Source organism: Pseudomonas soli (assembly GCF_900110655.1).
GTDB classification, from domain to species: Bacteria; Pseudomonadota; Gammaproteobacteria; order Pseudomonadales; family Pseudomonadaceae; genus Aquipseudomonas; species Aquipseudomonas soli.
In genome coordinates this window covers 218133-274456 of the sequence record NZ_FOEQ01000001.1, presented here as the reverse complement: position 1 = coordinate 274456, position 56324 = coordinate 218133, and the positions used below count along the sequence as shown (strand labels likewise).

At 63.9% G+C, this 56324-nt stretch carries 54 protein-coding genes (1 of these 54 only partly in view); 31 read left to right on the top strand and 23 right to left on the bottom strand.

Features of this window, described 5'->3' with window-relative positions; translation table 11 throughout:
- Together pxpB and BMY03_RS01235 are read left to right on the top strand one after the other, a co-directional pair.
- A protein-coding gene (gene pxpB, locus BMY03_RS01240; protein ID WP_094010043.1) for a 5-oxoprolinase subunit PxpB crosses the window boundary here: on the top strand, positions 1-33 show its 3' end. It extends 663 nt beyond the left edge of the window; 33 of the gene's 696 nt are visible here — the last part of the coding sequence; the start codon falls outside the window, past its left edge; it ends in the stop codon at positions 31-33.
- Positions 30-968 (top strand): 5-oxoprolinase subunit C family protein, encoded by a 939-nt coding sequence (locus tag BMY03_RS01235; RefSeq protein WP_094010042.1) that lies wholly within the window; start codon positions 30-32, stop codon positions 966-968. The genes pxpB and BMY03_RS01235 overlap by 4 nt, the downstream gene beginning before the upstream one ends.
- A gap of 102 nt (positions 969-1070) precedes the next feature.
- On the opposite strand, the gene BMY03_RS01230 is transcribed toward BMY03_RS01235, so the two are convergent.
- The 3 genes from BMY03_RS01230 to BMY03_RS01220 form a co-directional block, all read right to left on the bottom strand.
- A complete protein-coding gene (locus tag BMY03_RS01230) occupies positions 1071-2249 on the bottom strand; it encodes a vWA domain-containing protein (RefSeq protein WP_023629932.1) in 1179 nt (392 codons plus the stop codon).
- 13 nt (positions 2250-2262) lie between these two features.
- Positions 2263-3108, bottom strand: a complete 846-nt coding sequence (locus BMY03_RS01225) for an AAA family ATPase (protein ID WP_023629931.1) — start codon at positions 3106-3108, stop codon at positions 2263-2265.
- Between the two features lie 190 nt (positions 3109-3298).
- Positions 3299-4372: a DUF748 domain-containing protein gene (locus BMY03_RS01220; protein WP_094010041.1), complete on the bottom strand. Its 1074-nt coding sequence runs from the start codon at positions 4370-4372 to the stop codon at positions 3299-3301.
- A 134-nt stretch (positions 4373-4506) separates the two neighbouring features.
- On the opposite strand from BMY03_RS01220, the gene cysK reads away from it, so the two are divergent.
- The 3 genes from cysK (at position 4507) to BMY03_RS01205 (ending at position 7832) form a co-directional block, all read left to right on the top strand.
- The gene (gene cysK, locus BMY03_RS01215) at positions 4507-5481 is read left to right on the top strand and encodes a cysteine synthase A (RefSeq protein WP_094010040.1); all 975 of its coding nucleotides are present in this window, start codon (positions 4507-4509) and stop codon (positions 5479-5481) included.
- 156 nt (positions 5482-5637) lie between these two features.
- On the top strand, positions 5638-6573 hold the full coding sequence (locus BMY03_RS01210; RefSeq protein WP_011535083.1) for an aspartyl/asparaginyl beta-hydroxylase domain-containing protein: 936 nt from the start codon (positions 5638-5640) through the stop codon (positions 6571-6573).
- Positions 6574-6950: 377 nt separating this feature from the next.
- The gene (locus BMY03_RS01205; RefSeq protein ID WP_023629928.1) at positions 6951-7832 is read left to right on the top strand and encodes a DMT family transporter; all 882 of its coding nucleotides are present in this window, start codon (positions 6951-6953) and stop codon (positions 7830-7832) included.
- 42 nt (positions 7833-7874) lie between these two features.
- Here the strand turns inward: BMY03_RS01205 and BMY03_RS01200 are convergent, their stop codons facing one another.
- On the bottom strand, positions 7875-8750 hold the full coding sequence (locus BMY03_RS01200) for a DMT family transporter (RefSeq protein ID WP_094010039.1): 876 nt from the start codon (positions 8748-8750) through the stop codon (positions 7875-7877).
- 178 nt (positions 8751-8928) lie between these two features.
- On the opposite strand from BMY03_RS01200, the gene aceK reads away from it, so the two are divergent.
- Positions 8929-10644 carry a bifunctional isocitrate dehydrogenase kinase/phosphatase gene (aceK, locus tag BMY03_RS01195; RefSeq protein WP_094010038.1) on the top strand — a complete coding sequence of 572 codons (1716 nt, stop codon included), beginning with the start codon at positions 8929-8931 and terminating at the stop codon, positions 10642-10644.
- Between the two features lie 11 nt (positions 10645-10655).
- On the opposite strand, the gene BMY03_RS01190 is transcribed toward aceK, so the two are convergent.
- Positions 10656-11516: a DUF6279 family lipoprotein gene (locus BMY03_RS01190; protein WP_023629536.1), complete on the bottom strand. Its 861-nt coding sequence runs from the start codon at positions 11514-11516 to the stop codon at positions 10656-10658.
- Between the two features lie 129 nt (positions 11517-11645).
- Here BMY03_RS01190 and BMY03_RS01185 point away from each other — a divergent pair, with 129 nt between their 5' ends.
- Positions 11646-12482, top strand: coding sequence for a CvfB family protein (locus BMY03_RS01185; protein WP_023629535.1), 837 nt, complete (start codon positions 11646-11648; stop codon positions 12480-12482).
- Here the strand turns inward: BMY03_RS01185 and BMY03_RS01180 are convergent, their stop codons facing one another.
- On the bottom strand, positions 12483-12863 hold the full coding sequence (locus tag BMY03_RS01180; RefSeq protein WP_023629534.1) for a hypothetical protein: 381 nt from the start codon (positions 12861-12863) through the stop codon (positions 12483-12485).
- Positions 12864-13093: 230 nt separating this feature from the next.
- Between BMY03_RS01180 and BMY03_RS01175 the strand changes: the two genes are divergently transcribed.
- The 3 genes from BMY03_RS01175 (at position 13094) to def (ending at position 14932) form a co-directional block, all read left to right on the top strand.
- Positions 13094-13273, top strand: a complete 180-nt coding sequence (locus tag BMY03_RS01175) for a CsbD family protein (RefSeq protein WP_023629533.1) — start codon at positions 13094-13096, stop codon at positions 13271-13273.
- Positions 13274-13439: 166 nt separating this feature from the next.
- On the top strand, positions 13440-14396 hold the full coding sequence (locus BMY03_RS01170; protein WP_023629532.1) for a YihY/virulence factor BrkB family protein: 957 nt from the start codon (positions 13440-13442) through the stop codon (positions 14394-14396).
- Entirely contained in the window at positions 14396-14932 is a 537-nt protein-coding gene (gene def / locus BMY03_RS01165; RefSeq protein WP_094010037.1) for a peptide deformylase, read from the top strand. Before BMY03_RS01170 ends, def begins: the two co-directional genes overlap by 1 nt.
- On the opposite strand, the gene BMY03_RS01160 is transcribed toward def, so the two are convergent.
- The gene (locus BMY03_RS01160; RefSeq protein ID WP_177182872.1) at positions 14929-15336 is read right to left on the bottom strand and encodes a GNAT family N-acetyltransferase; all 408 of its coding nucleotides are present in this window, start codon (positions 15334-15336) and stop codon (positions 14929-14931) included. The two genes, def and BMY03_RS01160, sit on opposite strands and share 4 nt — an antisense overlap.
- 263 nt (positions 15337-15599) lie before the next feature.
- Here BMY03_RS01160 and BMY03_RS01155 point away from each other — a divergent pair, with 263 nt between their 5' ends.
- Positions 15600-15857: a DUF2790 domain-containing protein gene (locus BMY03_RS01155; protein ID WP_023629531.1), complete on the top strand. Its 258-nt coding sequence runs from the start codon at positions 15600-15602 to the stop codon at positions 15855-15857.
- Between the two features lie 63 nt (positions 15858-15920).
- Here BMY03_RS01155 and BMY03_RS01150 read toward each other — a convergent pair whose 3' ends face one another.
- A complete protein-coding gene (locus BMY03_RS01150) occupies positions 15921-17288 on the bottom strand; it encodes an aminotransferase-like domain-containing protein (protein WP_237750130.1) in 1368 nt (455 codons plus the stop codon).
- Positions 17289-17364: 76 nt separating this feature from the next.
- Between BMY03_RS01150 and BMY03_RS01145 the strand changes: the two genes are divergently transcribed.
- From BMY03_RS01145 to BMY03_RS01115, 7 genes are all read left to right on the top strand, one after another.
- Positions 17365-18333 carry a threonine dehydratase gene (locus BMY03_RS01145; protein ID WP_038705616.1) on the top strand — a complete coding sequence of 323 codons (969 nt, stop codon included), beginning with the start codon at positions 17365-17367 and terminating at the stop codon, positions 18331-18333.
- Between the two features lie 44 nt (positions 18334-18377).
- Positions 18378-18632 (top strand): type II toxin-antitoxin system HicA family toxin, encoded by a 255-nt coding sequence (locus BMY03_RS01140; protein WP_094010036.1) that lies wholly within the window; start codon positions 18378-18380, stop codon positions 18630-18632.
- Positions 18629-18961 carry a type II toxin-antitoxin system HicB family antitoxin gene (locus BMY03_RS01135; protein WP_023631069.1) on the top strand — a complete coding sequence of 111 codons (333 nt, stop codon included), beginning with the start codon at positions 18629-18631 and terminating at the stop codon, positions 18959-18961. Before BMY03_RS01140 ends, BMY03_RS01135 begins: the two co-directional genes overlap by 4 nt.
- Before the next feature lie 74 nt (positions 18962-19035).
- Positions 19036-19677, top strand: a complete 642-nt coding sequence (locus BMY03_RS01130) for a LysE family translocator (protein ID WP_094010035.1) — start codon at positions 19036-19038, stop codon at positions 19675-19677.
- Between the two features lie 133 nt (positions 19678-19810).
- Positions 19811-20236, top strand: coding sequence for a YybH family protein (locus BMY03_RS01125; RefSeq protein WP_023631071.1), 426 nt, complete (start codon positions 19811-19813; stop codon positions 20234-20236).
- A gap of 46 nt (positions 20237-20282) precedes the next feature.
- Complete coding sequence (locus BMY03_RS01120; RefSeq protein WP_023631072.1) at positions 20283-20627, top strand: YciI family protein; 345 nt, start codon at positions 20283-20285, stop codon at positions 20625-20627.
- Positions 20628-20673: 46 nt separating this feature from the next.
- The gene (locus BMY03_RS01115) at positions 20674-21912 is read left to right on the top strand and encodes an RNA polymerase sigma factor (RefSeq protein WP_038705617.1); all 1239 of its coding nucleotides are present in this window, start codon (positions 20674-20676) and stop codon (positions 21910-21912) included.
- A 38-nt stretch (positions 21913-21950) separates the two neighbouring features.
- On the opposite strand, the gene BMY03_RS01110 is transcribed toward BMY03_RS01115, so the two are convergent.
- Together BMY03_RS01110 and BMY03_RS01105 are read right to left on the bottom strand one after the other, a co-directional pair.
- A complete protein-coding gene (locus tag BMY03_RS01110; protein ID WP_023631542.1) occupies positions 21951-22421 on the bottom strand; it encodes a MaoC family dehydratase in 471 nt (156 codons plus the stop codon).
- Between the two features lie 34 nt (positions 22422-22455).
- Positions 22456-23400, bottom strand: a complete 945-nt coding sequence (locus tag BMY03_RS01105) for an alpha/beta hydrolase (protein ID WP_094010034.1) — start codon at positions 23398-23400, stop codon at positions 22456-22458.
- 201 nt (positions 23401-23601) lie between these two features.
- On the opposite strand from BMY03_RS01105, the gene fadD2 reads away from it, so the two are divergent.
- Together fadD2 and fadD1 are read left to right on the top strand one after the other, a co-directional pair.
- Complete coding sequence (fadD2, locus tag BMY03_RS01100; protein WP_094010033.1) at positions 23602-25290, top strand: long-chain-fatty-acid--CoA ligase FadD2; 1689 nt, start codon at positions 23602-23604, stop codon at positions 25288-25290.
- Between the two features lie 355 nt (positions 25291-25645).
- Positions 25646-27343 (top strand): long-chain-fatty-acid--CoA ligase FadD1, encoded by a 1698-nt coding sequence (fadD1, locus tag BMY03_RS01095; protein WP_094010032.1) that lies wholly within the window; start codon positions 25646-25648, stop codon positions 27341-27343.
- Between the two features lie 68 nt (positions 27344-27411).
- On the opposite strand, the gene BMY03_RS01090 is transcribed toward fadD1, so the two are convergent.
- Positions 27412-28719, bottom strand: a complete 1308-nt coding sequence (locus tag BMY03_RS01090; protein ID WP_094010031.1) for an NAD(P)/FAD-dependent oxidoreductase — start codon at positions 28717-28719, stop codon at positions 27412-27414.
- Positions 28720-28745: 26 nt separating this feature from the next.
- Positions 28746-30110 carry a glutamine synthetase family protein gene (locus tag BMY03_RS01085; protein WP_094010030.1) on the bottom strand — a complete coding sequence of 455 codons (1365 nt, stop codon included), beginning with the start codon at positions 30108-30110 and terminating at the stop codon, positions 28746-28748.
- 468 nt (positions 30111-30578) lie between these two features.
- Between BMY03_RS01085 and hrpA the strand changes: the two genes are divergently transcribed.
- A complete protein-coding gene (hrpA, locus tag BMY03_RS01080; RefSeq protein WP_094010029.1) occupies positions 30579-34484 on the top strand; it encodes an ATP-dependent RNA helicase HrpA in 3906 nt (1301 codons plus the stop codon).
- A gap of 217 nt (positions 34485-34701) precedes the next feature.
- Positions 34702-35823 (top strand): beta-ketoacyl-ACP synthase III, encoded by a 1122-nt coding sequence (locus BMY03_RS01075; RefSeq protein ID WP_094010028.1) that lies wholly within the window; start codon positions 34702-34704, stop codon positions 35821-35823.
- Positions 35824-36009: 186 nt separating this feature from the next.
- Here the strand turns inward: BMY03_RS01075 and BMY03_RS01070 are convergent, their stop codons facing one another.
- Positions 36010-37254, bottom strand: coding sequence for a putative porin (locus BMY03_RS01070; RefSeq protein WP_023629839.1), 1245 nt, complete (start codon positions 37252-37254; stop codon positions 36010-36012).
- Between the two features lie 238 nt (positions 37255-37492).
- Between BMY03_RS01070 and BMY03_RS01065 the strand changes: the two genes are divergently transcribed.
- Positions 37493-38620, top strand: a complete 1128-nt coding sequence (locus BMY03_RS01065; protein WP_023629840.1) for a GNAT family N-acetyltransferase — start codon at positions 37493-37495, stop codon at positions 38618-38620.
- Between the two features lie 110 nt (positions 38621-38730).
- Here BMY03_RS01065 and BMY03_RS01060 read toward each other — a convergent pair whose 3' ends face one another.
- The 4 genes from BMY03_RS01060 to BMY03_RS01045 are packed head-to-tail and all read right to left on the bottom strand — an operon-like array spanning position 38731 to position 42915.
- Complete coding sequence (locus BMY03_RS01060; protein ID WP_046856649.1) at positions 38731-40563, bottom strand: ABC transporter ATP-binding protein; 1833 nt, start codon at positions 40561-40563, stop codon at positions 38731-38733.
- A 51-nt stretch (positions 40564-40614) separates the two neighbouring features.
- Positions 40615-41172, bottom strand: coding sequence for a peptidylprolyl isomerase (locus BMY03_RS01055; RefSeq protein WP_094010027.1), 558 nt, complete (start codon positions 41170-41172; stop codon positions 40615-40617).
- The gene (locus tag BMY03_RS01050) at positions 41166-41978 is read right to left on the bottom strand and encodes an alpha/beta fold hydrolase (protein ID WP_094010026.1); all 813 of its coding nucleotides are present in this window, start codon (positions 41976-41978) and stop codon (positions 41166-41168) included. The genes BMY03_RS01055 and BMY03_RS01050 overlap by 7 nt, the downstream gene beginning before the upstream one ends.
- Before the next feature lie 13 nt (positions 41979-41991).
- Positions 41992-42915 (bottom strand): LysR family transcriptional regulator, encoded by a 924-nt coding sequence (locus tag BMY03_RS01045; RefSeq protein WP_028693074.1) that lies wholly within the window; start codon positions 42913-42915, stop codon positions 41992-41994.
- Positions 42916-42965: 50 nt separating this feature from the next.
- Here BMY03_RS01045 and BMY03_RS01040 point away from each other — a divergent pair, with 50 nt between their 5' ends.
- From BMY03_RS01040 to BMY03_RS01025, 4 genes are all read left to right on the top strand, one after another.
- Positions 42966-43280, top strand: a complete 315-nt coding sequence (locus BMY03_RS01040) for a hypothetical protein (RefSeq protein WP_023629501.1) — start codon at positions 42966-42968, stop codon at positions 43278-43280.
- A 109-nt stretch (positions 43281-43389) separates the two neighbouring features.
- Positions 43390-43989, top strand: coding sequence for an FMN-dependent NADH-azoreductase (locus BMY03_RS01035; RefSeq protein ID WP_023629502.1), 600 nt, complete (start codon positions 43390-43392; stop codon positions 43987-43989).
- Positions 43990-44272: 283 nt separating this feature from the next.
- Complete coding sequence (locus tag BMY03_RS01030; protein ID WP_094010025.1) at positions 44273-45154, top strand: carboxylate/amino acid/amine transporter; 882 nt, start codon at positions 44273-44275, stop codon at positions 45152-45154.
- Between the two features lie 161 nt (positions 45155-45315).
- Positions 45316-46200 carry a LysR family transcriptional regulator gene (locus tag BMY03_RS01025; protein WP_094010024.1) on the top strand — a complete coding sequence of 295 codons (885 nt, stop codon included), beginning with the start codon at positions 45316-45318 and terminating at the stop codon, positions 46198-46200.
- A gap of 43 nt (positions 46201-46243) precedes the next feature.
- Here BMY03_RS01025 and aepX read toward each other — a convergent pair whose 3' ends face one another.
- The 5 genes from aepX to BMY03_RS01000 form a co-directional block, all read right to left on the bottom strand.
- Positions 46244-47134 carry a phosphoenolpyruvate mutase gene (gene aepX, locus BMY03_RS01020; protein ID WP_094010023.1) on the bottom strand — a complete coding sequence of 297 codons (891 nt, stop codon included), beginning with the start codon at positions 47132-47134 and terminating at the stop codon, positions 46244-46246.
- 28 nt (positions 47135-47162) lie between these two features.
- Positions 47163-47990: a hypothetical protein gene (locus BMY03_RS01015; RefSeq protein WP_094010022.1), complete on the bottom strand. Its 828-nt coding sequence runs from the start codon at positions 47988-47990 to the stop codon at positions 47163-47165.
- A gap of 33 nt (positions 47991-48023) precedes the next feature.
- Positions 48024-49226, bottom strand: coding sequence for a pyridoxal phosphate-dependent aminotransferase (locus BMY03_RS01010; RefSeq protein ID WP_094010021.1), 1203 nt, complete (start codon positions 49224-49226; stop codon positions 48024-48026).
- A gap of 43 nt (positions 49227-49269) precedes the next feature.
- Positions 49270-50490, bottom strand: coding sequence for an MFS transporter (locus BMY03_RS01005; RefSeq protein WP_094010020.1), 1221 nt, complete (start codon positions 50488-50490; stop codon positions 49270-49272).
- A gap of 292 nt (positions 50491-50782) precedes the next feature.
- Complete coding sequence (locus BMY03_RS01000; protein ID WP_094010019.1) at positions 50783-52075, bottom strand: mechanosensitive ion channel family protein; 1293 nt, start codon at positions 52073-52075, stop codon at positions 50783-50785.
- Between the two features lie 142 nt (positions 52076-52217).
- Here BMY03_RS01000 and BMY03_RS00995 point away from each other — a divergent pair, with 142 nt between their 5' ends.
- From BMY03_RS00995 to BMY03_RS00985, 3 genes are all read left to right on the top strand, one after another.
- Positions 52218-53543 (top strand): DEAD/DEAH box helicase, encoded by a 1326-nt coding sequence (locus tag BMY03_RS00995; protein WP_023631179.1) that lies wholly within the window; start codon positions 52218-52220, stop codon positions 53541-53543.
- Between the two features lie 185 nt (positions 53544-53728).
- Complete coding sequence (locus BMY03_RS00990) at positions 53729-54010, top strand: BrnT family toxin (protein WP_094010352.1); 282 nt, start codon at positions 53729-53731, stop codon at positions 54008-54010.
- Positions 53985-54221 carry a BrnA antitoxin family protein gene (locus BMY03_RS00985; protein WP_094010018.1) on the top strand — a complete coding sequence of 79 codons (237 nt, stop codon included), beginning with the start codon at positions 53985-53987 and terminating at the stop codon, positions 54219-54221. Before BMY03_RS00990 ends, BMY03_RS00985 begins: the two co-directional genes overlap by 26 nt.
- Positions 54222-54232: 11 nt before the next feature.
- On the opposite strand, the gene BMY03_RS00980 is transcribed toward BMY03_RS00985, so the two are convergent.
- Positions 54233-54502 (bottom strand): hypothetical protein, encoded by a 270-nt coding sequence (locus BMY03_RS00980; protein ID WP_094010017.1) that lies wholly within the window; start codon positions 54500-54502, stop codon positions 54233-54235.
- A gap of 227 nt (positions 54503-54729) precedes the next feature.
- Between BMY03_RS00980 and BMY03_RS00975 the strand changes: the two genes are divergently transcribed.
- A partial coding sequence (locus BMY03_RS00975; RefSeq protein ID WP_143067518.1) for a filamentous hemagglutinin N-terminal domain-containing protein occupies positions 54730-56324 on the top strand: 1595 nt, incomplete at its 3' end.

Here is a 56324-nt window from a genome sequence, read left to right as displayed (position 1 = left end):
GGTGATGACAGCCCGCAGGAGGCCCAGGCATGAGCCAGTTGAGGATCGAGGCCAGCACCGCGCTGTGCCAATTGCAGGATGGTGGGCGCTTTGGCGTCCGGCATCTGGGGGTGACCCAGGGCGGCGCGCTGGATTGGGTGGCGATGCGCTGGGCCAACTGGTTGCTGGGCAATGCTCTGGACAGCGCCGTGGTGGAAATCGCCCTCGGCGGGTTCAGTGTGGTTGCCGAGGAAGATTGCATGCTGGCGTTGGCCGGGGCCGACCTGGATGCGCAGGTCGACGGGCAGGCTGTGGCTCCCTGGACCAGATTCAACCTCGGCAAGGGCCAGCAGCTGACGCTGCGTCAGCCTCGCCAAGGGGTACGTGCTTATCTGGCCGCGCCTGGCGGGTTTCAGGGCGAGGCGGTGCTGGGCAGTTGCTCCACGGTGGTTCGGGAAGAGCTGGGCGGGGTTGACGGCCAGGGCCGGGCGTTGGTGAAAGGGGAGGTACTGCATGCTGCCGGCGCCATCGCGGGGCAAGTCGGGGCGCCGAACCGCCGCTCCCACGTTCCCGAAACGTTGCGGCCGGTATATGCGGACAAGCCTGTACTGGACCTGGTGATGGGGGCGCAGATAGGCGATTTCAGCGGCACCAGCCTGTTCGAGGCGTTCAACCGTGACTGGACGCTGGACAGCCGTGCCGACCGCATGGGCATCCGACTGCTTGGGCCGCAGTTGATGTACCAGGGCGCGCCGATGATTTCCGAAGGGATCCCACTTGGCGCCGTGCAGGTGCCGCCGGACGGGCAGCCGATCGTGCTGCTCAATGACCGGCAGACCATCGGTGGGTATCCACGGCTGGGTGCGTTGACGCCGTTGGCGCTGGCGCAATTGGCGCAGTGCATGCCGGGGGCGACGATACGCTTCAGGGCGGTGGTGCAGGACGAGGCGTGGCGCGAGCAGCAGGCATGCTTGCGCTGCTGGGGTTGAGTCTGCCGGCCTCATCGCGGGGCAAGCCCGCGCCACTCGCGCATTTGCAGGGCTGGCGTGGGAGCGGGCTTGCCCCGCGATGAGGCCAGTTCGGTCAATAGATTACTTGGACAGGTAACGCATCCCGTCTTCCAACCCCTGCAACGTCAACGGATACATCTTGTCCTCGATCAAGTCCCGCACCAGGTGGGTCGAGGCGGTATAGTCCCAGGCCTGTTTTGGATACGGGTTGATCCAGATGATCTTCCTGAATTTCTCCATGAAGCGCTGCATCCACACGTACCCGGCCTCTTCGTTCCAGTGCTCGACGCTGCCGCCTGGCTGGGTGATCTCGTAGGGTGCCATGGCCGCGTCGCCGACGAAGATCACTTTGTAGTCGTCGCCGTACTTGTGCAGCAGGTCGAAGGTGGAGAAGCGCTCCGAGGTGCGGCGCAGGTTGTTCTTCCACACCGACTCGTAGACGAAGTTGTGGAAGTAGTAGTACTCAAGGTGCTTGAACTCGGTCTTGCAGGCCGAGAACAGCTCCTCGCACACCTTGATGTGGGCGTCCATCGAGCCGCCTATGTCGAACAGCAACAGCAGCTTCACCGTGTTGCGCCGTTCGGGGCGCATCTGGATGTTCAGCAGGCCGGCGTCACGGGCGGTGTGATCGATGGTACCGTCGATGTCCAGCTCCTCGGCGGCACCTTCGCGGGCGAACTTGCGCAGCCGGCGAAGGGCCAGCTTGATGTTGCGCGTGCCCAGCTCGACCTGATCGTCGAGGTTCTTGTATTCGCGCTGGTCCCAGACCTTCACCGCCTTGCCCTGGCGCTTGCCGGCCTCGCCGACGCGGATGCCCTCGGGGTTGAAACCGCCCGAGCCGAACGGGCTGGTACCACCGGTGCCGATCCATTTGTTGCCGCCGGCATGGCGTTCCTTCTGCTCCTCGAGGCGCTTCTTGAATTCTTCGATCAGCTTGTCCAGCCCGCCCAGGGATTGGATCTGCGCCCGTTCCTCGTCGGTGAGCGAGCGCTCGAACTCCTTGCGCAGCCACTCGTCGGGGATCAACGCTTCGATATGCCGGTCGAGGTTTTCCAGGCCCTTGAAGTAGGCGGCGAAGGCACGGTCGAACTTGTCGAAGTGCCGTTCGTCCTTCACCAGGATGGCGCGGGCCAGATAGTAGAAGGCGTCCATGTCGGCGAACACCACACCTTTTTGCAAGGCATGGTGCAGGTCGAGCAACTCGCGCACCGACACCGGCACCTTGGCCGCGCGCATTTCATTGAACAGGTTGAGCAACATGGCCCGGCTCCCGTCAGCGGTTGCCGCGCCGGCTCATGAAGGCCAGGCGCTCGAGCAGCGTCACGTCCTGTTCGTTCTTCACCAGGGCCCCGGCCAACGGCGGGATGGCCTTGGTCGGGTCGCGCTCGCGCAGTACCGCCTCGCCGATATTGTCGGCCATCAGCAGCTTGAGCCAGTCGACCAGCTCGGAGGTGGAGGGCTTTTTCTTCAGGCCCGGCACCTTGCGCACGTCGAAGAACACGTCCAGCGCCTCGCTGACCAGTGACTGGCTGATGTTGGGGTAGTGCACGTCGACGATCTGCTGCAGGGTGGCACGGTCGGGGAAGGCAATGTAGTGGAAGAAGCAGCGGCGCAGGAAGGCGTCAGGCAGCTCCTTTTCGTTGTTGGAGGTGATGATGATGATCGGGCGCTGCTTGGCCTTGATGGTCTCGTCGATTTCGTAGACGTAGAACTCCATCTTGTCGAGTTCCTGCAGCAGGTCGTTGGGGAACTCGATGTCGGCCTTGTCGATTTCGTCAATCAGCAGGATCACCCGCTCGTCGGCTTCGAAGGCCTCCCACAGCTTGCCTTTTTTCAGGTAGTTGCGCACATCGTGGACCTTGTCCACGCCCAGCTGCGAGTCGCGCAGGCGGCTGACCGCGTCGTATTCGTACAGGCCCTGGTGGGCCTTGGTGGTCGACTTGATGTGCCAGGTGATCAGGCGTGCGCCGAAGGAGGCGGCCAGCTGTTCGGCGAGCATGGTCTTGCCGGTGCCCGGCTCGCCCTTGACCAGCAACGGGCGCTCCAGGGTGATGGCCGCGTTGACCGCCAGCTTGAGGTCATCTGTGGCGACGTAGTCGCGGGTGCCTTCGAACTTCATTAACCGATCCTCTGGGTGGCTGGCTGGCGTCATTGCGGGCAGACCCGCTCCCTGTGGGAGCCGGCTTGCCGGCGATAGGGCCGGCCCAGGCAATACATGTTTATTGATGTGCCAGCGACTATAACGCCACGCCCGACGCGTGAAAACGCAGACCGGGTATTCAGTCCCTGAATGGTCCGTCACCCAGGGCTCAGTCGGATTTGGGCGCGGGCTGCTCGTAGCGTGCGTTGAACGCCTGGATGAAACCGTTGCGCAGGATCTGCAGGAACGCCTCGAAGGCGCTGATGTCCTGCTGGTGCACGCTGCCGCTGAGTTCCACGCGGGTGGCGAACTGGTTTTTCGGCTGGTTCTTGAGCACGGTCTCGGTGGCGCCCACGACGGCTTCCCATATCGAGCGCAAGAAGCCCTTGTCCTTGTCTTCCACGTCCTGCTGCCAATTGAACACATCGACATCGCGCAACAGCGGCTTGATGTAGCCCTTGAGCCGGCCGTTCTCGGCTTCGGCCTCGATTACCACATCGCCATGCCCGGCGTTGAAGTCGAACTTGCCGTAGGCACTGGCGAAGTCGTTCAGCCGACGCAGTTCCATGCCGGTGGCGCGCAGGCGGAACCGGAAGTCGTCGAAGTCGCTGAAAGGGTCGAACGTGGCGCGGCTTTCCACCTTGGCATCGCCCAGCAGCAGCGCCGTTCCTTCGAAGCTGGCGTCGCGTCGGCCCTTTTCGTCGCGCACGTTGGTCAGGTTGCGGATGCTTGCGTCCAGCCGGGTGGCCTTGAGGTCCACTGGCGGGCTGGAATTGAAGTTGCGGAAGGTGAGGGTGCCTTGTTCGATGCGCACGTCGTTCAGGGTGATCGGCAGCAGTTTTTCCAGTTGCTGGCGCCAGTCGGTGCCTTGGCCGGTCTGAGAGTTCTGTTCGTTGCCGCCGTCGACGAAATTGAGTTCGGGGCGTACGAAGGTCACTTCGGCGACCACTGCGCGGTCGTACCACAGCGAGTGCCAGCTCACCGACAGGTCGATCAGCGGCGCTTCGAGCAGCGGCACCGGCACCTTGCCGCTGACCTTGACGATCTTCAGGCCATTGATCTGGTAGGCGCCACGCCACCACGCCAGGTCGACGTCGCGGACCTGACCGCGGTAGTCGCCCATGTCTGCCAGCTTGTCGTTGAGGTAGTCACGCACCAGGTAAGGCAAGGCCAGGTGCAGGGCCACCAGCAGTGCGACCAGGCTGACGAAGCCGACCAGTGGCCAGCGGTAGCGCGCTTTCATCAGGTTTCTCCACGGGAGCATGTGCGGTTGACCGCAGGCCGTTTCGTCGAGTTCGAACGGGCTTTACGCTCACCGATTGCAGGCTTACCCTCAGGGTTTTCCCTGCACTTTTTTCCTGTTCAAGGACCGCCGCCATGAGCCGTATCTACGCCGACAACGCCCATTCCATCGGCAACACGCCGCTGGTGCAGATCAACCGTATTGCCCCGCGCGGCGTGACCATCCTGGCCAAGACCGAAGGACGCAACCCAGGCTACTCGGTGAAGTGCCGGATCGGCGCGAGCATGATCTGGGACGCCGAGGACAGCGGCAAGCTCAAGCCAGGCATGACCATCGTCGAGCCCACCTCGGGCAACACCGGCATCGGCCTGGCCTTCGTCGCCGCCGCCCGTGGCTACAAGCTGGTGCTGACCATGCCCGACTCGATGAGCCTGGAGCGGCGCAAGGTACTCAAAGCGCTGGGCGCCGAGCTGGTGCTGACCGACAAGGCCAAGGGCATGAAGGGCGCCATCGAGAAGGCCAATGAGATCGTCGCCTCCGACCCTGCGCAGCACTTCCTGCCGGGCCAGTTCGACAACCCGGCCAACCCGGCCATCCACGAGAAGACCACCGGCCCGGAAATCTGGAACGACACCGATGGTGCGGTCGACGTGCTGGTTGCTGGCGTCGGCACCGGTGGCACCATTACCGGCGTGTCGCGCTACATCAAGCACACCCAGGGCAAGCCGATCCTGTCGGTGGCGGTGGAACCGGTGAACTCGCCGCTGATCAGCCAGACCCTGGCCGGTGAGGAGCTCAAGCCCACCCCGCACAAGATCCAGGGCATCGGTGCCGGCTTCGTGCCGAAGAACCTCGACCTGTCGATCGTCGACCAGGTCGAGACGGTGACCGAGGAAGAGTCCAAGGCCATGGCCATCCGCCTGATGCAGGAGGAGGGCATCCTCTGCGGCATCTCGTGCGGCGCGGCGATGGCAGCGGCGGTGCGTCTGGCCGAAAAGCCGGAGATGCAGGGCAAGACCATCGTGGTGATCCTGCCGGACTCGGGCGAGCGTTACCTGTCGAGCATGCTGTTCAGTGATCTGTTCACCGAGCAGGAGAACCAGCAGTAAGCGACACGCTGCAAGCCGCAAGTCGAAGGCATGGCCGTATTGACGCGGATCAGCTTGAGCTTGCCGCTTGCAGCTTCTGGCTTGCAGCCGCTCCTGATGGGTTTATGATGTCCGGCTATCTGGGGATGGCCTGATTTCCCCTCCAAGGAGTGTTGCATGACCTTTTCCTTCGTCGCCAAGGCCGGTGTCCTGCTGGTGTTCTTCGGCAGTGTGCTGTTTGTGCACCTGCGCGGCAAGGCACGCCTGCCGGTGCTGCGCCAGTTCGTCAACCATTCGGCGCTGTTCGCCCCCTACAACAGCCTGATGTACCTGTTTTCCGGCGTACCTTCCAAGCCGTACCTGGACCGCCAGCGCTTCCCCGAGCTGGATGTGCTCAAGGACAACTGGGAGGTAATCCGCGAAGAGGCCATGCGCCTGTTCGACGAGGGTTACATCCGCGCGGCGGAAAAAGACAATGACGCCGGCTTCGGTTCGTTCTTCAAGAAGGGCTGGAAGCGCTTTTACCTGAAGTGGTACGACAAACCGCTGCCTTCGGCCGAAGCGCTGTGCCCGAAGACCGTCGAGCTGGTCAGCGGCATCCCCAACGTCAAGGGCGCGATGTTCGCCCTGTTGCCCGGTGGCAGCCACCTGAACCCGCACCGCGACCCGTTCGCCGGCTCCCTGCGCTATCACCTCGGGCTGTCCACGCCGAACTCCGACAACTGCCGCATCTACGTTGATGGCCAGCCCTACGCCTGGCGCGACGGCGAGGACGTAATGTTCGACGAGACCTTCGTGCACTGGGTCAAGAACGAGACCGAGGTCACCCGCGTGATCCTGTTCTGCGACGTCGAGCGTCCGCTCAACAGCCCGCTGATGACCCGCATCAACCGCAAGGTCAGTGCCTTCCTCGGCCGTGCCACCGCGCCGCAGAACACCGATGACGAGCGTGTCGGCGGGATCAACCAGGCCTATGCCTGGAGCAAGCGCTTCAGCAATGTCATCAGCACCCGGGTCAAGCAGTTCAAGCGTGCCAACCCCAAGGCCTACCGCGTGCTGCGACCGGTGCTGGCGGTTGTCGTCGCCTACGCCCTGTATCGCTGGCTGTTCTGATTCGCGTGGGCCGGGCTCGCTCCTCGTGGGAGCGGGCTTGCCCCGCGATGATTCCCCCGCTATATTCCGAAACACATTCTTCTCTGAAGACCCGATCATGCCAGCCATCCCTTCCACCACAACTGACGTTCTCGCGCCTGTCGCGGGCGTGGTCGTGCGTGGCAGCCAGCAGCCGGCCATGATCAGTCTCTCTCCACCACCTGTCAGTGGCGTGGTAGGCGGCGTAGCTCCGCCTCCTTGCGCAGTCGTGGTGCTGGGCTGACCGGCCGCTGGCCGCTCCCCACCGCACTCGCAACCTACTGAACACGGTCGGCTATCCCCGCAAGTCGCGATAGGCCCTCCGTACGGCTCATTTGCCCGTATACAGGTGGCAATACATGTTTGTTCTCAACAAAGCTTCCGTGGCCTCGGCGGCCACGACCAGCCTGTTCGTCCTGCTGTGGAGCAGCGGGGCGATCGTCTCCAAGCTTGGCCTGGCCGAGGCCAGCCCCTTCGCCTTCCTGCTGCTGCGTTCGGCCTTGGCGCTGTTCGGTCTGCTGTTGATCGGTCCGTTGCTCGGATTGCGTTGGCCACGTACCCGGGGCGGCATTGTTCGCGCCCTGGGGACCGGCTGCGTGTTGCTCGGCGCCTACCAGATCTTCTACCTGCTGGCGCTGAACACCCATGTCACGCCTGGCGTCATGGCCACGGTCATGGGCGTGCAACCGATCCTGACCGTGGTGCTGATGGAGCGTCAGCGGTCCTGGAGCCGATTGTTCGGCCTGGGGCTTGGTCTTGGCGGTCTGGTGATGGTGGTCTACCAGGGCATCAACCTGGGTGGGGTGTCCCTCGCCGGGATGCTGTTTGCCCTGCTGGCGCTGGGCAGCATGACCTTGGGCTCGATCCTGCAGAAACGCATTACTGACAACCCCATGGGCACTTTGCCCTTGCAATACTTGGCGGGCTTCGCAATGTGCGCAGTGTTCGCGCCGTTGCAGCCGCTGCATGTCCAGTGGAACGCCAGTTTCCTCGGTGCGCTGCTATGGATGGGGCTGGTGGTCTCGTTGCTGGCCACGCTGCTGCTGTACCGGCTGATCGCAAGGGGCAACCTGGTCAATGTCACCAGCCTGTTCTACCTGGTGCCGGCGGTCACGGCGGTGATGGATTTCATCATCTTCGGCAACCGCCTGGCGCCCCTCAGCCTGCTGGGGATGGGGCTGATCGTGATCGGCTTGCTGTTCGTGTTCCGTAAGCCTGCGTTGCGCACAGCCGAGGCCTGAGTCAACGAGCGGTGGGAGCGGGGCAAGCCCGCTCCCCTTTTTTCAGTGCCGTGCCGGGCGCAGCACCAACCACAGCGCCGCACCGATCAGCAGACCGCCATACAAGTGCGCCATCGACAGCGGCTCATCCAGCAGCCACGCGCCCCACAGTACGCCGAACACTGGGATCAGGAAGGTCACGGTACTGGCCTTGACCGGCCCGATTTCGTTCAGCAGGCGGAAGTACAGGATGTAGGCGAACGCCGTGCACAGTAGCCCCAGGCCCAGGAGCGACAGCCATACCTGCCAGCCGCCCCAGCTGGCCGGTGGCTGGGTCAGCGCGCTCCAGGCGAACAGCGGGCTGAGCAGCAAGGTGGCGCCGAGCATGCTGCCCAGCGCCGACAGACGGCTGTCCAGCGTGCCGACCCAGCGCCTTGCCAGGAAGCCCGCGAAGCCGTAGCAGGTGGTGGCGGCCAGGCAGGCCAGTGCGCCTTGCACCAGGGCCATGTCCAGCGCCACTGGGCCGGCACCGCTGAGGATGCCGACACCGAACAGCCCGAGGAAGATCCCGCAGAGCTTGGGCAGGGTCATGGCTTCGCGGAAGAACAAGGCGCCGATCAGCACGCCCATCAGCGGCGTGGTGGCGTTGAAGATCGCCGAATAGCCGGCCGGCAGCACCTGCGCCGCCACGGAATAGAAGGTGGCCGGAATGCCCGAGTTGATCATGCCCAGCACCAGGCAGGCGCCAAGCTTGCCCTCGAAGTTCCAGCGCACGCGGGCGGCGGCGAGGATGGCGATCAGCCCCATGCAGGCGATCGACACGCGGAAGAAGGCGGTCGGCACGGTGCCCAGCTCGGGGGCAATGATGCGCATGAACAGGAAGCTGGCGCCCCAGACAGCGGCAAGGGTCAGCAGGCGGGCGAGGGCGATGGGGCTCACGGTGGTCTCCGGCGGTAGGGCAGGGCGCGAGTGTACGTCAGGGCGAGTGGGGGATTCTTGTGCTTTCTTGCTGTGTGAATCCGGGGTCGCCTCACGGGCTTCATCGCCGGCAAGCCGGCTCCCATAGGGCTCGTATCCGACTAAGCTCTCTCGGTGACCATTGCATAGAGGCACGCGCATGACCCCAGCCTGGCCCGCCGTCGATATCGCCCGGATGATCCTCGATGGCTTCGACGACTACCGCGAGCACTTTCGCCGTATCACCCTCGGCGCCCGCGAGCGCTTCGAACAGGCGCGCTGGCAGGACATCCAGCACGCCGCCGCGGCGCGCATCAACCTGTATGAAGAGAAGGTCGCCGAGGTCAACGGCTGGTTGCGCCAGCGCTTCGATACCAAGGTGCTGCTGGACGTCGAGCAATGGCCGCTGGTCAAGAACGCCTACATCCGCCTGATCGACCCCCGGTTGGACGACGAGCTGTCCGAGACCTGGTACAACTCGTTGTTCTGCAGCCTGTTCAGCCATGACCTGATCAGCGACGGCTGCATGTTCATCCACACCACCCGGCCGTCGATGCGCGGCCATGAGCGGGCGGCGCAGACGCGTACCTATACGCTGCAGGACGGTCTCAAAGGCTTGTTGCGAGCGATCTTCGCCGATTATGCGTTCGACGTGCCGTATGGCGACCGGGAAGGCGATATCGCGCGCCTGGAGGATCAATTGCGCGAATGCCTGCCCGACTGGGTCTGCAAGGATCCGGCCTTGGCCGTGGAGCTGTTCACCCCGGTGCTCTACCGCAACAAGGGCGCCTATCTGGTCGGCCGCCTGTACACCCCCGACGAGCAGTGGCCACTGGTGATCCCGCTGCTGCACCGCGAGGGACATGGCATCGAGGCCGATGCGCTGATCACCGACGAGGCGGAGGTGTCGATCATCTTCTCCTTCACCCGTTCGTATTTCATGGTCGATGTGCCGGTGCCGGCGGAGTTCGTCAACTTCCTCAAGCGCATCCTGCCGGGCAAGCACATCGCCGAGCTGTACACCTCGATCGGGTTCTACAAGCATGGCAAGTCGGAATTCTATCGGGCGCTGATCAACCACCTGGCCAACAGCGACGACCGCTTTGTCATGGCCCCGGGCGTGCGCGGCATGGTCATGAGCGTGTTCACCCTGCCGGGCTTCAACACTGTGTTCAAGATCATCAAGGACCGCTTCTCGCCGTCGAAGACTGTCGACCGGGCCACGGTGATCGAGAAATACCGCCTGGTAAAAAGCGTCGACCGAGTCGGGCGCATGGCCGATACCCAGGAGTTCGCCGATTTTCGCTTTCCCCAGGGCAAGTTCGACCCCGATTGCCTGGCGGAACTGCTTGAGGTGGCGCCCTCCACCGTGGCGCTTGAGGGCGACACGGTGCTGATCCGCCACTGCTGGACCGAACGGCGCATGACCCCGCTCAACCTGTACCTCGAACAGGCCAGCGAAGCCCAGGTGCTGGAGGCGCTGGAAGACTATGGGCTGGCGATCAAGCAATTGGCGGCGGCGAACATATTCCCCGGCGACATGCTGCTGAAGAACTTCGGCGTCACCCGCCATGGCCGGGTGGTGTTCTACGACTACGACGAGATCAGCTACCTCACCGAGGTCAACTTCCGCCATATCCCGCCGCCGCGTTATCCGGAGGATGAGATGTCCGGCGAGCCGTGGTACTCGATCGGGCCGCATGACGTGTTCCCCGAGGAGTTTCCGCCATTCCTTTTCGCCGATATCGGCCAGCGCCGCTTGTTCAGCCGCCTGCATGGCGAGCTGTACGACGCCGATTACTGGAAAGGCCTGCAGGAGGCGATCCGGGCGGGGAAGGTGATCGATGTGTTCCCTTATCGGCGCAAAGGGCGTTAGGCCTCAGGTTTTCAGCCTCTGAGGCACTTGAGTTCGCTGAAGTCCGAACGCACCTTGCTCAGCCGCTGCTGTAGAAATTGCCGCTGGGCCGGGCTGCTCTGTTTCAGCAGATCCACCAGCAGGCTGCGTGCCTGGCGCTCGGTGTTCTGGAATGCCTGGCGGTACTCCGGTGTCCACAGGCTTTCCTTGCGCTGCAGCAACTGCGCCAACCTGGGCTCGAAGCTTGGGCTGGCGCGCTGGTCCATCGCCAGCACCAGTTGCTGCTGCCAGTGGGCGCGGTTGGCGATCCACTGGCGATTCTGGTCACCCAGGGCCTGTGACCAGCTCATCACCCGCAGCCGTTGCTCGGCATCTAGCTCGCCCAGCCAGGGCTCGAGGCGCTTGCGCATGCGTGCGGCACGGTTTTCGACCTGCTTGGCCAATGGTGTGTCGACGTACTCCTTCTGGCGTTTGTCGATGTCCTTGCGAAAAGCCTCGCGCATTTCCGCTACCTGGCTGTCATTCATGCCCTTGAGCAGTTCCGCGGCAGAGGGGGTTATCGCTTCGGTGACCCGGCCGATGGCCTGGCGTGCCTCGACCGTGCGTTGGCGCAGGTTTTCATCGGTGACCGCGTCGTTGGCGACCATCAGTTGCACCCGGTCGAGCCAGTCGAGGTAGCCGGGCAGTTGGGTCTTGCAGTGCCAGGCCAGGTGCGCCTTGAGCCGTTCGTCGAGCAACTGCTTCTGCTCGCGGTTCATGTCCAGGTAGTCGCCCAGCGACCACGGCACCAGGCGATCAAGGTTGCGGTAGGCCAGGTCGATGCGGCTGCAGGCCGTCAGTGCCAGGGCGAAGCCGATTAGCATGAGCAGGGCTTTGGGCAGGCGAAGGGGCATGAGCGAATCCTTGCTGGGCTGGCCAGGCGGTAGACGCACGGTTAGCTCGACGGTTCCGGCGAATGTGCGCTCGGGCGGCCGGGCGGGTCAGGTGTTAGAATAGTCGCCTTGTCTTGAGGATCTTCGGAAATGGCTCTGCTTGGGCGTTACAACAGTTTGCAAATCGTGAAACACGTGGAGTTCGGCCTGTACCTTGACGGCGGCGCCGATGGCGAAATCCTCCTGCCGCGGCGCTACTTCCCCAAGGATGCCGAGCTGGAGCTGGACGATTGGCTCAACGTGTTCATCTACCTGGACAGCGAAGACCAGCTGATCGCCACCACCGAAAAGCCGAAAATGCAGGTGGGCGAGTTTGCCAGCCTCAAGGTCAAGGACATCAACGGCGCTGGCATCTTCCTCGACTGGGGCCTGTCCAAGGACCTGCTGATGCCCTACTCGGAAGAGTCGCGGCAACTGAAGATCGGCGACTACTGCGTGGTCCATGCCTACCTGGACAAGCGCACCCGGCGTATTACCGCCACCGCCAAGCTGGACCGTTACCTGGATCGCACCCCGGTGGACTACAGCGTCGGCCAGCCGGTCGAGCTGCTGGTGGCCGGCGAGACGCCGATGGGCTTCAAGGCAATCATCAACAACCGCCATTGGGGCCTGATCCACAAGAACGAGGTGTTCAAGTTCCTGCGTTCGGGCATGCACGAGAAGGGCTTCATCAAGGAAGTGCGCGCCGACGGCAAGATCGCCCTGAGCCTGCAGCCGGTGGGCCAGGCCTTGGCCGACAGCCTGCACGAACAGATCATGCAGCGCCTCGAGGCCAACGGTGGTGTGCTGCCGGTGTGCGACAAGAGCGACCCGGCGCTGATCAGCCAGATGTTCAACGTGAGCAAGGGCAACTTCAAGAAAGCCATCGGCGCGTTGTTCAAGCAGGGCCGGATCGTCATCCATGACGATCGCATCGAGCGGGCTTGATCAGCCCTGCACGAAGGTGCTGAAGTCCAGCTGCTCGCCACCCGGTCGGGTGTCGCGCAGCAGTGAGTCGCGGTCGGCGCTCAGGGCCAGGCTGATGGTCGAACGGCGTTTGCCGGGATTGCGCACTTCCATCTGCTCCTGATGAGCCTTGAGGAAGTTGGTGGGCACCTTGAGGTGCTGCAGCCCGTCGTTCTCGGGGGTGTGCAGCAGCAGGTTGACCCAGTCGGGCTGGCCCTTGCGCAGCAGTGCAACCGGCACTTCGAACCACCACAGGTTGCGCTTGGTGTCGAGAATGGCGAACAGGGTGTTGGCACTGGTGAGTACCGGTTTGGCCAGCGCCTCGTTACGGCGAGCGATGGCGGTGGGTTTGTCGAGTTTCATGCAGGTTCCTGCGGGTTGACGCGAGTAAGGCCTGCCATTGTGGGGTGGGGCTTATCGCGGGGCAAGCCCGCTTCCCCGAAATCACCGAACCCGAACCGTGCAAGCGTATCGAGCCCAGCCGATTGCCGTTTGGCTGACAAGGTGCAAATGAATTGAAACTCTGGCCAATGGCCTTGGGTCGATCAGATGTCGACACGATTTCCCGTGTCTTTCCCCCGAGGAGACATCCCATGAGTGGCACCAAGGACAAAGCGAAGGGCCTGGCCAACGAGGCCGTGGGTAACATCAAGCAGGGCGTCGGCAAGGTGACCGACAATGACAAGCTGCGCGCCGAGGGCAAGGCCCAGGAACTGAAAGGCGAGGCGCAACAGGCCGTGGGCAAGGTCAAGGATGCCGTGAAGAAACCTTGATCGCCGCAGCCTGGCCGCGGGGCAAGCCCGCTCCCGCAAGATGGGGGCGGGCTTGCCCCGCGCTTGCTTTGGACTGTGCACAAGGTACAAGCGAACAGCACGCCCGCCGCCTGGTCTATTAGACTTGCAGCATTGCCATTCCGATCAAGCGGCGAAAGGAGACGCTATGATTTTCCCCGACCTGCGCGGCCTGCCCCTGCACCGCGTGTTGGTGCGCACCGTCAAGGAGTTCCTCGATGACGAGATGTCCACCTATGCCTCCGCGCTGGCCTACCAGATGCTGTTCTCGCTGTTCCCCTTCCTGCTGTTCCTGATCGCCCTGATCGGTTTCCTGCATCTCCCGGACTTCTTCTCCTGGCTGCGCCTGCAGTCGGAACTGGTGCTGCCGCCCCAGGCCCTGGAGCAGGTCAACCCGGTGATCGACCAGTTGCAGCAGTCTAAGGGCGGGCTGCTGTCGGTGGGTATCGTGATTGCCTTGTGGACTGCCTCGGCGGGCGTGCGCCTGATGATGAGCGCGATGAACGCGGCCTACGACGTGCCCGAGGGGCGGCCGGTGTGGAAGCGCATTCCGCTGTCGGTCATCTATACCGTCGGCATCGCCGGCATGCTTCTGGCCGCGGCGGCGCTGATGGTGCTGGGGCCGCAGGTAATGGAGTGGATCGCTTCCCAGGTCGGGCTGGAGGAGGCGGTCGTCATCGTCTGGACCATCCTGCGCTGGCCGGCGATCATCATTCTGATGATGGTGGCGGTGGCGCTGATCTACTACGTGATGCCCGACGTGAAGCAGAAATTCCGTTTCATCACCCCAGGTTCGGTGCTGGCGGTGGTGGTGTGGATCGTCGCCTCGCTGGGCTTTGCCTACTACGTGAAGACCTTTGCCGACTACAACGCCATGTATGGCAGTATCGGGGCGATCATCGTGCTGTTGCTGTACTTCTACATCTCCGCTGCAGTGCTGCTGCTGGGCGCCGAGATGAACGCGGTGATCGAGCACATGTCGGCCGAGGGCAAGAACCCCGGCGAAAAGGAATTCGAGGAGGACAACCCGCAACAGAGCATCACCGTGCTCGGCCATGAGCACCCGGTGACATCCGAACCCCAGACCCGCGAGCCGAATACCTGATGATCCGCGACATTCTCAAGATGGGCGATGAACGCCTGCTGCGCATCGCCCCGCCGGTTCCCGAGCACATGATCGGCAGCCCGGAGCTTGCGCAACTGATCGACGACATGTTCGAGACCATGGCCCATGTCGGCGGTGTCGGCCTGGCCGCGCCGCAGATCGGCATCGACCTGCAACTGGTGATCTTCGGCTTCGAGCGCAGCGAGCGTTACCCGGACGCCGAGCCGGTGCCACGGACCATTCTGCTCAACCCAGTGATCACGCCGCTGGCCCCGGAGGTCGAGGACGGCTGGGAGGGTTGCCTGTCGGTGCCCGGCCTACGTGGCGTGGTGCCGCGCTACAAGCACATCAGCTATTCGGGCATCGATCCGCAGGGCAACCCGATCAACCGCTTTGCCGACGGCTTCCATGCCCGGGTGGTGCAGCATGAGTGCGACCACCTGATTGGCCGTTTGTATCCTTCGCGCATCCAGGACTTCAGCAAGTTCGGCTATACCGAGGTGCTGTTCCCCGGGCTCGACGTGGCCGACGACTAACCCCGCCTCATCGCCAGCAGCGCCTTGCTGCGCTGGTAGCGGGCCAGGCGTGAGGCCAGGGCCTCGGGCAGGGTGGTTGTCGGTGTGAAGGCCAAGCGTTGGTAGAAGGGCGCCAAATCCGGGTGGCAGAACAGCCAGGTCGCAGCGTTGCTTTCGGCCAGCGCCGCGTCAATCAGCCGGGATGCGATCTGCTGGCCGCGCCACTGCGGGGCAACGAACAGGCCGGTCAGCCAGTGATCGCCACCGATGGGCGTCAGGTTCATCCCACCGATTATTTCTGCGGTACGCGCCACCCATTGCTCGCCTTCACCGGCGGCGCGCATGCGCGAGCCGTGCTGGCGGTAGAAATGGTCCAGCAGGCGGCGCTGGGTTGGGGGAAGGCGAGTGCAGGTCAGAGGGAGCATGCTTGGTTCACGCGGTGTGGCAATCTCAGGCAGGAATTCATCGGTGCTTTGTCGCAGATTGTTGCAAATGCGGCAAGGGTGAATGTCCGACTCCGGGGTTCAACTATTTCAGGCGGGGAGTAGACTTTCACTCATCCCCCCGGCAGTACGATAAAGCGGGATCGGTACTTCGTGTCATCTTCGCAGTCGATGACAACTTCTCCGGGCCATTGACGGCGTCAGAAGTCACGCGATCAGCTTGATAGCCATCAAGGTCGACACCCATGAAAGCCTTACTGATTCTTGCATTGGTCGGTATGTCCCCGTTCGCCTTTGCGGACCAGGCCAAGACCGCAGACACCCAGCCCGTGGTCGAGCAGTACGACTATTCCACCAACCTCGACATCAAGCGCGTGATCAGCCTGTCGACGATCCCCAACGTCTGCGAAGTGGTGCCCGCCACCATGACCTACGAGGATCATCAAGGGCAGGTCCATACCCTCCAGTACCGTGCATTGGGTGAGGGTTGCCGGCTGAATTGAGCCGCGTGGCCGAGACAAGGTTCGTGGGAACGGGCTTGCCCCGCGATGGCGTTCAGCTGAGTATCACGTGCAATCGCGGCTCAAGCCCGCTCCCACCAGTTCCAGTCCTTGCTTCAACTGTGCCCGGCTGTGCGCCGCCGACAGGCTGATCCGCACGGCCCTGACGCTGTCGGTGCCTACCGCGAAGACGCTGGCCGGCACGATCTCCACCCCGTGTTCCCGACACCGCGCAACCAGCGCCTGGGCGTCTCCAGGCGTGGCCAGCCAGATGTGCGGCGACGGCACGCCCTCGGCGGGCAGCGCCTCGCCCAGCACCGCCCGCGCCAGGCGCCAGCGTTCGCCCAGTTCCTCCCGTTGCCAGGCCAGCCGCCGTGCGGCGGTGCCATCCGCGATCCATTGGCAGGCGATGCGCAGGTTCAGCGGCGACACCGACCAGTGGGTGGCCTGGGCATAGGGGTCGATCTGCTCCAGCAATGCTGGCCGGGCCACGATCCAGCCCAGGCGCAAGCCGGCGGCGACGGTCTTGGACAGGCTGCTGATCAGCACGCCACGGCCTTCGAGCAAGGGGTAGAGGGGTGGCCGGTCGGTCAAGGCGCCATACACGTCATCCTCGATGACCAGCAGTTGGTGGCGCCTGGCGACTTGCGCCAGCGCCAGGCGCCGGGCCTCGCCCATGCACGCGGCGGTCGGGTTGTGCAGGGTAGGGGTGGTGACCAATACCCGCGCGCCGCTCGCGCGGACCACACGGTCCAGTTCTTCCGGAAGCAGGCCTTGCTCATCCAGGGCCACGCCGTGCACGGGCAGGCGCAACTGGCGACAGGCCGCCTTGATGCCCGGGGCGGTCAACGCCTCGACCATCACTGGCTCGCCCGCCTGGCACAACGACTGCAACACCAGGGTCAGCGCCTGCTGGGCGCCCCCGCAAAGCAGCACGTCCTCTGGCGCCAGGTCCAGACCGCGGTTGCCCAGCCAGCGCGCCCCCTCGATCCGCCCCAGCAGCAACTGCTCGGGCCCCAGGTAATGGTCGAGCAAGGCGGTATCGCCCTGTTCGAGCAGCCTGCGCAGGCTGTGCTCGAGGTCGAGATTGCAGGGATCGGCCACCGGCACATTGGTCGACAGATCGATCACTGGGTGCTGGCGGCTGGGTTGCTTGAGGCGAAACAGCGTCGCTTCCTTGCTGCTGGCCAGCACATAGGTACCGCGTCCCACCTCCCCGGACACCAGGTGCCGCGCGGCTGCTTCTCGGTAGGCCTGCTGCGTGGTGCTCGGGTTCAGGCCCAGCGCCCAGGCGAGGCGGCGTTGCGGGGGCAGGCGTTCACCGACCTTCAGTTCACCCTGTTCGATGGCGTTGGCGATGGCCTCGACCAGTGCCTGGTAGCGCGGCTGGTCGTTGGCCGGGAGGCTCGGAATCCACACGAAATTGCTACCCATGCAATATTTATTTGGATCCATACAATGCCCGGCGCTTAGGATCGGTTCAACCCCATACCGATGAAGGACGTTCGCCATGTTCGACTTGCCCGCCCTGCGCGAAGCCGCCGCTTTCGTTCACCAGCACGTGCCGCCGACCCCACAGCACGCCTGGCCGCTGCTGGCCGAGCGGCTGGGTTGCCAGCTGTGGGTCAAGCACGAGAACCATGCGCCCACGGGGGCCTTCAAGGTGCGCGGCGGGCTGGTCTATGTCCGCTCGCTGTTGGCTAGTGGCGCAGTCCCCCGTGGCCTGGTTACCGCCACGCGCGGCAATCACGGCCAGAGCATGGCCCTGGCGGCGCGCCAGGCTGGTTTGCCGCTGGTGATCGTGGTGCCGGAGGGCAATTCACGGGAGAAGAACGCAGCCATGCGCGCCCTGGGCGCGGAGCTGGTGGAGCATGGCGTGGACTTCGACGTGGCCCGGGAAGAGGCGGCGCGCCTGGCCGATGCGCGGGGCTTTGCCATGGTTCCCTCGTTCCATCCGGAACTGGTGCGTGGCGTGGCCACCTACGCCCTGGAGCTGTTCGAGGCGGTGACCGACCTGGATTGCGTGTACGTGCCGATCGGCATGGGGTCGGGCATCTGTGGGCTGATCCAGGCGCGCAACCTGCTTGGGTTGTCCACTGAAATCGTCGGCGTGGTATCCACTGCGGCAGACGCTTATGCCCAGAGTTTCGAGCTGGGGCGCATCGTCACCACCGCCAGCGCCGATACCTTCGCCGACGGCATGGCCTGCCGCGTGCCGCATCCCGACGCCTTTGCCCTGGTACGCGAGCATGCTGCACGCATCGTGCGGGTGAGCGACGAGGCGATCGCCGAAGCCATGCGCCTCTACCACGAAACCACCCACAACACCGCCGAAGGTGCCGGCGCCGCCGCCCTGGCTGCACTGATGCAGGAGCGTGGGCGTCAGGCGGGCAAGCGGGTGGCGGTGGTTCTCAGTGGCGCGAACGTGGATCGCGGGCGCTATGCGCAGGTGTTGATGGGGACGAAAGATCCTGTATGAAAGTGTCGAAAGGAAGTGCTATCTTTATTTGATAGCATTTTCCGATGAACACTCGATATCGCAAGATTCTGGACAGCATCTTCAGAGCCCCGACCACACCCACATTGCCGTTCGCCGAAATCGAGGCTCTGGTGCTGCATCTTGGCGGCCAGGTGCTGGAACGGCAGGGTTCCAGGGTCAAGATGCTGTTGGGCGAGCAGTGCTGGCGCTGCTACCGCCCCCATCCTGGCAAGGACGCCAGGCGATATCAGATAGAAGAGGCCCGCGAGTTCCTGCTGCGGGCGGGAGTCCGACCATGAGCTGCATGCGATACAAAGGGTATGCCGCCCGCATCGAGTACGACGCGCGTGACGATATTTTCGTCGGCCGCGTGCTCGGCCTGCGGGACATCATCAGCTTCCACGCCAGCGCCGTGCCTGCGTTGCACGAGGCGTTCCGTGAGGCACTCGACGACTACCTGGCCGATTGCGCCGAACAGGGCGTCACTCCCGAAAAACCGGCCTCGGGCAAGGTCATGTTGCGCATCCGCCCAGAAGTGCACGCTGCCGCCAGCCTTGCCGCCAGGGTAGCCGGCAAGAGCCTGAACCAATGGGCCGACGAGGTCTTCGAGCAGGCGGCGATGGCCTGACCTGCAAATTCCTCCTGTACCGCCAGGGGGCATTCAGGTTCAATCGCTGACTTTCGTCCGCAGTCGAGCCTGCCATGCCCTTTTCCAATGGTTTCCTCCTCAGCCTGTCCCTGTGCCTGGACATCGGCTTGGCCAACATCGCCATGATTACCCTGGCCATGCAGCGGGGGTTTCTTCAGGGCTTCTGGCTTGGGCTGGGGACCTGCGTCGGCGATCTCATCTACGCCATTGCGGCCCTGGCCGGCATGACCGTTTTGCTGCAGTTCGAAAGCGTGCGTTGGACGTTGTGGCTGGGGGGCTCCGCGTTATTGGCGTGGTTCGCGGTGAAGATGCTGCTGGCGGCGTGGCGCGGCGGGCACCTGGAGTCGCGTGGCCAGGTAGTGGTCGAATCAGGCTGGCGTGAGTTCCTGCGCGGGATCTTCCTGGCCATGTCATCGCCCAGCGCGATTCTCTGGTTTGCCGCAGTCGGCGGCGTGCTGATCTCCCGCTCCGGCGCCGGCAGCGCGCTGGATGCGGGCCTGTTCCTCGGTGGCTTCTTTGCCGCCGGGCTGCTCTGGTGTGTCTCGTTGTGCGGTATCGCCAGTCATGGCGGGCGACTGCTTGGCGATCGCCTGCTGACTTGGTCGTACCTGTTGTCGGCGGCGATCTTCTGCTATTTCGCCGGTTACGTGGTGCTTTCCGGTTACCGCGAATTCATCCTGGCAGTACCGGTCTGATTATTCTGGAGATTCTGTGCTGCTGACTTTTTTCTCATCGGGTTGTCGATTCTCCATTTTCCCGTTCGACCATGGGTGAAGGCGCCGGAATGCACCGGCGCCAATCATTGTTGAACGCTGGGAGGAAGCACCGATGAACAGCGCAGCCGAAACTGAACTTCGTCAATTGATCGAACAGTGGATGCAGGCCGTGCGCGAGCGCGACGTGGACCGTATCGTGGCACCCTATGCCGACGACATTCTCGCCTTCGATGCCATCCAGGCCCTGCAATTCAAGGGCAAGGCCGCCTACCGTGCACACTGGGAAATGTGCATGGGCATGTGCACGGGGCCGATGGTCTTCGAACTGGCAGAGCTGAAGGTATACGCCGACGGCGACCTGGCCCTGGCCCATTGGCTCAACCGCTGTGGCCCGGGCGACGACGAAAGCCAGTGCGGTTTCATGCGCGCCACGGTCGGCTATCGGCGCAGCGGCGGTCAATGGCAAGTGATCCACGAGCATTGGTCGGCGCCGTTCGACATGGAAACGCAAAAAGCCTTGTTCGACCTCAAGCCCTGATACCGCTCATCGCCCACCGCACCGAGCCGACCTGCTGGAGACGATCATGAAATACCTGTGCCTGGTCTATTGTGATGAAGCGCTGTTGCACAGCCTGCCCGACAGCCCCGAAGACGCCGAATGCATGGCCTACGCCGAATCCATCCAGGGCAGCGGGCGCATGCTCGCCGCCGAGGCGCTCAAGCCTGTGCAAACGGCCACCACGGTACGTGTACGCGCCGGTCGCATGAGCCTGACCGATGGGCCGTTCGCCGAGACCAAGGAGCAACTGGCCGGTTTCTACCTGGTCGACGCCCGTGACCTCAACGAGGCGCTGAACATCGCCAAGGGCATCCCGGCAGCCCGGGTGGGCAGCGTCGAGGTTCGGCCGGTGCGTGAACTGCAGCCCTGACGCAACGGGAGAAAAGCCGCATGAGTCACCAGGGAAAGCCCGATTGATGGTGGGGGAAGCGCAAGTCCGCCAGGAGGTGGAGGCTGTCTACCGCCGTGATTCGCGGCGGATCCTGGCGACCCTCATCCGCCTGCTGGGGGACTTCGACCTGGCCGAGGAGGCCATGCACGATGCCTTCTTCATTGCCGTGCAGCGCTGGCAGCGCGATGGTATCCCCGACAATCCGCGGGCCTGGCTGGTGTCTGTCGGCCGCTTCAAGGCCATCGATGCGCTGCGCCGAAGTGCCCGTTTCGACCGCTCCCAGGCCGACCTGATCATGTTGCTCGAACGCGAAGCCGACGATCCGGGCGAGCAGACGTTGCTGGCCGATGACCGTCTGCGGCTGATCTTTACCTGCTGCCACCCGGCACTGGCCTCTGACGCCCAGGTACCGCTGACCCTGCGCGAGGTGTGTGACCTGACCACCGAGCAGATCGCCCGTGCCTTCCTGCAAAGCCCGGCCACCATCGCCCAGCGCATCGTGCGTGCCAAGGCCAAGATCCGCGATGCGAAGATTCCCTATCAGGTGCCGGAGCTGAGCGAGCTGCCCGAGCGCCTGGAAAGCGTGCTGCGGGTCATCTACCTGGTGTTCAACGAAGGCTATTCGGCCTCGGCGGGCGAAGATGTCACCACCCGCGAGCTGACCGATGAGGCGATCCGCCTGGGGCGCCTTGTGGCCCAGTTGCTGCCCGATGCCGAAGTGCATGGCCTGCTGGCGCTGATGCTGCTGCAGGCATCGCGGCAGAGGGCGCGCAGCACCGCCGATGGCGAGCTGGTGCTGCTGGATGAGCAGGATCGCAGCCTGTGGGATCGCGGGCAGATCGATGAGGGCAGCCAGCTGGTCCAGCAGGCATTGCGCAGTCGCGACTTCGGGCCGTATACCGTGCAGGCGGCCATAGCCGCGGTGCATGCCGAAGCGCCTTGCGCCGAGGCCACGGATTGGGACGAGATCATCGGCCTGTACGATGTGCTGCAGCGCCACTGGCCATCAGCGGTGGTGGAGCTGAATCGGGCGGCGGCGCTGGCCAGGCGGGACGGCGCGCAGGTGGGGTTGCAGGCGGTGGAGGCAATCCTGCAGCGCGGCGAGCTGGGTGATTATCACCTGGCCCATGCCGCGCGCGCCGAACTGCACCGGCAGCTGGGCAACCTCGATCAGGCCCGGGATGCCTGGCAGCAAGCGCTGACGCTCACCCGCCAGGGGCCGGAACGGCGGCATATCGAACGGCGGTTACGCGAACTGGGCTGAGCTATCGCCAGCGTGCCCGCGATGGCCAGCTAGGTGAATCAGCTGGCGACAAAGTTCGGCGGGCTGACCAGCTCGACCGTCTGCTGCTTGCGCGGCGCGAGGATCTCGGCCTCGCCACTGACGACAAGCTCATCGTTCTGGTTGTACACATTGGTGGCGATGCGCACCTTGAACTTGGGCAGCTTCTCGAGAATTTCCAGGCGCACGGTCAGCTCATCGCCGATCTTCACCGGCTTCTGGAAGCTCATCTGCTGGCCCAGGTAGATGGTGCCCGGGCCAGGCAGGGTGCAGGCGACAGCTGCGCTGATCAACGCGCCACTGAACATGCCATGGGCGATGCGCTCGCGGAACATGCTCTTGGCGGCGAATTCGGCGTCCAGGTGCACCGGGTTGTGGTCACCGGACATGGCGGCGAACAGCTGGATGTCGCGCTCTTCGACAGACTTCTTGTACTCAGCTTTCTGGCCGACTTCGAGGGCTTCGTAAGGGGTGTTGGTGACCTGGGTCATCGAGGCTTCCTTGTGGGGCGGGCGAGGTGGCCGATCATTCACTGCGGGCAGGGCGGCCAAGGGCCAGCGCCTGCTCCAGCCAGCCGATGATCTCGGCGGTGACCTCGTCGCGATGGGTTTCGTTGAGCACTTCGTGGCGTGCGCCGGGGTAGATGCGCAACTGTACATGACGGTTGCCGGTCGCGCGCAGGGCGTCGGCCAGATGGGTGAGACGCTTGCCGGCACTCACCGGATCACATTCGCCGCCGATCACCAGGATGGGCAGGTTCGGGTCGATCTGCCCGAGATGCCTGGGCTGGCTGATCTGCGCCAGCCCCTGCAGCAGGTCGAGCCACAGCTGGTTGCTGCAACGAAAGCCGCACAAGGGGTCGGCGATGTACTTGTCCACTTCCTCGGCATCGCGGCTGAGCCAGTCAAATGCCGTGCGGTTGGGTTTGAAAGCCTTGTTGAACGAGCCGAACGACAGCCAGTCGATCAGCGCGCTCTTGCCCAGGGGGCCTTGGCGCCAGGCTTCGAAGCGGGCGATCAGGCGCGCGGCCCGGTACAGTGCCACCGGCTGGAAGTTCGAGCCGCTGAGGATCGCGCCTTGCAGGCTGGCGCTGTGGTGGAGCAGGTAGGCCTGGGCGATGTAGCTGCCCATGCTGTGGCCGAACAGGAATAGCGGGGTGCCCGGGAACTGCTGGCCGACGTGCTGGGCCAATAGCCCAAGGTCGTTGACTACGGCATTCCAGCCATTATGGCGGGCGAACAGGCCCAGGCTCCCCAGCTCGGCGGTACGTCCATGTCCGCGCAGGTCGGGGGCGAGGAGTCCGTAGCCGGCAGCGTTGAGCGCATGCCCCAGGCGCTGGTAGCGCCCGGCATGTTCTGCCATGCCGTGGGCCAGCAACACCACGGCCTTGAGCGGTGTGGAGGGCAGCCATTGATGAACATGGAGGCTGCAATGCTCGCTGGCGGGGAGCCAGAAGGCGTCATGGGGCATGGCGGATCCTTGCGCGCGGAGGTTCGCCAACAGTGTATGCGCAAAGCGCCCGATTGCAGGAAGGGCAGAAAAGAGATTCACAATGTTAATGGCGGCACTTGGCGTATTTGCCACCCTCGACAGAGCTGCTAACGTCGGCTGAACACCTTTTTGCCATCAGGCGATCAGGTCAGGGACGTCCCGGTAGAGGAACAACAATAAATGCAAGCCGATTTCTGGAACGACAAGCGCCCGGCGGGCGTGCCTTCCACCATTGACATGAATGCCTATACGTCAGTCGTCGACGTTTTCGAGCGCTCCTGCAAGCGCTTCGCCGACCGGCCGGCATACAGCAACCTCGGCGTCACCCTGAGCTACGCGGACCTCGACCGTTACTCGGCGGCCTTCGCCGGCTGGTTGCAGCAGCACACCGACCTGGTGCCGGGCGACCGCATCGCGGTGCAGATGCCCAACGTTCTGCAATACCCGATAGCCGTTTTCGGCGCCTTGCGCGCCGGGCTGGTGGTGGTCAACACCAACCCGTTGTACACCGAGCGCGAGATGCGCCACCAGTTCAAGGACTCCGGCGCTCGCGCGCTGGTGTACCTGAACATGTTTGGCAAGCGCGTTCAGGAGGTGCTGCCCGACACCGGCATCGAGTACCTGATCGAAGCGAAGATGGGCGACTTGCTGCCGACGGCCAAGGGCTGGCTGATCAACACCGTGGTCGACAAGCTGAAGAAAATGGTGCCGGCCTACCATTTGCCCCAGGCGGTGTCGTTCAAGCACGTCCTGCGCCAGGGGCAACGTCTCGGTCACCAGGCGGTGGCGCAGACACTCGACGATGTCGCGGTGCTGCAGTACACCGGCGGGACCACGGGCCTGGCCAAGGGGGCCATGCTCACCCATGGCAATCTGGTGGCCAACATGCTTCAGGTACTGGCCTGTTTCGGCCAGCACGGGCCAGATGGCCAGCCGCTGATCAAGCAAGGGCAGGAGGTGATGATCGCGCCGCTGCCGCTTTACCACATCTACGCGTTTACCGCGAACTGCATGTGCATGATGGTGACCGGCAACCACAATGTGCTGATCACCAACCCCCGCGACATTCCGGGGTTCATCAAGGAACTGGGCAAGTGGCGGTTCTCGGCGTTGGTAGGCCTGAATACGCTGTTCGTCGCCCTTATGGATAACCCGGGGTTCAAAACGCTGGATTTCTCTGCACTGAAAATCACCAATTCTGGCGGCACCGCCCTGGTCAAGGCCACCGCCGAGCGCTGGGAGGCGCTCACGGGTTGCCGCATCGTTGAAGGCTATGGGCTGACCGAGACCTCGCCGGCGGCCAGCACCAACCCCTATGGCCAACTGGCGCGCCTTGGAACGGTGGGGATTCCGGTGCCTGGCACCGCGTTCAAGGTGATCGACGACGACGGCCTTGAGCAACCTTTGGGTGAGCGCGGCGAACTGTGTATCAAAGGCCCGCAAGTGATGAAGGGCTATTGGCGGCAGCCTGGGGCCACCGATGAGGTGCTGGATGGGGAGGGCTGGCTGAAGACCGGCGACATCGCGGTCATTGACCCAGATGGTTATACCCGGATCGTCGACCGCAAGAAGGACATGATCATCGTCTCGGGCTTCAACGTGTATCCCAACGAGATCGAGGATGTGGTGATGGGGCATCCGCAAGTGGCCAGCTGCGCGGTGATCGGCGTGCCGGATGAGCGTACTGGCGAAGCGGTGAAGTTGTTTGTGGTATCGCGCGCGGGCGGGGTGAGCGTGGACGAGCTGAAGGCATTCTGCAAAGCCAACTTCACCGGCTACAAGGTGCCCAAGCACATTGTATTGCGCGAGTCGCTGCCGATGACCCCGGTGGGCAAGATCCTGCGTCGGGAATTGCGGGACATCGCCTGAAAGTAAGAGCGGCGGTGTGCCGTGTGACTTGTCCCGCGATTGTGTCAGCCTGGACGACAGTTTCCCACAGAGTCGACGCCATCGCAGGTCAGGTTCACTTCCACAGACCCCTCTAGGTCAGGGCTTTCAGGCGGATTTGCGACATTTCGTATAATTACTCTAAAAATGACCTGAAGTTTTCATTGAGTCATTTTTGTGACCTGTCGGCCCATTTCGGCCTCTAGGCGACCCCTTTCAAAGCTGTTACTCTCGGCGCGCTTTCAGAGGATCCGGTTTGCAATGAGCCGGCCTCTCATATCAATAATAAGCGCATCGTCGCGTACCGAATTCGCTGTTGCTGAAGGAGCGGGCTTCCATGATCGAACATTTTTGGAAGGATAAGTACCCAGCCGGGGTCACGGCGGACATCAATCCTGACGAGTTCCCCAATATCCAGGCGGTACTCAAGCAATCCTGCCAACGCTTTGCCGACAAACCTGCCTTTAGCAACTTGGGCAAGACCATCACCTACGGCGAGCTGTATACCTTGTCCGGCGCCTTTGCCGCCTGGCTGCAGCAGCACACCGACCTGAAACCGGGTGACCGCATCGCGGTCCAGTTGCCCAACGTCCTGCAGTACCCTGTCGCTGTCTTCGGCGCCATGCGTGCCGGGCTGATCGTGGTCAATACCAACCCGCTGTACACCGCGCGTGAGCTGGAGCACCAATTCAACGACTCCGGCGCCAAGGCACTGGTGTGTCTGGCCAACATGGCGCATCTGGCTGAAAAGGTGGTGCCCAAGACCCAAGTCAAACACGTCATTGTCACCGAAGTGGCCGACCTGTTGCCACCGCTCAAGCGCCTGTTGATCAACAGCGTGATCAAGTACGTGAAGAAAATGGTGCCGGCCTACCACCTGCCGGGCGCGGTGCGCTTCAATGACGCGCTGGCGCTAGGCAAGGGCGGCGCTGTCACCGAGGCCAACCCGCAGCCCGGCGACGTTGCTGTGCTGCAGTACACCGGCGGTACCACTGGCGTGGCCAAAGGCGCGATGCTCACCCATCGCAATCTGGTGGCCAACATGCTGCAGTGCCGTGCGCTGATGGGCTCGAACCTGCACGAAGGTTGCGAGATCCTCATCACTCCGCTGCCGCTTTACCACATCTATGCCTTCACCTTCCATTGCATGGCCATGATGCTGATCGGCAACCACAACGTGCTGATCAGCAACCCGCGTGACCTGCCGGCAATGGTCAAGGAGCTGGGCAAGTGGAAGTTCAGCGGCTTTATCGGCCTTAACACGCTGTTTGTCGCCCTGTGTAACAACGAGGCTTTCCGCAACCTCGATTTCTCGGCGCTGAAGATCACACTGTCCGGTGGCATGGCGCTGCAGATGAGCGTGGCCGAACGCTGGAAGGCGGTGACGGGTTGTGCCATCTGCGAAGGTTACGGTATGACCGAGACAAGCCCGGTGGCGGCGGTCAATCCGATCTCGGCCAACCAGGTGGGCACCATCGGTATCCCGGTGCCGTCGACCCTGTGCAAGATCATCGACGACAACGGCCAGGAACTGCCCTTGGGTGAGGTGGGCGAGCTGTGCATCAAGGGGCCACAGGTGATGAAGGGTTACTGGCAGCGTGAAGATGCCACCGCCGAGATCATCGACGGCAATGGTTGGCTTAAAACCGGTGACATTGCCTTGATCCAGCCAGATGGCTACATGCGCATCGTCGATCGCAAGAAGGACATGATCCTGGTATCCGGCTTCAACGTGTATCCCAACGAACTCGAAGACGTGCTCGCCACGCTGCCGGGTGTGTTGCAGTGCGCGGCCATCGGTGTGCCGGACGAGAAGTCCGGCGAGGTGATCAAGGTATTCATCGTGGTCAAACCTGGCATGATGCTGACCAAGGAACAGGTCATGGAGCATATGCGCGCCAACGTCACCGGCTACAAGGTGCCCAAGGCCATCGAGTTCCGCGATGCGCTGCCGACCACCAACGTCGGCAAGATCCTGCGCCGCGAGCTGCGTGACGAAGAGCTGAAAAAGCAGGGCCTGAAAAAGATCGCCTGATCTGCAGCCTGCTTTGGGATTGGAATGTGGGAGCGGCGCACCGCCGCTCCCGTTTTGCGTTATGAAGCTCAGCGCAGTTTTTCCAGCATCTGGTAGTACCACATTCCTGCCGCCAGCAGCGGATTGCCCAGCAAGTCACCCATCGGCACCTTGATGTGCCTGCATGCCGCGAAGGTATCGAACTTCTCCAGCGTCCCGGTCAAGGCCTCGGCCATGATCTCGCCCATGATGTGGCTGGTGGCGATGCCGTGCCCGGAGTACCCCTGGCAGTACCAGACGTTGTCCGACAGCTTGCCCAGTTGCGGGATACGGTTGACCACGATGCCCATGGCGCAGCTCCACTGGAACTCGATCGGCACGCCCTTGAGCGCCGGGAAGGTGCGCTCGATGCATGGGCGCAGCTCGCCCTCGATGTCTCGCGAATCGCGCCCGGAGTAGTTGGCGCCGCCGCCGAACAGCAGGCGTTTGTCGGCGGTCAGGCGGTAGTAGTCGAGGACGAAGCGGCAGTCGTACACGGCCAGATCCTGCGGGTTGAGCTGGTCGGCCAGGTCACCCAGTGGCGCGGTGGTGACGATGCCGCCCATGGCCGGGAAGATCTTGCCCTTCAGCTGGCGTTTTTCCAGTTTGTGGTAGACGTCGCCGGCCAGCATCACCTGTCGTGCCTCGATGCGCCCGCTGGCGGTAACCACGGCCGGGCGGGGGCCGTGGATGATCTCCAGCACTTCGGAATTCTCGAACACCAGCGCGCCGAGGCCATGGGCGGCGCGGGCCTCGCCCAGGCACAGGTTGAGCGGATGCAGGTGCAGGTTGCGGCGGTTCTTCAACGCGCCGAGGTACAGCGGGCTTTGCAGGTGCTGCTGCATGGCCTCGCGGTCGAGCAATTGCACCAGGTCGCCCATGCCGCGGCGTTGGGCTTCGGCCTCGAAGGCGCGCAGTTCGGTCATGTGCGACGGTTTCATCGCCGCGTGCAGGTGGCCGTGCTTGAGGTCGCACTGGATGCCGTAGCGCTCGACCCGCTGTTCGATGATCTGGTGGCCGCGCCAGCGCAGGTGCCAGATGAAGTCGTCCACCTCGGCGCCCAGGCGGTCGCGCATCTGCGTGCGCATGGCCTCGTCGCCCGACAGGCTGCCGGTGACCTGGCCACCGTTGCGCCCGCTGGCGCCCCAGCCGATGCGGTTGGTCTCGACGATGGCTACCTTCAGGCCACGCTCGGCCAGCTCCACCGCAGTGGCCACGCCGGTGAAGCCGCCGCCGATGATCGCCACGTCGACCTGCACCGTGCCTTTGAGCGTGGGGTATTCGGTTGCATCATTGAGGGTGGCGCTGTAGTAGGACGGCGCGCGCTGGGCCGGCCTGTTGTTCAGTGCTGCGTTCATGGGTGTTCCTTGTTGTAGTTCGTCTGTCAGGCCTGATGCAGGTACCAGCGCCAGTCCTGTTCGCCGACTTCGGCCATGAACTGGCGGTACTCGGCACGCTTGACCTTCAGGTACACGCCGAGGAAGGCCTCGCCCAGCGCCTCCCTGGCCCAGGCCGACTGTTCCAGGGCTTCCAGGGCAGTCAGCCAGTCGGTGGGCAGGTACTCGCTGGCCTGGGCATAGCCGTTGCCTTCGACCGGCGCGCCGGGATCGAGCTGTTCGCGGATGCCCTGGTGCGCGGCAGCAAGTATCGCGGCGGCGGCCAGGTAGGGGTTGGCGTCAGCGCCGCAGATGCGGTGTTCCACATGTCGGCTGTTGGCCGGGCCGCCGGGCACGCGCAGGCTGACGGTGCGGTTGTCCACACCCCAGGTCGGTGCCAGCGGGGCATAGCTGTTGGCCTGGAAGCGGCGGAATGAGTTGGCGTTGGGGCAGAACAGCAGCAACGACTCATGCAGGTGACGCAGCATGCCAGCCACCGCTTGGCGCAACAGTGGGGTGCCAGCCTTGTCTTCGCTGGCGAACAGGTTGTTGCCAGCGGCGTCCGCCAGGCTCAGGTGCATGTGCATGCCGGTGCCGGCCAGTTGGGTGAACGGCTTGGCCATGAAGCAGGCCTGCATGCCGTGGGCGTTGGCGATGCCTTTGACCAGGCGTTTATAGCGCACGGCCTGATCCATCGCCTGGAGCGCATCGCCGTGCTCCAGTGTGATTTCGACCTGGCCGGGGGCGTACTCGGAGATCGCCGTGCGGGCCGGGATACCCTGTGCCTTGCAGGCGGCATAGAGGTCGGCAAGAAACGGTTCGATCTGCTCGAGTTCGCGCAGGCCGTAGACCTGGGTCTCGCGCGGACGGCCGCCGTCGCTGTCCAGCGCCGGCTGCGGGCGGCCCTGGGCGTCGCGCTGCTGGTCGAGCAGGTAGAACTCCAGCTCGCAGGCCATCACCGGGTGATAACCCTCGGCCTTGAGGGCGTCGATCACCCGCAGCAGCACATGACGCGGATCCGCCACGCTGGCCGGCAGGCCTTCGCTGGGGTGCATGCTGACCTGCACGGCGGCGGTCGGCACCCGGCGCCAGGGCAGGCGCACCAGGCTGCCCTCCAGCGGGTAGGCGCGGCAGTCGATGTCGCCGACGTCCCAGACCAGACCGGAGTTTTCCACGTCGTCGCCATTGAGGGTCAGGCCGAGGATGGTGCTGGGCAGCGGGCGGCCGCTGTCGAACACCGCCAGCAGTTCCTCGCGATGCAGCAGCTTGCCACGGGGTACGCCGTTGGCGTCGAGGATGAACAGTTCGATCAGGTCGATATCGGGGTTGTCGGCCAGGAAACGCCTGGCTTGCTCGGCAGGGGCAAAGTGCATGGTGGATTCGCTCTGAGGCACGCAGGACCGCCGCGCAGGTGGGCGGTCAGGCTGAGTCAATCGGCCAGTGGTGGCCGGGTAGGGTCAGGGATGCGTGAGCGAAGTGTCCGGTGGGCGCGCGTGGCGGCAGTGCCACAGGGCCCAGAAGGCGAGGATGATGTGCACCAGCGGATTTTCGCCGGCACGGACCCTGGCCTTCGGCAGCGAAGGTTGGGGCAGCGGGCGGGCGATCGTCGGGTCGGGAAGCATCGCTCGATACTCACATGGCCGGTAAGGTTGATTAAATCAGTGAATGGCGACGTTCATTCCATTGATTGTTAAACATTCGAGTTGCAGTGCCCAGGGCGGACCTGGCCTGTGTCACAGCCGCAACAGGCAGCATCCCGCTGGCAAATCTGCGACAATCGTGCCCCTTACGCCTGCCGATCATGAAAGAGCAGCACTCGCCTGCATCATTAAAAAAGTCCCATGACAGACCACGCCATCGACCAACTGCTGAAGAACCTCGACCACGCCATGATCGCCGACCGCCATCGGTTGCGCCGGCAATTGCACGAGCTGCGCAAGCGTCCCGATGAGGGCAAGCTCGCGCAGTGGGTGGAAAAGGTCCAGGCCTCTTGCGCCCAGGTCACCGCGCGCCAGCAGAGCGTGCCGAGCATTCGCTACGACGACAATCTGCCCATCGCCGCCAAGCGCGACGAGATCAAAAAGGCCTTGGCCGAGCACCAGGTGCTGGTGATCGCTGGCGAGACCGGCTCGGGCAAGACCACCCAGTTGCCGAAGATCTGCCTGGAGCTGGGTCGCGGCAGCCATGGCCTGATCGCTCACACCCAGCCTCGGCGGATTGCCGCGCGCAGCGTGGCGGCGCGGGTCGCCGAGGAGCTGGGCACGCCGTTGGGGGCGCTGGTGGGCTACCAGGTGCGCTTCGAGGACCAGAGCGATTCGAACACCCTGGTCAAGCTGATGACCGACGGTATCCTGCTGGCCGAGACCCAGCACGACCGTTTCCTCGAACGCTACGACACGATCATCGTCGACGAGGCTCACGAGCGCAGCCTGAACATCGACTTCCTGCTCGGCTACCTCAAGACCCTGCTGCATCGCCGTCCGGAACTGAAGCTGATCATCACCTCGGCGACCATCGATCTGGAGCGTTTCTCCAAGCACTTCGACGGCGCGCCGATCATCGAGGTGTCCGGCCGTACCTACCCGGTGGAAACCTGGTACCGCCCGCTGACCAGCGAGCAGGACGAGGAGGGCAACCAGGTCGAGGAAGACCTCTCGGTCGACCAGGCGATCCTCGCCAGCCTCGACGAGATTGCCCAGTACGAGCGCAGCCAGGGCAAGGGCCCAGGCGATGTGCTGGTGTTCCTGCCCGGCGAGCGCGAGATCCGCGACGCCGCCGAGATCCTGCGCAAGGCGCAGTTGCGCCACACCGAGATACTGCCGCTGTATGCGCGGCTGTCGCCGGCCGAGCAGCAGCGGATCTTCCAGTCCCACAGCGGCCGGCGCGTGGTGCTGGCGACCAACGTCGCGGAAACCTCGTTGACGGTGCCGGGCATCCGCTACGTGATCGACAGCGGCACCGCCCGCATCAGCCGCTACAGCTACCGCGCCAAGGTCCAGCGCCTGCCGATCGAAGCCGTTTCGCAGGCCAGCGCCAACCAGCGTAAAGGCCGCTGCGGCCGGGTCGAGCCGGGCATCTGCATCCGCCTGTACAGCGAGGATGACTTCAACGGCCGGCCGGCATTCACCGATCCCGAGATCCTGCGCACCAACCTGGCGGCGGTGATCCTGCAGATGCTGCACCTGCGCCTGGGCGCCATCGACGCCTTCCCGTTCATCGAACCGCCGGATGGCAAGGCCATCAGCGACGGCTTCAACCTGCTGCAGGAACTGTCGGCGGTCAACCGCGAGAACCAGCTGACACCGCTGGGCCGCCAGCTGGCGCGTCTGCCGATCGACCCTCGTATGGGTCGCATGCTGCTCGAAGGTGCCCGCCAGGGCAGCCTGCAGGAAGTGCTGATCGTCGCCAGCGCACTGTCGGTGCAGGACCCGCGCGAACGCCCACCGGAGCGCCAGCAGGCCGCCGACCAGGCCCATGCCCAGTGGAAGGATGTCGACTCCGACTTCGCCGCGCTGGTCAACCTGTGGCGCGGTTTCGAGGAGCAGCGCCAGGCGCTGACCGCCAACCCGCTGCGCAACTGGTGCCGGAAGAACTTCCTCAACTACTTGCGCCTGCGCGAGTGGCGCGACGCCCACCGCCAGCTGGCGCTGATCTGCCGCGACCTGCAACTGACGGTGAACAAGGATGCCTGCGACTACCAGCGCATGCACAAGGCGATTCTCAGCGGCCTGCTCAGCCAGATCGGCCAGAAGACCGAGGAGGGCGATTACCAAGGCGCACGCCAGCGGCGGTTCTGGATTCACCCCTCGTCGGGCATTGGTCGCAAGCGGCCGCAATGGGTGATGGCCGCCGAACTGGTGGAAACCACCAAGCTGTATGCGCGCATGGTGGCCAAGATCGAGCCGGACTGGATCGAGCCGCTGGCCACCCACCTGATCAAGAAGAACCACTTCGAACCGCACTGGGAGAAGAAGCGCGGCCAGGTGGTGGCCTACGAACAGATCACCTTGTACGGGCTGATCCTGGTCGGACGCCGCCCGGTGCATTTCGGTCCCATCGACCCGGTCACCTCTCGTGAGCTTTTCATCCGCGATGGCCTGGTCGGCGGCGAGATACAATCCCGGGCCAAGTGCCTGACGGCCAACAAGCGCCTGCTGGAGCAGCTCGACGAACTGGAGGCCAAGGCCCGTCGGCGCGACATTCTGGCTGACGAAGAAACCCTGTACGCCTTCTATGAAGCGCGCCTGCCCGCGGAGATCCACCAGACCGCGACCTTCGATGCCTGGTACCGGATGACCAGCCAGAAGGACGCCAACCTGCTGATCATGCGCGAGGAGGACGTACTGGCCCGCGAGGCCAGCGAGGTCACCGCAGCGCAGTACCCGGATCACTTGCAGGTGGGCGAACTGCGCCTGTCGCTGAGCTACCACTTCGAACCGAACCATCCACGTGACGGCGTGACCGTGCGGGTGCCGGCGCCGTTGCTGCCCAACCTGCCGGGCGAACGCCTGGAATGGCTGGTGCCGGGCCTGCTCGAGGCCAAGTGCATCGCCCTGGTGCGCAACCTGCCCAAGGCCCTGCGCAAGAACTTCGTGCCGGTGCCGGACTTCGTCAAGGCGGCACTGTCGCGCATGGTCTTCGGCCAGGGCGCGTTGCCCCAGGCACTGGGCCATGAGCTGCTGCGCATGACCGGGGCGCGGGTGTCCGACGAGGCCTGGGCGGAAGCGACCGCGCTGGTGGAGGGCCATCTGCGCATGAACATCGAAGTGGTCGATGCCCAGGGCAAGTTCCTCGGCGAGGGCCGCGACCTGGTCGAACTGACTGCCCGTTTTGCTGCCGCCAGCCAGGCCGCCCTGGCCTTGCCGCGCAACAACAAGGCCGAGCAGCCGGTGCAGGCCAAGGTATTCGAGCAAGTGGCGCAGACCGCCCAGCAGAAGATCGCCGGGCTGTCGATGACCGTGTATCCGGCACTGGTCGAGGACAATGGCACGGTGCGCGAGGGGCGGTTCTCGACCCAGGCCGAGGCCGAGTTCCAGCACCGACGTGCCCTGCAGCGGCTGTTGTTGCAACAGTTGGCCGAGCCGGCCAAGTTCCTGCGCGGCAAGCTCCCGGGCTTGACCGAGCTGGGCTTGCTGTATCGCGAACTGGGCCGGGTCGAGGCACTGGTGGAGGATATCTTGTTGGCCAGTCTCGACAGTTGCGTGCTCGAAGGCGAAGACCCGTTGCCCCGTGATGGCGCCGCCCTGGCCTCGCTGGCCGAACGTAAGCGCGGCAATTGGAGCGAGCATGCCGAACGCCTGGCGCGCCTGACCTTGGAGGTGCTCAAGCTATGGCATGGCTTGCAGAAGCGCTTCAAGGGCAAGATCGACCTGAGCCAGGCGGTGGCACTCAACGATATCAAGCAGCAACTGGCCAACCTGGTGTATCCGGGCTTCGTGCGCGAGACGCCGGGGGCCTGGTTCAAGGAATTGCCGCGGTATCTTAAGGCAGTGGAACTGCGCCTGGAGAAGCTGGGCTCGCAGGTACAGAAGGACCGGGTGTGGAGTGGCGAGCTGGCCAATTGCTGGGCGCAATACCAGGCCCGTGCCGACAAGCATGCCCAGGAAGGCAAGCGCGATGAGCAACTGACCCTGTACCGCTGGCTGCTGGAGGAATACCGGGTTTCGTTGTTCGCCCAGCAGTTGGGGACCAAGGTGCCGGTTTCCGACAAGCGACTGAGCAAGCAGTGGAGTCAGGTGGAAGCCTAACCGTTGCAACTTGTGGCAAACTTGACGGAATTTGGGGCTGCTTTGCGGCCCATCGCTGGCAAGCCAGCTCCCACAGGGTACGCATTGAACTGAGGGAGCTGGCTTGCCAGTGATCGAGGGCCCAACCCTCGTCTTTGAATTGGTACCAAGGTGCCATTATGTTGCCCTTTTCCCGGCCTGCGCCGCATGGCGATGGCCTTTGACCAGAGGAACGACCGTGCACAACGTCGTCATCAGCGGCACCGGCCTGTATACCCCGGCCCAGAGCATTTCCAACGAAGAACTGGTGGAGTCCTTCAACACCTGGGCACAGCGTTTCAACCGTGACAATGCCGCCGCCATCGAGCGTGGCGAAGTCGAGGCGGCGCCGCTGTCCGATGCCGCCTTCATCGAAAAGGCCTCGGGCATCAAGAGCCGCTTCGTCATGGACAAGGCCGGCATCCTCGATCCGCAGCGCATGAAACCGCGCCTGCCGGAGCGTTCCAACGACGAACAGTCGATCCTCTGCGAAATGGGCGTTGCCGCTGCGCGTCAGGCGCTGGAGCGCGCCGGGCGCACTGCCGCCGATGTCGACGGGGTGATCGTCGCCTGCTCCAACCTGCAGCGCCCGTACCCGGCCATCGCCATCGAAGTGCAGCAGGCGCTCGGTATCGAGGGTTTTGCCTTCGACATGAACGTCGCCTGTTCGTCGGCCACCTTCGGCATCCAGACGGCCGCCAACAGCGTGCAGTTGGGCCAGGCCCGCGCGGTGCTGGTGGTCAGCCCGGAAATCTGCACCGGCCACTTGAACTTCCGTGACCGCGACAGCCACTTCATTTTCGGTGACGCCGCCACCGCGGTACTGATCGAACGTGCCGACCTGGCCACCTCGGCGCACCAGTTCGATATCGTCAGCACCAAGCTGTGGACCGCGTTCTCCAACAACATCCGCAACAACTTCGGCTTCCTCAACCGCGCCGCGGAAGAGGGCATCGGCACGCGCGACAAGCTGTTCGTGCAGGAAGGCCGCAAGGTGTTCAAGGAAGTCTGCCCCAAGGTCGCCGAGCTGATCGGCCAGCATCTGGAAGAGAACGGCCAGCAGCCGAGCGACGTCCAGCGTTTCTGGCTGCACCAGGCCAACCTGAGCATGAACCACCTGATCGTCAAGAAACTCCTGGGCCGGGAAGTGGACGAGCAAGAGGCGCCGGTGATCCTCGACCGTTATGCCAACACCAGTTCGGCAGGGTCGGTGATTGCCTTCCACCTGTACCAGGATGACCTGGCCAAGGGGGCGCTGGGTGTGCTGAGCTCGTTCGGCGCGGGTTATTCGATTGGCAGCGTGATCCTGCGCAAGCATTGATGCTTGTCTGACTCGTGGGAGCGGGCTTGCCCCGCGATGGCGTCATCAGCCCTTGCACAGCGGTAGGGTTGATGACGCCATCGCGGGGCAAGCCCGCTCCCACGTTCATTGCAGGCAAAAAAAAGCAGGAAATGCTGGATGGGGTCAGCATTTCCCGCTTCAGGGTGGAGCAAAGGAGCCTGGCGCTTAGAACTTCGCTTCCAGGTCCACCTGCAGGGTATCTACGTCAGCATCGCTGTTCGGCAGGTTGGAGAAGTCGGTCTTGGCCATCAGGTAGGCCGCGCCCAGGGAGAAGTTCTTGTCGATCTCGTAGCCGACCTTGAACTTGTGGCCACGCGAACCGGTGAAGCCGTTGCCGAAGTCGGAATCGGTGAAGGCGCTGACCACCGCGTTACGCTGCACGTCGCGGTAGTTGTAGTCCAGGCTCCAGGCGCCGACCTTGGTTTTCAGGCCCGCCAGCCAGGCCTTGTCCTTGCCGTCGGTGCTTTCGGTGTTCTTGACGAACTGGCCATAGGCCGAGAGCGGGATGGCAAAGCCGGTGAAGTCCACCTGGCCGAAGCCTTCCACCAGGTTGAACTCGTTGGTGGTGTTGCCCAAGGCACGCAGGACGGTCGACTCCTTGTCGTTGTCGTAGCCGTAGATGCTGCCGCCCACGGTGAACTTGAGGGTGTCGGCCGCGTTGAACTTGGCACCCAGCTGGCCGTGGTACAGTTGTGCGTCGTGCTTGAACTGCACGCCGTCGCCGTCGACGTTGTCCTTGAGGGTGTAGTGGCCGGCACTGCCGAACAGTTCGGTGGCGCCCAGGTTGGTCTTGTAGGTGACCGCCACGCCTTCGGGGTTGATGTCGCTGTCCCAGATGATGTCGCCCATGCTCACCCATGGCTGGGCCATCTTGCCGCCGATCAGGTGCAGGTTGGGGATGGCGGTCGGGTGCCAGTCGAGGTAGGCCAGGTCGACCCACAGCGATTTCTTCTCGAAGTAGTTGTCCAGGCTCTGGTTGGTCGAGCGGGCATCGGCACTGCTGCCGGTGGCCACGCGCACGCCGGCATCCACTTGCGGGTTGATCTCGCTGTAGAAGCCGACACGGGCGCGGACGCGCTCACGGTCCTGATTGCCACTGCGCGAGATCGGGTTGTCGACGTTGACGTCTTCGTAACGCAGGCGCACATCACCCTTGATCTGGGTCTTGGCGGCCCACGCCACTTTCTGTTCGAACGAACTCATGCGCTCGGACTGGGCTTTCTGGTCGGCCTTTTCCTTGGTTTCCTTTGCCAGGTCGCCCTGCAGTTCGTTGTACTGCGCCTGGTTGATCGAGCCATTGGCGCGGAGCATTTCGAGCAGCTTGGCGTCGACAGCAGCACTGGCCGGAGCACTCAGAGCCAGCATCATGCCGGTGAGGCTCACTCCGGTAAGTGTAGAAACAAGACGCATAAGGTTCTCCCTGTTGGAAAAAGTGGGGAGGCTCAAGCGCCCGCCCCAAGTTGGCATGTCTTCGGAAAGGGCCTGACTAGACAGGTTCTGGGGTTCCGGAAAACAGGCGCAAGTATTGCGGGGGCGAATGACAGAATAATGTCTAAACAGTGGCACTGTTGTTAAGTAAAGCGGCCGTCATTTGAGTGTCACGGTCGACTTGGCAATACTGGCACTCTCTTTTCAGCGAGTTGCAAACGTGATCAGCCTCCACAGCCTTGCCCATCTGCGCGACCTGCCGGCGACCACCTGGGACGCGCTGGTGCCTGATGCCCAGCCGTTCCTGCGCCATGCCTTCCTCACGGCCATGGAGGACAGTGGCAGCGTGGCGACTGACACTGGCTGGGCCGCCGAACACCTGGTGCTGGAACGCGACGGTGAGGTGCGAGCGGTGCTGCCTGCGTACCGCAAATGGCATTCGTTCGGCGAGTACGTGTTCGACCACGGCTGGGCCGATGCCTGCGAGCGCGCAGGTATTGCCTACTACCCCAAGCTGCTGGGTGCCGTGCCGTTCAGCCCGGTGAGCGGCCCACGCCTGTTGGCCGCCGACCCGAGCGATGGCCTGTTGCTGTTGCAGGCCATCCCCGAGTACCTGGGCAAGGGTGGGCTGTCGGGTGCGCATATCAACTTCACCGACACTGCGCTGGATGAGGCCCTCGCTGGTCTGCCAGGCTGGATGGAACGCTTGGGTTGCCAGTTCCATTGGCGCAATCGGGGTTATCGCGACTACCAGGACTTTCTCGACACCCTCAGCTCACGCAAGCGCAAGCAGATGCGCAAGGAGCGCGAACAGGTGGCGGGGCAGGGGATCGACTTCGCCTGGTATCGGGGCGACGAGCTGAGCGAGGCACAGTGGGATTTTGTCTACCTGTGTTACGCCAACACCTACGCCGTGCGCCGACGCGCGCCCTACCTTACCCGTGAATTCTTCAGCCTGATCGCCGAGCGCATGCCCGAGGCAATCCGGGTGGTCATCGCCCGCCAGCAGGGGCGCGAGGTGGCCATGGCGCTCAGCCTGATCGGGGGTGACAGCTTGTATGGACGGTATTGGGGGTGCCTTGATGAATTCGACCGTCTGCATTTCGAGACCTGTTTCTATCAGGGCATGGATTTCGCCATCGGCGAAGGGCTGCAGCGGTTCGATGCCGGGGCCCAGGGTGAGCACAAGTTGATTCGTGGCTTCGAGCCGGTGATCACGCGGTCGTGGCATTACCTGCTGCATCCGGGATTGCGCCGGGCGGTGGAGGATTTTCTGCTGCAGGAGCGGGCGGGGGTGAGGGCGTATGCCGAAGAGGCGCGGCAGATGTTGCCGTACCGCCAGGACTGATTCCCCTTCCACAAGAAATCGGGGCGTGGGAGCGGGCTTGCCCCGCGATGGCGTCCACCCTGGCCACCGCCATCGCGGGGCAAGCCCCACGTCCCCCAATCAGGCCGGCTTCAATCCACCCCGACGAACCCACCCGTCTGGTGATGCCACAGTCGCGCATACAGGCCACGCTGCGCCAATAGCTCGGTGTGGCTGCCACTCTCGACGATATGTCCCTTGTCCAGCACGATCAGCCGGTCCATGCGGGCGATGGTCGACAGGCGGTGTGCGATGGCTATGACCGTCTTGCCCTGCATCAGCGTCTCCAGGCTCTCCTGGATCGCCGCCTCCACCTCTGAGTCCAGCGCCGAGGTGGCCTCGTCCATGATCAGGATCGGCGCGTTCTTCAGCAGCACCCGGGCGATGGCGATGCGCTGGCGCTGGCCGCCGGAGAGCTTCACGCCGCGCTCGCCGACATGGGCGTCGAAGCCTGTACGGCCCTGGGCGTCGGACAACTGCGGGATGAATTCGTCGGCCCGCGCCCGGCGTACAGCCTCCCAGACTTCCTCGTCACTGGCATCCGGTCGGCCGTACAGCAGGTTGTCGCGAATCGAGCGGTGCAGCAGCGAAGTGTCCTGGGTGATCATGCCGATTTGCGCGCGCAGGCTGGCCTGGTTGACCTCGGCGATATCCTGGCCGTCGATGAGGATGCGCCCGCTGTCGATGTCGTACAGGCGCAGCAGCAGGTTGACCAGGGTCGATTTGCCGGCGCCGGACGGGCCGATCAGGCCGATCTTCTCGCCGGGGCGGATATCCAGGTTCAAGGCATCGATCACCTTGCCGCCCTTGCCGTAGTGGAAGTCGACATGGTCGAAGCGCACTGCGCCGCGACTGACCTTGAGTGCCGGCGCGTGGGGCTTGTCGCTGACGGTGACCGGCTGGGCGATGGTCTGCAGGCCGTCCTGGACCATGCCGATGTTCTCGAAGATGCCGTTGACCACCCACATGATCCAGCCGGACATGTTGACGATGCGGATCACCAGGCCGGTGGCCAGGGCGATGGCACCGACGCTGATCAGCGACTGGCTCCATAGCCACAGGGCAAGGCCTGTGGTTGCGACCACCAGCAGGCCGTTCAGCGAGGTGATGACCACGTCCATGCTGGTGATCACCCGCGAGGCCAGCTGGGTCTTCTCGGTCTGTTCGCTGATCGCCTCGCGGGCGTACTGCTGCTCGTAGTCGGTGTGGGCGAACAGCTTGAGCGTGGCGATGTTGGTGTAGCCATCGACGATGCGCCCCATCAGCTTGGAACGGGCGTCGGAGGAGATCACCGAGCGTTCCTTCACCCGCGGCACGAAGTAGTACAGCGCGCCGATATAGCAGGCGATCCACACCAGCAGCGGCAGCATCAGCCGCCAGTCGGCCTCGGCGAACAGCACCAGTGCGCTGATGGCATAGATCAGCACATGCCACAGCGCGTCCACCGCCTGCACCGCCGAATCGCGCAGGGAGTTGCCGGTCTGCATGATGCGCTGGGCGATGCGCCCGGCGAAGTCGCTCTGGAAGAAGTTCAGGCTCTGCTTGAGCACATAGGTGTGGTTCTGCCAGCGGATCAGGCTGGTCATGCCCGGGCTGATGGTCTGGTGCACCAGCAGGTCGTGCAGGCCAAAGAACACCGGCCGTAGCACCAGCACCACCACCAGCATCCAGATCAGCTCGCCACTGTGCTCGCTGAAGAAGTTGGCGTTGGGCGTGCCCTGGGCCAGGTCGATGATCCGGCTCAGGTAGCTGAACAGCGCCACCTCGATCAGTGAGGCGATCAGCCCGACGATCAGCAAGGCAACGAAGCTCGGCCAGACCTGGCGCAAATAATAGAGATAGAAGGGCCAGACCTTGCCGGGAGGCGCCTCGCTCGGCGCCTCGCGGAAGATGTCGATCAACTGCTCGAAACGACGGTACAGCATGGGTGACGACACTCCTGTTCGACCCGACTCACGTCCCTGTGCGGCGCGGGATCAATCGATGCGTTTGGCCGACTTGATGTAGACCGGATCCGCCGGCACATCGCGCATGCCTTTCTTGACGGTGGTCGGCGAGTTGACGATCTGGTCGACCACCTCCATGCCCTTGGTGACCTTGCCGAACACCGCGTAGCCACGGTCGCGGCCCGGATTGAGGAAGTCGTTGTCGGCGACGTTGATGAAGAACTGGCTGGTGGCCGAGTTCGGGTCGGAGGTACGCGCCATGGACAGGGTGCCACGGGTGTTCTGCAGGCCGTTGCTGGCCTCGTTGCGGATTGGGTCCTGGGTGCTCTTCTGCACCATCTGGTCGGTGAAGCCACCGCCCTGGACCATGAAGCCCGGGATCACACGGTGGAAGATGGTGTTGTTGTAGAAGCCGCTGTCGACGTACTGGAGGAAGTTCTTGGTACTGATCGGCGCTTTTTCTGCGTTCAGCTCGATTTCGACCTGGCCGAAGCTGGTGTCCAGCAGCACATGCGGGGTTTTGTCCGAGGCCATGACGCTGGTGGCGAAGGCGACCGAGCAGGCGGTGAGCAGAAGTTTTTTCAGCATGGGCTCAATGATCCTTGAGGGGTGGAAGCGGCTGCGAGGAACTGCAGCAGGGTCTGGTTGAAGACCTCAGGTTGGTCCAGGGGCGTAGCGTGCCGCGAATCGTCGATGACCGCCAGTCTGGCGTTGGGCATCAGGGCGACGTAACGCTCCTTGAGTTGTATCGGTGTGTAATCGTGGTCGGCGGCGATCACCAGGGTGGGACAGCGGATCTGGCCGATGCGTTCCTGTACGCCCCAGTCGACGATGGCGTCGAAGCTTTTCAGGTACGCACGCTTGTCGTTGCGCGCCCAGCGTTCGGCCATCTTGCGCCGCAGTTCGGCCTGCTCCGGCTTGGGAAACAGCCGTTCGGCCAGGCCCTTGCCGACGGTCTCGACGCTGAGCAGGCGCGCCAGGCTCCAGCGCTTGAGCCACCAGATCCAGTCGCTGCGGGTGCGGCGCTTGACCTCCGGGGCGCTGTTGACGATGCACAGGCTGCGCAGCCACTCGGGGTGGTCGACGGCGAACTGGAAGCCGAGCATGCCGCCCATGGACAGACCGACGAAGTGCACCGGGCCGGTGTCCAGGTGACGGAGCAGAGCCAGGAGATCCTCGCTGAAGGTCTTTATCTGGTAGCCCGAGCGAGGCTTGGACGATTGCCCGTGGCCGCGGATGTCCATGAGGATCACCCGGTACTGGCGGGCGAGCTCGGGCACCTGCAGTTCCCAGTCCTGGCTGCTCGAACCCAGCCCGTGCAGTAGCACCAGGGGCTCGCCCTGACCGTGTTCCTCGTAATGCAACTGGCATCCTTGGTGTTCGAAAACGGCCATGGGCGCGGTCCTCTCAGGCTTGCGGGGGGGCTGCGAAGGGCACGTCCAGCGGCGCGGTGTCGAAGTTGCGCAGCAGTTCGATAAGGATCTGCGTGGCCGGGCCCAAGGTCTTTTCCTTGCTGGAGTAAAGGTAGAACAGTGGATGGCGGCTACCCCCCTGATCCAGCGGCAGGGGCTTGAGCACGCCTTCGCGCAGCTCGCGCTCGATCATGTGCCGGGGCAGCCAGGCAAAGCCCAGGCCGCTGCCGACGAAGGTCGCCGCGGTGCCCAGGCTGCCTACCGTCCAGCGCTGCTCGGCGCCTAGCCAGCCGACATCACGTGGCTGGGCCCGACCGGAGTCGCGGATCACCACCTGCAACTGGCTTTCCAGGTCCTGGAAGGTGATTTCGCGGCCCATGCGGTGCAGGGCGTGTTCAGGGTGGGCGACGGCGATGAACTCCACCGGGCTGAGCTCGGTACCCAGGTAGCCACCGATGTTGAAGCTGCTGATGGCAAGGTCGGCGATGCCTTCGTGCAGCACTTCCTCGACGCCGGACAGCACCTCTTCGCGCAGGCGCACCCGGCACCCGCGACTCTGCGGCATGAACGCTGCCAGGGCGCGCACCAGGCGGGCGCTGGGGTAGGCGGCGTCGACCACCAGGCGCACTTCGGCTTCCCAACCCTGCTCCATGTGATGGGCCAGGTCTTCCAGCTGGCTGGCCTGCTTGACCAGTTGCCGCGAACGGCGCAGCAGCACGCTGCCGGCCTCGGTCAGCACCGCCTTGCGCCCATCGATGCGCAGCAGCGGCACGCCCAGTTGCTCCTGCATGCGCGCCACGGTGTAGCTCACCGACGATTGCGAGCGGTGCAGGGCCTCTGCGGCCTGGGCGAACCCGCCGTGGTCGACCACCGCCTGCAGGGTCCGCCACTGATCCAGGGTAACGCGCGGTGCTTTCATCCAGGGCTCCTGTTGTCCTAAGCTGCGCTCTTCCCAAGGAGAGCGCCCGTATGAAGAAATGTTGTGCGGCTTTGCTGTTGTGCCTGCCCCTCGGGGCAATGGCTTACCCGATCGACGTGGAGAAGGAGCTGACCGGGGTCAAGGTCGACTACACCGCCTACGACACGGCCTATGACATCGGCTCGATCAGCCTCAACAACTATGGGCAGGTGCCGGCGGCGTGCAAGGTCACCTTCCGCAACGGCCCTGAGGCACCGAGGGTGCGCCGGGTCAACGTGCCTGCGGGCAGAAGCGTGGATGTCACCGCGAAGTTCAACCGGCAGATCATCAAATTGCGCATCGTGCTCGACTGCAAAGCGGAATAAAACAGGTTAATCGATAGGTTGATCCCACTTTTTACGCTTTTTTATCGATAGGTCAACCTCTAATCTCACCTCCATCGAATCGCCACCCTTACCGCCGATGGAGGCACACATGTCCCGCGTACTGATCATCGAAAGCAGCGCCCGCCAGCAGGATTCCGTTTCTCGCCAACTGACCCTGGATTTCATCCAGCAATGGCAAGCGGCGCATCCGGCCGACGAGATCACGGTGCGCGACCTGGCGGTGAACCCCGTGCCGCACCTGGACGCCAACTTGCTCGGCGGCTGGATGAAACCCGAGGAGCAGCGCAGCGCCACAGAGCGTGAGGCACTGGAGCGCTCCAACGCGCTGACCGACGAGTTGCTGGCCGCCGACGTGCTGGTGATGGCCGCGCCGATGTACAACTTCACCATCCCCAGCACCCTGAAGGCCTGGCTGGACCACGTGCTGCGCGCTGGCATCACCTTCAAGTACACCCCGACCGGCCCACAGGGCTTGCTCAATGGCAAGCGCGCCATCGTGCTGACCGCCCGCGGCGGTATCCATGCCGGTGCCAGCAGCGATCATCAGGAACCCTACCTGCGCCAGGTGATGGCCTTCATCGGTATCCACGATGTGGACTTCATCCATGCCGAAGGCCTGAACATGAGCGGCGAGTTCCACGAGAAGGGCCTGAACCAGGCCAAGGCCAGACTGGCCGCGGTGGCCTGAGCCGCGACGAATTCCCAACCCTGACACCTTGTTGCTCCTTTGGGTGTGCCTGCCCGGCCATAGAGATGGCCGGGCTTTTTTTGCTCGCAGAAAGTGCGCATCCTGTGCTGGCCTGATCGCCGACAAGCCAGCTCATGGATACAGCGCAGTCCTTGAAAATTGTGCGGTCGGTGTGGGAGCAGGCTTGCCGGCGATGGGCTGCGCAGCAGCCCCACAATCCCCATGGTTGAACTGCCCAGGCCCAACCCGCTAAGGTCCCCGCCTTGATCCACGAGGGCCAACCATGGGCTACCTGATAATCGTCGCGCTGATCCAGGCGTACTCTTTCAACCTGATCGGCGAATACCTGGCCGGCCATGTCGACAGCTACTTCGCCGTGCTGGTGCGGGTGTTGCTGGCCGGGTTGGTGTTCCTGCCACTGACCCGCTGGCGCCAGGTCGAACCACGCTTCATGCGCTCGATGCTGCTGATCGGCGCGCTGCAGTACGGCATCACCTATGTCTGCCTGTACCTCAGCTTCCGCGTGCTGACGGTGCCGGAGGTACTGCTGTTCACCATCCTGACCCCGTTGCATGTGACCTTGATCGAGGATGCCCTGAACCGCCGGTTCAATCCCTGGGCGCTGCTTGCCGCCCTGGTGGCAGTGGCCGGCGCGGCGGTGATCCGTTTCGACACGGTTACCGGCGAGTTCTTCATCGGTTTCCTGCTGCTGCAGCTGGCCAACTTCACCTATGCCGCCGGGCAGGTGCTGTACCGCCATCTGGTGGCCCGCCACCCCAGCGACCTGCCGCACTACCGCCGGTTCGGCTATTTCTACCTGGGCGCGTTGCTGGTGGTATTGCCGGCCTTCCTGCTGTTTGGCAATGCCCAGCACCTGCCGAGCACCGACACACAGTGGCTGGTGCTGCTGTTTCTCGGCCTGTGTCCGACTGCATTGGGGTTGTACTGGTGGAACAAGGGTGCCTGCCTGGTTTCCGGCGGCACTCTTGCGGTAATGAACAACCTGCATGTGCCGGTGGGCTTGCTGCTCAATCTGCTCATCTGGAACCAGGACGAGCCGCTGGGGCGCCTGGCCATTGGCGGTACGGTGATCCTGGCGTCGGTCTGGTTGAGCCGCTTGGGCGGTCCGCGTGCAGGGCTGCCGGGGACCGCCTCGTCGCGCTGAGATATCTGCGCAAGAGGCGCCCGCATGGGCGCCTTGGTCATTCACGCGGGCAATACCAAGGCAGGCTTTGCCCGGCCGGCGGCGACAGGCAAGATGGACGCAGGCGGCTCAAGATCGCCCGTACCGACAATGGATTTGCCTGACACTACAAGGAAGAGACCGTGAACCTTGACCTGACCGACCTGAAACTGTTCATCAAGATCGCCGAGTCCCCCAGCCTGACCCAGGGCGCCAAGCGTGCATGCCTCTCGCCAGGGGCCGCCAGCATGCGCATCAAGTCGATGGAAAACGAGCTTGGGGAGGGGCTTTTTCATCGCCAGCACAAAGGGCTGGTGCTGACCCTGGCAGGTCAGCGGTTGTTGATCCATGCCCGCAAGATCCTGCGCCAGCTCGAAGTGCTCAAGGCCGAATTCGACCACCGCGACGAGGCTGACGGGGCAAGCATGCGCATGTATGTCGCAGGCTTCAGCGCATTCGAGTCGACCCAGCGCCGGTTGGTGCGCTATCTCGCCGATCACGCCAATGTCGCCATCGACCTGCAGCAACGCACGGCCGGGGATATCGTGCGCGGCATTCGCGAGGGCGCCGTTGACATGGGCGTGGTGGTCGGCAGCGACCCTGTCGAGGGGTGCGCCTCGATCACCCTGCCGGTGCTCAACTATGTCGCGGTGCTGCCCAGGCATCACGCATTGGTTGCCAGCGCTTCATTGCGCCTGGGCGACGTGCTGCGCCACCCGCAGGTCGGGTTGGCGACCGACAGCACATTGTGCCGTCTGATCGAGCAGCAGGCCGATATCGATGGCATCGTGGCCCAGTTCAGGATCAAGGTGTCCGGGGCCGAGTCGCTATGCCGGATGATCGCCGAAGGAGTCGGTATCGGTATCGCATCGGATGCGGCGGTGCAGCCCTATCTCGATGTCTGTGGCCTGGTGGCCCGACGCCTCGATGAAACCTGGGCGCGCCAGCAGCACATGATGCTGGTCAGGCATTTCGAACGCATGCCTCGGCATGTCACCGACCTGGTTTCCTACCTGAGCGCCGCCTGAACAAAACCGGCAAAGGGGCCGTGCAGCGGCCCCGATGGCGTGGTCATCGTGTACCGGGCACCAGGCTGAGGATTTCATCGATGGGCATGCAGGCCGGCTCGATTTCATAGGCCCGGTCGTGCTCGAGGATGCTGGTGGCGACCTGGCGCATGGCCGAGTAGGCGCCGCGCAGCATGTGGTTGGCGTAGATCACCGCATTGAAACCGGCATCGGCCAGGCACGAGAAGGTCAGTTGCGGATAGCTGGTCGGCACGCAGACCAGGGGTGTGTGCGGGTGGGTCTGCTTGAAGCGGCGGGCGAATTCGAGGATCTCCTCGCCTGTGCTCTTGCGGCTGTGGATCATGATGCCGTCGGCGCCGGCCTGGGTGTAGGCCCGACAGCGCGCGAGGGCGTCGTCCAGGCCTTTTTCCAGGATCAGGCTCTCGCAGCGGGCGAAGATCATCATCGAGCCTCCCTGGCGATGATGGGTGCCGACCCTGATCTTGTCGCAGAAGTGTTCGACGGTTTCCTGCTCCTGATGCACGCTCAGGCCCAACAGCGAGTTCTTTTTCAGCCCGCATTTGTCTTCGATGACTATCGCCGACACCCCGGCGCGGGCCAGCCATTGCACATGGATGGCGAAATGCTCGATCTTGCCGCCGGTGTCGGCGTCGTAGATCAGCGGCAGGTCGCAGACCGCGAGGATTTCGTTCAGCCGTTCCAGGCGGTCGCTGGGCGAGAGAATCTCGATGTCCGGCAGGCAGCGCTGGGTCGAGTCGGTCAGCGAGCTGGACCAGATGGCATCGTAGCCCAGGCTGGTGTCGCCGGCGCCGAGGCGCACGCTCTTGGCCAGCATGGCCGAGATCGGGCTGTGTGCCTCGAGTACCCGCAGGCAGGCTTTTTCACTGAGCAACTGCCGCAGGTCGATGCGTGCGTCACGCTTGATCACGTTCATATGCCTCATCCCTGTTGTGAGGTGTTCTTCAGGCGGCGAGCACCGACTCCATCTTGTTCAGGTGTTCGCAGGCTCTTTTCACGTATTCGCAGGACAGTGCCTCGATGCGGGTGTGGTCCAGTGCCTGGTGGGTGGCGCGGCAATAGAGTTCGAGGGCGCTGGTGGCATGGAAGAAATGCTGCGCCTCGACCGCGCCGCAATGCACGCTGAGGAACGAGGCGATGCGATGCGCTTCGCCCGCCGTCTTGCCTTGCGCCTCCTTGAGCCAGTCCTTCCACAGGGGCGTCATCACGTTGTACTCCCCGGTATTGAACAACTCGGTCATCGCCATCATCTCGATGGCCTCGACCAGTTGCGGGGCGAGCGGCCGCTTGCTGCCTACCCAGGTGGAGAATTCCTTGGTCACCGGGTTCAGGTAGCGGTCCTGCAGACGCCAGTCCTCCGAACCGCAGATGGCGGTGGCCATGCGCGCATACAGCTTGGAGTGGTGCGGGTGGCCGTGCATCTCGCCCAGGCCGATGTCCTCGACGATGATCTCGCCGCAGTGACGGGCGGCGTCCAGCAACAGCAGCCGGGCCTGGGGATCGTCGATGGCCTCGGACTCCTGCAGCAAGCGCACGATGATGCTTGAAACTGCATGGGCGGCACCGTCCGGGCTGCGCCAGCCACAGAAGAAGGTGCACAGGCTTTCCCGTGACCAAGGCCTGGCGGTGATGCGCTGGTAGGTGTCGAGGTAACCCTCCAGCAGGTCGGCGTGCACCTCGAAGCCTTTTTTCAGGGCGCTGGCCAGCCGTTTGTCCTGCACATCGGTCAGGGCCTGGTCGACGAATGACAGCATGAAATCCGTTTTCTTCATGTCATGTTCTCGCGGGTGGTGGAAAGTCCGGGGTCAGGCAAGCGTTGCTATAAAGTCGGTGAAGCGGCTTAGGCCCTCCTCGAGGTCCTGCGGGCTTACCGAGTAGGACAGTCGCACGGCGCACGGGTCGCCATTGCTGCAGCCAGGCACCAGGGCGATGCGCGCCTCGGTCAGCAACAGCTCGCAGAGGTGGCTGGCGTCGCGGATCGCCTCGCCCTGGTAGCGTTTGCCGAGCAGGCGGGTGATATCCAGGTAGAGGTAGAACGCGCCCTGCGGTGGCGAAAAGCGGATGGACTCGAGCTTCCCAAGCAGCGCCGTGGCGATAGCCAGCTGCCGATCAAGCTGGGCATTGACCTCCGCACCGAACTGCCGCGCACCGTCGCCATGCAGTGCGTTGAGCGCCGCGTACTGGGCCAGGCTGCTGGGATTGGAGGTGGTGTGGGCCTGCAGGTTGTGCATGGCCGTGATCACCGCCTTCGGCGCACAGGCATAGCCCAGGCGCCAGCCGGTGACCGCCTGGCTCTTGGAGAACGAGTCGATGATGATGGTCGAGGCCTTGAGCTCGGGCAGCAGTGCGACCAGGTTGTGATGTTGCTGGCCATCGCGCAGCAGGCTGCGGTAGCACTCGTCGAAGATCACCCAGAGCTTGTGTTTCAGGGCCAGCTCACCGATGGCGACCAGTTCCCGCGGGTCATAGACCACCCCGGTGGGGTTGTTGGGGGTGTTGATGATGATCGCTTTGCTGCGCGGCGACACGGCGGCCTTGACCGCCGCGCCGCGCAGGCTGTGGTTGTCGCCTTTGGTGTTGACGAACACCGGACGGGCGCCGGTCAGTTCGACCTGGGTGGGGAAGGTCTCCCAGTAGGGCCGCGGGATGATCACTTCATCACCCGGATCGAGCAGTACCATGGCGCTGTTGAACAGGGCTTGCTTGGCACCACTGGACACCGCGATCTCATCGGCGTCGTAGTCGACGCCCAGGCGCTGGCTGACGCTGCTGGCCAGGGCCTGACGCAGCCGCGGATTGCCCAGTGGCGGGGTGTAGCGGTTCCACTGTTCGTGGACCGCCGCGATGGCGCCTTGGCGCATGTCCGGGGCGGCGTCGCTGGACAGCTCGCCGGCGGCGAAGTTGATCACCTTGATGCCGGCGTCACGCAGGGCGTTGGCCTTGCTGCGCATGCTCGAGGTGCCGGGCGCGCTGATACGCGCGGATCGTTGCGACAGTCCGTTGCTCATGGTTCACGTCCTTGTTGTTCTCGATCTGGACCGATGTTGCGGATCAGCGGCGCGGCAGTCCCTTCATGCCGTTGTAGATCACCAGGCACAGCGGCAAGGTCAGCAGCAGCACGCAGGCCAGCACCACCAGGCCTTCGGTGACGCCGGCCTGGTCGGATATCGCGCCGATCAGCACCGGGGCGAGGGCGCCACCCCCAACGGTGCCGGTGTAGAACCAGGCGAATACCCGGTCGCGCCGCTCCCGTGGGGCGAAATCCGGAACCAGGCCGCCAAGCACCGATGAGGTGCCGTTGAGCGCCACGCCGATCAGCGGCATCACCAGCATCAGGGGGCCATAGGGCAATACCAATGCCAGCAGGATCAGCAGCGCGGTCAGCACTTCCGTGCAGATCACCGTGCGCACCGGCCCCAGGCGCGCGCCCAGGTAGCCGCAAAACAGCTTGCCGAAGGCGCCGCCGATGAACAGCAGGGCCAGGGCCAGACCAATGTGCTCGGTGCTGGCGCCCTTGCTCTGCAGCAGGAACGGCAGGAAAGTCAGAAAGCCCATGCGTACGCCGCTGTCGATGCTGCCGGTGGCGATCAGCGCCATCAGGCCGGCTGGGGTGCCGGTCGCGTCGGCGACCTTGGTCTTCTTGCTGGCGGCTTCGTGCGCCTGGCTCTTCGGCATCAGCCACCACAAGGCGAAGGCGGCGGCGATGCCGAGCATGCCGAGCAGGGTGGCATTGGTCTGCCAGGAGATGTAGACCAGCACCACCCCGGTCAGGCCGGGGATGACCGCCTTGCCGATATCCCCGGCGAAGTTGTACTGGGCCAGTGCCTGCTTGACCCGCCCGCTGCCCTCGTAGGCGTCGGAGACCAGCGCCGAAGCCAGCGGGTGCTGGGTGCTGGCGCCAAGGCCACCGATCATGAGCGCCAGCAGCAGTAGATTGATGTCCGTGGCCTGGGCCGCCAGCAGGTAGGCGAAGCCCGCTAGGGCAGTGCCCCTGACAAGCAGGGTTTCGCGGCCCCATTTGCGCGCGCCGCGGCTGGCCAGCAACTGGAAGCCGGCCATCATCCCGGCGTAGGCGCCGCGCAGCAGGCCGACCTGGGCATAGCTCAGGCCGAAGGCCGCCTGCCAGATAGGCAGCAGCACATAGATTACGTCGGTCAGGCCATCGTGCACGCCATGGGCCAGGCTGCCAGCGGCCAATGCCTTGCGGCGGTCGGCCGGGTCGCTGCGGTCCGGTTCGTCGAGTGGTTTTTCCAGGGAGATGTCCTGACGCATCGCTTGCTCGCAGTCCTTTGTCCGATACCGTGCCGCCTGTCATTGGGGCGACCTGTTCGCTGCAGGTTAGGAGAAGCGGGGAGAGGCGGGTATTCGTATTTCTCGAAGGTTGGCGTTTAATAATTCTGAAATACTTGTAACTAATTGTTTCTTTATGATTTGTGATAACACAAGTTCATTGTGCACAGCTGAAAAACTTTCCGTTCGTCAGCGATTCGTGGGGCGGGCTTGCCCCCGCGATGGCCGTATCAGCCTTTTCGCGGGACAAGCCCGATCCTACGCCCGCCCAAGATCAGGCCTCGTCGAATGCCCGCATCGAGGTCACCAAAGGCGGCCTGGCCGCTAGCCCCGCACGCATGTCATTACCACTGGGCTGCTGATAAAGGCTCAGCCCGAACTCCGGTAGCACGGCCAACAGGTAGTCGAAGATATCGCCCTGGATGCGCTCGTATTCGGCCCACACCGTGGTGGTGGTGAAGCAGTAGATCTCCAGCGGCACGCCTTCGGCGGTGGTCTGCATCTGGCGGACCATGCAGGTCATGTTCGGGTGCACGTTGGGGTGGCTCTTCAGGTACGCCAGGGCGAAGGCGCGGAAGGTACCGATATTGGTCAACTGTCGGCGGTTGGCCGACAGCCCGGCGTTGTGGCCCTGGGCTTCGTTCCATTCACGCAGCTCCTGGCGCTTGCCGGCCAGGTAGTCGCCGAGCAGACGCACCTGGCCCAGGCGCTGCTCTTCTTCCTGGGTCAGGAAACGTACGCCCGCGGCATCGATGAACAAGCTGCGCTTGATCCGCCGCCCGCCGGACTGCTGCATGCCACGGTAATTGCGGAAAGACTCGCTCATCAGGCGCCAGGTAGGGATGGAGACAATGGTCTTGTCGAAGTTCTGCACCTTGACCGTGTGTAGGGTGATGTCGACCACGTCGCCGTCGGCGCCGGCCTGGGGCATCTCGATCCAGTCGCCGACATGCAGCATGTCGTTGCTGGTCAGTTGCACGCTGGCGACGAACGACAGCAGGGTGTCCTTGTACACCAACAGCAGCACCGCCGACATGGCGCCCAGACCGGACAGCAGCAGCAATGGCGAGCGGTCGATCAGGGTAGCGACGATGACAATGGCGGCAAAGATCCACAGCATCATCTTGGCCAGCTGCATGTAGCCCTTGATCGAGCGGGTGCGGGCGTGTTCGGTGCGGGCGTAGATGTCCAGCAGCGCGTCGAGCAGGCAGGACAGGGCGCGGGTCATGAACAGCAGCGTCACGGCCAGGGCGACATTGCCGAGGAAATGCTGGGCGGCGGCCGACAGCTCCGGCACCAGCTTCAGGCCGAACTGCACCACCAGCGATGGAGTGGTCTGGGCCAGACGATGGAGCACCTTGTTGTGACGCAGGTCGTCGAGCCACCTGAGCGCCTGTTGGCGCCCCAGCAGGCGGCTGGAGTGCAGCACCAGGAAGCGGGCCAGGCGGCCGATCAGCAGCGAGACGAGCAGCAGCACGGCCAGGCCGAGGGCGGCGTGCAGCAGCGGGTGTTGGTCGAGCGTGCCCCAGAGGTCGAGGGCGTCACGCCAGAAGCGTTGGATATCCATGGGCTTGGAAACGGTCTGTGTTGCGGTACGAAGCGTTATTAGAGCGTGGATCGGCGCAAAGTTGCCAAAAGAAATTCGGTTCTGGCCACGGAAAACGTTACCCTATGCAACTGAATTTTTCGCACTTGCCCGAGGTTACCCCGTGTTTTCCCAATTCGCCCTGCACGAACGCCTGCTCAAAGCCGTGGCCGAGCTGAAATTTGTCGAGCCGACCCCGGTGCAGGCGGCGGCCATTCCCCTGGCCCTGCAAGGGCGTGACCTGCGGGTGACGGCGCAGACCGGCAGCGGCAAGACTGCCGCCTTCGTGCTGCCACTGCTCAACCGCCTGGTCGACCGCAGCGGCCCGAGCGTGGAAATCCGTGCGCTGATCCTGCTACCGACCCGCGAGCTGGCCCAGCAGACCCTCAAGCAGGTGCAGCTGTTCTCGCAGTTCACCTACATCAAGTCGGGGCTGGTCACCGGCGGTGAAGACTTCAAGGAACAGGCGGCAATGCTGCGCAAGGTGCCGGACGTGCTGATCGGCACCCCAGGCCGACTGCTCGAGCAGCTCAATGCCGGCAACCTCGACCTGTCCCACGTTGACGTGCTGATCCTCGACGAAGCCGACCGCATGCTCGACATGGGCTTCGCCGAAGACATGGAACGCTTGTGCAAAGAGTGCGAAAACCGCAAGCAGACCCTGCTGTTCTCGGCCACCACCGGTGGCGCGGCATTGCGCGACATCATCGGCAAGGTACTCAAAGACCCTGAGCACCTGATGCTCAACAGCGTCTCGCAGCTCGCCGAAGGCACCCGCCAGCAGATCATCACCGCTGACCACGACCAGCACAAAGAGCAGATCGTGCAGTGGCTGCTGGCCAACGAGACCTACAAGAAGGCAATCATCTTCACCAACACCCGCGCCCTGGCCGACCGCATCTACGGCCACCTGGTGGCCAAGGAGGTCAAGGCGTTCGTCCTGCACGGCGAGAAGGACCAGAAAGACCGCAAGCTGGCCATCGACCGCTTCAAGGACGGCGGCTCCAAGGTGCTGGTGGCCACTGACGTCGCGGCCCGCGGCCTGGATATCGACGGCCTCGACCTGGTGATCAACTTCGACATGCCACGCAGCGGCGACGAGTACGTGCACCGTATCGGTCGCACCGGCCGTGCCGGCGGCGAAGGTCTGGCGATCTCGCTGATCACCCACAACGACTGGAACCTGATGTCGAGCATCGAACGCTACCTCAAGCAGCAGTTCGAGCGCCGCGTCATCAAGGAGGTCAAGGGTACCTACAACGGTCCGAAAAAGGTCAAGGCGTCGGGCAAGGCTGCCGGCACCAAGAAGAAAAAGACTGAGAAGAAGGCGGGCGCCGACAAGAAGGGCGCCGCCAAGCGCAAGCCGTCCGCCAAGCCGAAGGCCAATGCGCCGCTGGCCAGCGCCGATGGCCTGGCACCGCTGAAAAAGCGCAAGCCGGCAGCTGAGTAAGCACTTCCTGCAATGAGCCCGCCACTGCAACGGTGGCGGGTTGCTTCACCTCCTTCCCCAGGGCGCGTAGCCCATTTCCCAAACCCTCTTCCAGCCCGGGCATTTTGTCGCCCGAGCGCCACACTCCTCTGGCATGTGCAGTCAAGGAGGAGTAGCGTATGTACAGCTGTAAATACGATTGTCCCGTGCGATTTGAATGGGACGAGGAAAAGAACCAGCTCAACATCCGCAAGCACGGTATCGACTTCAACGATGTGCCCGAGATGCTCCGTCAGCCGATGCTGGCGCTGCGGGATGAGCGATTCGAGTACCCGGAGGCACGCTGGATCGGCATGGGCTGGATCAATGCCTGGGTCAGCGTGGTCGCCTACACCGAACGGCAGGGTGATGTGATCCGCATCATTTCCGCCAGAAGAGCCACTCGACGTGAGGTAACGCGCTATGTCGAAACCGTCCAGAAGCTGTGAGCAAGACCAAGCCCCGGTCGATACCTCGGACATCCCCGAACTCGACGATGACTTCTTCCGCCGCGCCGAACTGCGGGTGCCGGCCAAGCAGACAGTGACCATCCGCCTGGATGCCGATGTACTGACCTGGTTCAAGGAGCAGGGCGCCGGCTACCAGACCCGCATCAACCAGTTGCTTCGTCAGTACATGCAGGCCCAGCAGCGGCGTTGATCCGGGCGCGGTCAGGTTTTCCTTTCCGCCTCCTTCAGCTCCTGGATGCGCTTGTCGATCAACTGGCACTTGTCCGGCAGGTCCTTGCTGGCGGTGCCGAGATCCATGTGTTGGAGCTCGTCGTTGATCTCCTTGGCCTTTTGAGCGTTCTGCTCGGTCAGCTGGCTCACCAAGCCTGCCAATTGCTCTCTTTTCTGCGTGGCCTCTTCCGGTGTGCAGGCCCAGATGGGCTGCGCGCAGAGCAGGGCTGTCGCGCAGAGGATGCAGGGTAGAGGTTTCATCCTTTGGTTCCCTTGTCAGTCGATTCCTGCGGTGGAGGTCGCTGGCTGGCCGGAAGTTCAGCGCGGGCGACTGGCGGGACAGGTGCCGTCATCCAGATACTATTTTTTGACGATATTAATTTGACGCTTCAGTGATGGCTAAATAGTATCTCACGCTCTTTTTCGCCCATGCTTGCCGTAGCGCTGGCAAGCATGAGTACCTGACCGCCTGATTCACGAGACCTGACATGGACGTCCGCCTGTTTGCCTTCCTGGCCCGCCAACGCTCGGCCAAAATTCAGCCGCGCGAGCAGTTCTGCGGATTGCCCAAGCGCGGTCTGGCGCTGCTGCTGGCCAACGCCATGTTCTGGCAGCCGCTTTGGGCACAGGCCGCCGAAGGCGTGATGGTCAGCGGGCCGGGCACCAGCCTGGGGCAGACGGGCAACGGCGTGCCCATCGTCAATATCGCCGCGCCCAACGGCAGCGGCCTTTCGCACAACCAGTTCAGCGACTACAACGTCGGCCAGCAAGGGCTGATCCTCAACAACGCCACCGAGCGGACCCAGGCCACCCAGCTGGGCGGCATCATCCTCGGCAACCCGAACCTGCGGGGGACGGCGGCCAGCGTCATCCTCAACGAGGTCAACGGCGCCAACGCCAGCCAGCTGCGCGGCTACACCGAAGTGGCCGGACGCGGGGCGCATGTCATCGTCGCCAACCCCCACGGCATCACCTGCGATGGCTGCGGCTTCATCAACACGCCACAGGCCACGCTCAGCACCGGCAAGCCGGTGCTCGAGAACGGCCAGCTGAGCCGTTATCAGGTCGACCAGGGCCATATCGCCATCGAAGGGGCGGGGCTCAACGCCAGCAATGTCGACAGCTTCGAGCTGATTGCCCGCAGCACGAAAATCAACGCCGAGATCCAGGCGCGCAACCTGGCCATCGTCGCCGGGCGCAACGATGTCGATGCCCGCACCCTGGCGGCCACGGCGCGCCAGGATGACGGCAGTGCCAAGCCGAGCCTGGCCATCGACTCCAGCGCCTTGGGCGGCATGTATGCCGGTGCGGTCAGGCTGGTGGGCACCGAGGCCGGGGTCGGCGTGCGCCTGGACGGGCGGATGATCGCCAGCGGCGGTGATATCCAGCTCGAGGCCAACGGCCAGTTGCGCATGGCCCAGGCCAGCGCCAGCGGCGATGTACGCCTGCAGGCGGCGGCTATCGATGCGCAGGGGCCGGTGCATGCCGGCCAGCAACTGCAGCTGGACAGCCGCGGCGAGCTGGTCAACCGCCAGGGGCTGACTGCCGCGGGCCAGGTACAGTTGAACGCTGGCGGCCAACTGAGCAACCTTGGCGGTATCCAGGCGGGTATCAACATCGATGGTGAGCGCGTGGCCGGCGCCGACCTGAAGATCAGCGCCGGTGCCGTGGACAACCGCAACCAGCGCCTGATCGCCAGCGGCGACCTGAGCGTCTCCACCGGCAGCCGCCTGGACAACCAGGGCGGTAGCCTCAGCGCCGGGCGCGACCTCAGCGTCAATGCCGCGACCCTGGATAACCGTCAGCAGGGCAAGGTGTTCGCCGACGGGCGCATGACCCTCACCGGTGGGCAGCTGCTCAACGGTGACCGTGGCCAGATCACCAGCCAGGGCGCGCTGAACGCCACCTGGGCCCATCTGGATAACCAGGCCGGCGAACTGTCCAGCCTCGACACCCTGGCCCTGAACCTCGGCAGCCTGGACAACCGCACTGGCAAGGTCCTGGCCAACCGCGGCATCACCGTCACCAGCCAGGGGCTGGTCGACAACCGCAGCGGCCGGATCGCCAGCCAGGCCACCCTCGA

Excerpts from the sequence above, each read along its gene's own strand:
- BMY03_RS01150 (WP_237750130.1), bottom strand. The coding sequence starts at position 17,288 with ATGGGTAGCAATTTCGTGTGGATTCCGAGCCTCCCGGCCAACGACCAG.
- BMY03_RS01085 (WP_094010030.1), bottom strand. The coding sequence starts at position 30,110 with ATGCACTTTGCCCCTGCCGAGCAAGCCAGGCGTTTCCTGGCCGACAAC.
- BMY03_RS01140 (WP_094010036.1), top strand. The coding sequence starts at position 18,378 with ATGAACACTCGATATCGCAAGATTCTGGACAGCATCTTCAGAGCCCCG.
- BMY03_RS01055 (WP_094010027.1), bottom strand. The coding sequence starts at position 41,172 with ATGCTGAAAAAACTTCTGCTCACCGCCTGCTCGGTCGCCTTCGCCACC.
- BMY03_RS01230 (WP_023629932.1), bottom strand. The coding sequence starts at position 2,249 with ATGTTGCTCAACCTGTTCAATGAAATGCGCGCGGCCAAGGTGCCGGTG.
- BMY03_RS01030 (WP_094010025.1), top strand. The coding sequence starts at position 44,273 with ATGGGCTACCTGATAATCGTCGCGCTGATCCAGGCGTACTCTTTCAAC.
- hrpA (WP_094010029.1), top strand. The coding sequence starts at position 30,579 with ATGACAGACCACGCCATCGACCAACTGCTGAAGAACCTCGACCACGCC.
- BMY03_RS01050 (WP_094010026.1), bottom strand. The coding sequence starts at position 41,978 with ATGGCCGTTTTCGAACACCAAGGATGCCAGTTGCATTACGAGGAACAC.
- BMY03_RS01180 (WP_023629534.1), bottom strand. The coding sequence starts at position 12,863 with ATGAAACTCGACAAACCCACCGCCATCGCTCGCCGTAACGAGGCGCTG.
- aepX (WP_094010023.1), bottom strand. The coding sequence starts at position 47,134 with ATGAACGTGATCAAGCGTGACGCACGCATCGACCTGCGGCAGTTGCTC.
- BMY03_RS01015 (WP_094010022.1), bottom strand. The coding sequence starts at position 47,990 with ATGAAGAAAACGGATTTCATGCTGTCATTCGTCGACCAGGCCCTGACC.
- BMY03_RS00985 (WP_094010018.1), top strand. The coding sequence starts at position 53,985 with ATGTCGAAACCGTCCAGAAGCTGTGAGCAAGACCAAGCCCCGGTCGAT.
- cysK (WP_094010040.1), top strand. The coding sequence starts at position 4,507 with ATGAGCCGTATCTACGCCGACAACGCCCATTCCATCGGCAACACGCCG.
- BMY03_RS01120 (WP_023631072.1), top strand. The coding sequence starts at position 20,283 with ATGAAATACCTGTGCCTGGTCTATTGTGATGAAGCGCTGTTGCACAGC.
- BMY03_RS01010 (WP_094010021.1), bottom strand. The coding sequence starts at position 49,226 with ATGAGCAACGGACTGTCGCAACGATCCGCGCGTATCAGCGCGCCCGGC.
- BMY03_RS01175 (WP_023629533.1), top strand. The coding sequence starts at position 13,094 with ATGAGTGGCACCAAGGACAAAGCGAAGGGCCTGGCCAACGAGGCCGTG.
- BMY03_RS01040 (WP_023629501.1), top strand. The coding sequence starts at position 42,966 with ATGAAGAAATGTTGTGCGGCTTTGCTGTTGTGCCTGCCCCTCGGGGCA.
- BMY03_RS01105 (WP_094010034.1), bottom strand. The coding sequence starts at position 23,400 with ATGCCCCATGACGCCTTCTGGCTCCCCGCCAGCGAGCATTGCAGCCTC.
- aceK (WP_094010038.1), top strand. The coding sequence starts at position 8,929 with ATGACCCCAGCCTGGCCCGCCGTCGATATCGCCCGGATGATCCTCGAT.
- BMY03_RS01170 (WP_023629532.1), top strand. The coding sequence starts at position 13,440 with ATGATTTTCCCCGACCTGCGCGGCCTGCCCCTGCACCGCGTGTTGGTG.
- BMY03_RS01005 (WP_094010020.1), bottom strand. The coding sequence starts at position 50,490 with ATGCGTCAGGACATCTCCCTGGAAAAACCACTCGACGAACCGGACCGC.
- BMY03_RS01090 (WP_094010031.1), bottom strand. The coding sequence starts at position 28,719 with ATGAACGCAGCACTGAACAACAGGCCGGCCCAGCGCGCGCCGTCCTAC.
- BMY03_RS01135 (WP_023631069.1), top strand. The coding sequence starts at position 18,629 with ATGAGCTGCATGCGATACAAAGGGTATGCCGCCCGCATCGAGTACGAC.
- def (WP_094010037.1), top strand. The coding sequence starts at position 14,396 with ATGATCCGCGACATTCTCAAGATGGGCGATGAACGCCTGCTGCGCATC.
- BMY03_RS01210 (WP_011535083.1), top strand. The coding sequence starts at position 5,638 with ATGACCTTTTCCTTCGTCGCCAAGGCCGGTGTCCTGCTGGTGTTCTTC.
- BMY03_RS01110 (WP_023631542.1), bottom strand. The coding sequence starts at position 22,421 with ATGACCCAGGTCACCAACACCCCTTACGAAGCCCTCGAAGTCGGCCAG.
- BMY03_RS01000 (WP_094010019.1), bottom strand. The coding sequence starts at position 52,075 with ATGGATATCCAACGCTTCTGGCGTGACGCCCTCGACCTCTGGGGCACG.
- BMY03_RS01060 (WP_046856649.1), bottom strand. The coding sequence starts at position 40,563 with ATGCTGTACCGTCGTTTCGAGCAGTTGATCGACATCTTCCGCGAGGCG.
- BMY03_RS01115 (WP_038705617.1), top strand. The coding sequence starts at position 20,674 with ATGGTGGGGGAAGCGCAAGTCCGCCAGGAGGTGGAGGCTGTCTACCGC.
- BMY03_RS01125 (WP_023631071.1), top strand. The coding sequence starts at position 19,811 with ATGAACAGCGCAGCCGAAACTGAACTTCGTCAATTGATCGAACAGTGG.
- BMY03_RS01145 (WP_038705616.1), top strand. The coding sequence starts at position 17,365 with ATGTTCGACTTGCCCGCCCTGCGCGAAGCCGCCGCTTTCGTTCACCAG.
- BMY03_RS00980 (WP_094010017.1), bottom strand. The coding sequence starts at position 54,502 with ATGAAACCTCTACCCTGCATCCTCTGCGCGACAGCCCTGCTCTGCGCG.
- BMY03_RS01045 (WP_028693074.1), bottom strand. The coding sequence starts at position 42,915 with ATGAAAGCACCGCGCGTTACCCTGGATCAGTGGCGGACCCTGCAGGCG.
- BMY03_RS01160 (WP_177182872.1), bottom strand. The coding sequence starts at position 15,336 with ATGCTCCCTCTGACCTGCACTCGCCTTCCCCCAACCCAGCGCCGCCTG.
- BMY03_RS01235 (WP_094010042.1), top strand. The coding sequence starts at position 30 with ATGAGCCAGTTGAGGATCGAGGCCAGCACCGCGCTGTGCCAATTGCAG.
- BMY03_RS01205 (WP_023629928.1), top strand. The coding sequence starts at position 6,951 with ATGTTTGTTCTCAACAAAGCTTCCGTGGCCTCGGCGGCCACGACCAGC.
- BMY03_RS01130 (WP_094010035.1), top strand. The coding sequence starts at position 19,036 with ATGCCCTTTTCCAATGGTTTCCTCCTCAGCCTGTCCCTGTGCCTGGAC.
- fadD2 (WP_094010033.1), top strand. The coding sequence starts at position 23,602 with ATGCAAGCCGATTTCTGGAACGACAAGCGCCCGGCGGGCGTGCCTTCC.
- BMY03_RS01155 (WP_023629531.1), top strand. The coding sequence starts at position 15,600 with ATGAAAGCCTTACTGATTCTTGCATTGGTCGGTATGTCCCCGTTCGCC.
- BMY03_RS01190 (WP_023629536.1), bottom strand. The coding sequence starts at position 11,516 with ATGCCCCTTCGCCTGCCCAAAGCCCTGCTCATGCTAATCGGCTTCGCC.
- BMY03_RS01220 (WP_094010041.1), bottom strand. The coding sequence starts at position 4,372 with ATGAAAGCGCGCTACCGCTGGCCACTGGTCGGCTTCGTCAGCCTGGTC.
- BMY03_RS01225 (WP_023629931.1), bottom strand. The coding sequence starts at position 3,108 with ATGAAGTTCGAAGGCACCCGCGACTACGTCGCCACAGATGACCTCAAG.
- BMY03_RS01185 (WP_023629535.1), top strand. The coding sequence starts at position 11,646 with ATGGCTCTGCTTGGGCGTTACAACAGTTTGCAAATCGTGAAACACGTG.
- BMY03_RS01035 (WP_023629502.1), top strand. The coding sequence starts at position 43,390 with ATGTCCCGCGTACTGATCATCGAAAGCAGCGCCCGCCAGCAGGATTCC.
- fadD1 (WP_094010032.1), top strand. The coding sequence starts at position 25,646 with ATGATCGAACATTTTTGGAAGGATAAGTACCCAGCCGGGGTCACGGCG.
- BMY03_RS01070 (WP_023629839.1), bottom strand. The coding sequence starts at position 37,254 with ATGCGTCTTGTTTCTACACTTACCGGAGTGAGCCTCACCGGCATGATG.